Annotated in this window: 55 protein-coding genes, 1 pseudogene, 2 riboswitches and 1 other annotated feature (2 of these 59 cut by a window edge); of the genes and pseudogenes, 36 read left to right on the top strand and 20 right to left on the bottom strand. The window is 54.9% G+C overall.

The genetic code is table 11. The annotated features are described in order from the left end of the window. From KXG62_RS13790 to KXG62_RS13775, 4 genes are all read left to right on the top strand, one after another. Positions 1-599, top strand: partial view of a GNAT family N-acetyltransferase gene (locus KXG62_RS13790; protein WP_218092550.1) — the 3' portion only. It extends 406 nt beyond the left edge of the window; only the last 599 of its 1,005 coding nucleotides appear in the window; its start codon lies beyond the left edge, outside the window; it ends in the stop codon at positions 597-599. Between the two features lie 89 nt (positions 600-688). Beyond that, positions 689-1,648: a D-2-hydroxyacid dehydrogenase gene (locus KXG62_RS13785; protein WP_218092549.1), complete on the top strand. Its 960-nt coding sequence runs from the start codon at positions 689-691 to the stop codon at positions 1,646-1,648. A 38-nt stretch (positions 1,649-1,686) separates the two neighbouring features. Further along, a complete protein-coding gene (locus tag KXG62_RS13780) occupies positions 1,687-1,947 on the top strand; it encodes a YciI family protein (RefSeq protein ID WP_218092548.1) in 261 nt (86 codons plus the stop codon). A 278-nt stretch (positions 1,948-2,225) separates the two neighbouring features. After that, positions 2,226-3,194, top strand: a complete 969-nt coding sequence (locus KXG62_RS13775; protein ID WP_218092547.1) for an ROK family protein — start codon at positions 2,226-2,228, stop codon at positions 3,192-3,194. Here KXG62_RS13775 and KXG62_RS13770 read toward each other — a convergent pair. Then, positions 3,185-3,421, bottom strand: a complete 237-nt coding sequence (locus KXG62_RS13770) for a hypothetical protein (protein WP_218092546.1) — start codon at positions 3,419-3,421, stop codon at positions 3,185-3,187. The two genes, KXG62_RS13775 and KXG62_RS13770, sit on opposite strands and share 10 nt — an antisense overlap. Before the next feature lie 233 nt (positions 3,422-3,654). Between KXG62_RS13770 and KXG62_RS13765 the strand changes: the two genes are divergently transcribed. Further along, positions 3,655-3,981 carry a hypothetical protein gene (locus tag KXG62_RS13765; RefSeq protein ID WP_218092545.1) on the top strand — a complete coding sequence of 109 codons (327 nt, stop codon included), beginning with the start codon at positions 3,655-3,657 and terminating at the stop codon, positions 3,979-3,981. Between the two features lie 233 nt (positions 3,982-4,214). Here KXG62_RS13765 and KXG62_RS13760 read toward each other — a convergent pair whose 3' ends face one another. Next, complete coding sequence (locus KXG62_RS13760) at positions 4,215-4,841, bottom strand: FMN-dependent NADH-azoreductase (protein ID WP_218092544.1); 627 nt, start codon at positions 4,839-4,841, stop codon at positions 4,215-4,217. A 167-nt stretch (positions 4,842-5,008) separates the two neighbouring features. Then, complete coding sequence (locus tag KXG62_RS13755; RefSeq protein ID WP_246627438.1) at positions 5,009-5,305, bottom strand: hypothetical protein; 297 nt, start codon at positions 5,303-5,305, stop codon at positions 5,009-5,011. A 364-nt stretch (positions 5,306-5,669) separates the two neighbouring features. On the opposite strand from KXG62_RS13755, the gene KXG62_RS13750 reads away from it, so the two are divergent. Then, the gene (locus KXG62_RS13750; RefSeq protein WP_218092543.1) at positions 5,670-6,335 is read left to right on the top strand and encodes a tetratricopeptide repeat protein; all 666 of its coding nucleotides are present in this window, start codon (positions 5,670-5,672) and stop codon (positions 6,333-6,335) included. Here KXG62_RS13750 and thiO read toward each other — a convergent pair. Both thiO and KXG62_RS13740 read right to left on the bottom strand, forming a co-directional pair. Next, positions 6,325-7,479, bottom strand: coding sequence for a glycine oxidase ThiO (gene thiO, locus KXG62_RS13745; RefSeq protein ID WP_218092542.1), 1,155 nt, complete (start codon positions 7,477-7,479; stop codon positions 6,325-6,327). The two genes, KXG62_RS13750 and thiO, sit on opposite strands and share 11 nt — an antisense overlap. 56 nt (positions 7,480-7,535) lie before the next feature. Next, positions 7,536-8,465, bottom strand: coding sequence for a thiamine phosphate synthase (locus KXG62_RS13740; protein ID WP_246627446.1), 930 nt, complete (start codon positions 8,463-8,465; stop codon positions 7,536-7,538). Between the two features lie 37 nt (positions 8,466-8,502). Between KXG62_RS13740 and thiD the strand changes: the two genes are divergently transcribed. The 3 genes from thiD (at position 8,503) to KXG62_RS13725 (ending at position 10,867) form a co-directional block, all read left to right on the top strand. Then, the gene (gene thiD / locus KXG62_RS13735; RefSeq protein ID WP_218092541.1) at positions 8,503-9,309 is read left to right on the top strand and encodes a bifunctional hydroxymethylpyrimidine kinase/phosphomethylpyrimidine kinase; all 807 of its coding nucleotides are present in this window, start codon (positions 8,503-8,505) and stop codon (positions 9,307-9,309) included. A gap of 129 nt (positions 9,310-9,438) precedes the next feature. Next, positions 9,439-9,873 carry a DUF86 domain-containing protein gene (locus tag KXG62_RS13730; RefSeq protein WP_218092540.1) on the top strand — a complete coding sequence of 145 codons (435 nt, stop codon included), beginning with the start codon at positions 9,439-9,441 and terminating at the stop codon, positions 9,871-9,873. Between the two features lie 364 nt (positions 9,874-10,237). Beyond that, complete coding sequence (locus KXG62_RS13725) at positions 10,238-10,867, top strand: helix-turn-helix transcriptional regulator (protein ID WP_218092539.1); 630 nt, start codon at positions 10,238-10,240, stop codon at positions 10,865-10,867. Between the two features lie 79 nt (positions 10,868-10,946). Here KXG62_RS13725 and KXG62_RS13720 read toward each other — a convergent pair whose 3' ends face one another. After that, a complete protein-coding gene (locus KXG62_RS13720) occupies positions 10,947-12,578 on the bottom strand; it encodes a DUF2339 domain-containing protein (RefSeq protein WP_218092538.1) in 1,632 nt (543 codons plus the stop codon). 248 nt (positions 12,579-12,826) lie between these two features. Here KXG62_RS13720 and KXG62_RS13715 point away from each other — a divergent pair, with 248 nt between their 5' ends. Beyond that, positions 12,827-13,006, top strand: a complete 180-nt coding sequence (locus KXG62_RS13715) for a hypothetical protein (protein ID WP_218092537.1) — start codon at positions 12,827-12,829, stop codon at positions 13,004-13,006. A 123-nt stretch (positions 13,007-13,129) separates the two neighbouring features. After that, positions 13,130-13,362 (top strand) — a binding site (T-box leader). 205 nt (positions 13,363-13,567) lie between these two features. Beyond that, positions 13,568-14,875 (top strand): aspartate--tRNA(Asn) ligase, encoded by a 1,308-nt coding sequence (gene aspS, locus KXG62_RS13710; protein ID WP_218092536.1) that lies wholly within the window; start codon positions 13,568-13,570, stop codon positions 14,873-14,875. 106 nt (positions 14,876-14,981) lie between these two features. On the opposite strand, the gene KXG62_RS13705 is transcribed toward aspS, so the two are convergent. From KXG62_RS13705 to KXG62_RS13690, 4 genes are all read right to left on the bottom strand, one after another. Continuing rightward, the gene (locus KXG62_RS13705) at positions 14,982-15,407 is read right to left on the bottom strand and encodes a hypothetical protein (RefSeq protein ID WP_218092535.1); all 426 of its coding nucleotides are present in this window, start codon (positions 15,405-15,407) and stop codon (positions 14,982-14,984) included. A gap of 106 nt (positions 15,408-15,513) precedes the next feature. Further along, positions 15,514-15,828, bottom strand: a complete 315-nt coding sequence (locus KXG62_RS13700; RefSeq protein WP_218092534.1) for a DMT family transporter — start codon at positions 15,826-15,828, stop codon at positions 15,514-15,516. A 2-nt stretch (positions 15,829-15,830) separates the two neighbouring features. Next, on the bottom strand, positions 15,831-16,169 hold the full coding sequence (locus tag KXG62_RS13695; RefSeq protein ID WP_218092533.1) for a DMT family transporter: 339 nt from the start codon (positions 16,167-16,169) through the stop codon (positions 15,831-15,833). Between the two features lie 100 nt (positions 16,170-16,269). Continuing rightward, positions 16,270-16,374: riboswitch (guanidine-I (ykkC/yxkD leader) on the bottom strand. Between the two features lie 80 nt (positions 16,375-16,454). Then, complete coding sequence (locus tag KXG62_RS13690) at positions 16,455-17,600, bottom strand: LCP family protein (protein ID WP_218092532.1); 1,146 nt, start codon at positions 17,598-17,600, stop codon at positions 16,455-16,457. Between the two features lie 447 nt (positions 17,601-18,047). Here KXG62_RS13690 and KXG62_RS13685 point away from each other — a divergent pair, with 447 nt between their 5' ends. Continuing rightward, positions 18,048-18,620, top strand: coding sequence for an FAD-dependent oxidoreductase (locus tag KXG62_RS13685; RefSeq protein ID WP_218092531.1), 573 nt, complete (start codon positions 18,048-18,050; stop codon positions 18,618-18,620). Between the two features lie 61 nt (positions 18,621-18,681). On the opposite strand, the gene KXG62_RS13680 is transcribed toward KXG62_RS13685, so the two are convergent. After that, positions 18,682-19,317, bottom strand: coding sequence for a bifunctional 4-hydroxy-2-oxoglutarate aldolase/2-dehydro-3-deoxy-phosphogluconate aldolase (locus tag KXG62_RS13680; protein ID WP_218092530.1), 636 nt, complete (start codon positions 19,315-19,317; stop codon positions 18,682-18,684). 305 nt (positions 19,318-19,622) lie between these two features. Here KXG62_RS13680 and selD point away from each other — a divergent pair, with 305 nt between their 5' ends. From selD to KXG62_RS13660, 4 genes are all read left to right on the top strand, one after another. Further along, positions 19,623-20,681 carry a selenide, water dikinase SelD gene (gene selD / locus KXG62_RS13675; protein WP_218092600.1) on the top strand — a complete coding sequence of 353 codons (1,059 nt, stop codon included), beginning with the start codon at positions 19,623-19,625 and terminating at the stop codon, positions 20,679-20,681. An 89-nt stretch (positions 20,682-20,770) separates the two neighbouring features. Further along, positions 20,771-21,793: a tRNA 2-selenouridine(34) synthase MnmH gene (gene mnmH / locus KXG62_RS13670; protein ID WP_218092529.1), complete on the top strand. Its 1,023-nt coding sequence runs from the start codon at positions 20,771-20,773 to the stop codon at positions 21,791-21,793. A gap of 155 nt (positions 21,794-21,948) precedes the next feature. Beyond that, positions 21,949-22,392, top strand: coding sequence for a DUF948 domain-containing protein (locus KXG62_RS13665; protein ID WP_218092528.1), 444 nt, complete (start codon positions 21,949-21,951; stop codon positions 22,390-22,392). A 6-nt stretch (positions 22,393-22,398) separates the two neighbouring features. Continuing rightward, positions 22,399-22,761, top strand: coding sequence for a YtxH domain-containing protein (locus KXG62_RS13660; protein WP_218092527.1), 363 nt, complete (start codon positions 22,399-22,401; stop codon positions 22,759-22,761). 48 nt (positions 22,762-22,809) lie between these two features. Here KXG62_RS13660 and KXG62_RS13655 read toward each other — a convergent pair whose 3' ends face one another. The 5 genes from KXG62_RS13655 to KXG62_RS13635 all read right to left on the bottom strand — a co-directional run bounded on the left by KXG62_RS13655 (position 22,810) and on the right by KXG62_RS13635 (position 29,849). Further along, the gene (locus KXG62_RS13655; protein WP_218092526.1) at positions 22,810-23,958 is read right to left on the bottom strand and encodes a phosphodiester glycosidase family protein; all 1,149 of its coding nucleotides are present in this window, start codon (positions 23,956-23,958) and stop codon (positions 22,810-22,812) included. Positions 23,959-24,055: 97 nt separating this feature from the next. Then, a complete protein-coding gene (locus KXG62_RS13650; RefSeq protein WP_218092525.1) occupies positions 24,056-25,864 on the bottom strand; it encodes a putative bifunctional diguanylate cyclase/phosphodiesterase in 1,809 nt (602 codons plus the stop codon). Positions 25,865-26,053: 189 nt separating this feature from the next. Beyond that, positions 26,054-26,614, bottom strand: a complete 561-nt coding sequence (locus tag KXG62_RS13645) for an accessory gene regulator B family protein (protein ID WP_218092524.1) — start codon at positions 26,612-26,614, stop codon at positions 26,054-26,056. An 859-nt stretch (positions 26,615-27,473) separates the two neighbouring features. After that, a complete protein-coding gene (locus KXG62_RS13640) occupies positions 27,474-28,058 on the bottom strand; it encodes a CPBP family intramembrane glutamic endopeptidase (protein ID WP_218092523.1) in 585 nt (194 codons plus the stop codon). 1,116 nt (positions 28,059-29,174) lie between these two features. Continuing rightward, positions 29,175-29,849, bottom strand: a complete 675-nt coding sequence (locus KXG62_RS13635) for a helix-turn-helix domain-containing protein (protein WP_218092522.1) — start codon at positions 29,847-29,849, stop codon at positions 29,175-29,177. A 175-nt stretch (positions 29,850-30,024) separates the two neighbouring features. Between KXG62_RS13635 and KXG62_RS13630 the strand changes: the two genes are divergently transcribed. The 3 genes from KXG62_RS13630 to KXG62_RS13620 all read left to right on the top strand — a co-directional run bounded on the left by KXG62_RS13630 (position 30,025) and on the right by KXG62_RS13620 (position 33,822). Beyond that, the gene (locus KXG62_RS13630; RefSeq protein WP_218092521.1) at positions 30,025-30,462 is read left to right on the top strand and encodes a hypothetical protein; all 438 of its coding nucleotides are present in this window, start codon (positions 30,025-30,027) and stop codon (positions 30,460-30,462) included. A gap of 130 nt (positions 30,463-30,592) precedes the next feature. After that, complete coding sequence (locus tag KXG62_RS13625; protein ID WP_246627437.1) at positions 30,593-32,635, top strand: glycoside hydrolase family 15 protein; 2,043 nt, start codon at positions 30,593-30,595, stop codon at positions 32,633-32,635. Then, positions 32,632-33,822, top strand: a complete 1,191-nt coding sequence (locus KXG62_RS13620; RefSeq protein ID WP_218092520.1) for a glucose 1-dehydrogenase — start codon at positions 32,632-32,634, stop codon at positions 33,820-33,822. Before KXG62_RS13625 ends, KXG62_RS13620 begins: the two co-directional genes overlap by 4 nt. 101 nt (positions 33,823-33,923) lie before the next feature. Here KXG62_RS13620 and KXG62_RS13615 read toward each other — a convergent pair whose 3' ends face one another. Beyond that, positions 33,924-34,781, bottom strand: a complete 858-nt coding sequence (locus tag KXG62_RS13615; RefSeq protein WP_218092598.1) for an AraC family transcriptional regulator — start codon at positions 34,779-34,781, stop codon at positions 33,924-33,926. A gap of 55 nt (positions 34,782-34,836) precedes the next feature. Here KXG62_RS13615 and KXG62_RS13610 point away from each other — a divergent pair, with 55 nt between their 5' ends. The 7 genes from KXG62_RS13610 to KXG62_RS13580 all read left to right on the top strand — a co-directional run bounded on the left by KXG62_RS13610 (position 34,837) and on the right by KXG62_RS13580 (position 42,702). Further along, entirely contained in the window at positions 34,837-35,265 is a 429-nt protein-coding gene (locus KXG62_RS13610; protein ID WP_218092519.1) for a disulfide oxidoreductase, read from the top strand. Between the two features lie 134 nt (positions 35,266-35,399). Beyond that, the gene (gene melA / locus KXG62_RS13605) at positions 35,400-36,698 is read left to right on the top strand and encodes an alpha-glucosidase/alpha-galactosidase (protein WP_218092518.1); all 1,299 of its coding nucleotides are present in this window, start codon (positions 35,400-35,402) and stop codon (positions 36,696-36,698) included. 464 nt (positions 36,699-37,162) lie between these two features. Continuing rightward, the gene (locus KXG62_RS13600; RefSeq protein WP_218092517.1) at positions 37,163-38,722 is read left to right on the top strand and encodes an ATP-binding protein; all 1,560 of its coding nucleotides are present in this window, start codon (positions 37,163-37,165) and stop codon (positions 38,720-38,722) included. Between the two features lie 227 nt (positions 38,723-38,949). Continuing rightward, positions 38,950-39,978, top strand: a complete 1,029-nt coding sequence (locus tag KXG62_RS13595; RefSeq protein ID WP_218092516.1) for a polysaccharide deacetylase family protein — start codon at positions 38,950-38,952, stop codon at positions 39,976-39,978. A gap of 195 nt (positions 39,979-40,173) precedes the next feature. Continuing rightward, on the top strand, positions 40,174-40,983 hold the full coding sequence (gene racE, locus KXG62_RS13590) for a glutamate racemase (protein WP_218092515.1): 810 nt from the start codon (positions 40,174-40,176) through the stop codon (positions 40,981-40,983). 117 nt (positions 40,984-41,100) lie between these two features. Then, entirely contained in the window at positions 41,101-42,147 is a 1,047-nt protein-coding gene (locus KXG62_RS13585) for a M14 family metallopeptidase (RefSeq protein ID WP_246627436.1), read from the top strand. 321 nt (positions 42,148-42,468) lie between these two features. Further along, positions 42,469-42,702, top strand: coding sequence for a hypothetical protein (locus KXG62_RS13580; protein ID WP_218092514.1), 234 nt, complete (start codon positions 42,469-42,471; stop codon positions 42,700-42,702). A 70-nt stretch (positions 42,703-42,772) separates the two neighbouring features. Here the strand turns inward: KXG62_RS13580 and ytvI are convergent, their stop codons facing one another. Further along, the gene (gene ytvI / locus KXG62_RS13575) at positions 42,773-43,879 is read right to left on the bottom strand and encodes a sporulation integral membrane protein YtvI (protein WP_218092513.1); all 1,107 of its coding nucleotides are present in this window, start codon (positions 43,877-43,879) and stop codon (positions 42,773-42,775) included. A 309-nt stretch (positions 43,880-44,188) separates the two neighbouring features. Here ytvI and KXG62_RS13570 point away from each other — a divergent pair, with 309 nt between their 5' ends. From KXG62_RS13570 to KXG62_RS13535, 8 genes and pseudogenes are all read left to right on the top strand, one after another. After that, a complete protein-coding gene (locus tag KXG62_RS13570; protein ID WP_218092512.1) occupies positions 44,189-44,491 on the top strand; it encodes an iron-sulfur cluster assembly accessory protein in 303 nt (100 codons plus the stop codon). Between the two features lie 39 nt (positions 44,492-44,530). Beyond that, positions 44,531-44,755, top strand: coding sequence for a YuzB family protein (locus KXG62_RS13565; RefSeq protein WP_218092511.1), 225 nt, complete (start codon positions 44,531-44,533; stop codon positions 44,753-44,755). A gap of 168 nt (positions 44,756-44,923) precedes the next feature. Continuing rightward, positions 44,924-46,158, top strand: a pseudogene (locus KXG62_RS34640) (MDR family MFS transporter). A 108-nt stretch (positions 46,159-46,266) separates the two neighbouring features. Next, a riboswitch (cyclic di-GMP riboswitch) is annotated at positions 46,267-46,354 on the top strand. 95 nt (positions 46,355-46,449) lie between these two features. Further along, a complete protein-coding gene (locus tag KXG62_RS13555) occupies positions 46,450-46,749 on the top strand; it encodes a hypothetical protein (protein ID WP_218092510.1) in 300 nt (99 codons plus the stop codon). Positions 46,750-46,929: 180 nt separating this feature from the next. Next, the gene (locus KXG62_RS13550; protein ID WP_218092509.1) at positions 46,930-47,874 is read left to right on the top strand and encodes an ArsR/SmtB family transcription factor; all 945 of its coding nucleotides are present in this window, start codon (positions 46,930-46,932) and stop codon (positions 47,872-47,874) included. A gap of 79 nt (positions 47,875-47,953) precedes the next feature. Then, positions 47,954-49,447 carry a glycoside hydrolase family 43 protein gene (locus KXG62_RS13545; protein ID WP_218092508.1) on the top strand — a complete coding sequence of 498 codons (1,494 nt, stop codon included), beginning with the start codon at positions 47,954-47,956 and terminating at the stop codon, positions 49,445-49,447. A 156-nt stretch (positions 49,448-49,603) separates the two neighbouring features. After that, positions 49,604-51,415 carry a glycoside hydrolase family 2 protein gene (locus KXG62_RS13540; protein ID WP_218092507.1) on the top strand — a complete coding sequence of 604 codons (1,812 nt, stop codon included), beginning with the start codon at positions 49,604-49,606 and terminating at the stop codon, positions 51,413-51,415. A 222-nt stretch (positions 51,416-51,637) separates the two neighbouring features. Further along, positions 51,638-53,215: a sigma-70 family RNA polymerase sigma factor gene (locus KXG62_RS13535; RefSeq protein ID WP_218092506.1), complete on the top strand. Its 1,578-nt coding sequence runs from the start codon at positions 51,638-51,640 to the stop codon at positions 53,213-53,215. A 176-nt stretch (positions 53,216-53,391) separates the two neighbouring features. On the opposite strand, the gene KXG62_RS13530 is transcribed toward KXG62_RS13535, so the two are convergent. Continuing rightward, positions 53,392-54,558 (bottom strand): THUMP domain-containing class I SAM-dependent RNA methyltransferase, encoded by a 1,167-nt coding sequence (locus tag KXG62_RS13530; RefSeq protein WP_218092505.1) that lies wholly within the window; start codon positions 54,556-54,558, stop codon positions 53,392-53,394. Between the two features lie 148 nt (positions 54,559-54,706). Here KXG62_RS13530 and KXG62_RS13525 point away from each other — a divergent pair, with 148 nt between their 5' ends. Next, positions 54,707-55,342, top strand: coding sequence for an O-methyltransferase (locus tag KXG62_RS13525; RefSeq protein WP_218092504.1), 636 nt, complete (start codon positions 54,707-54,709; stop codon positions 55,340-55,342). A gap of 139 nt (positions 55,343-55,481) precedes the next feature. On the opposite strand, the gene KXG62_RS13520 is transcribed toward KXG62_RS13525, so the two are convergent. Then, positions 55,482-56,354, bottom strand: coding sequence for a helix-turn-helix domain-containing protein (locus KXG62_RS13520; protein WP_218092503.1), 873 nt, complete (start codon positions 56,352-56,354; stop codon positions 55,482-55,484). Between the two features lie 202 nt (positions 56,355-56,556). On the opposite strand from KXG62_RS13520, the gene KXG62_RS13515 reads away from it, so the two are divergent. Next, positions 56,557-57,393, top strand: the start of a protein-coding gene (locus KXG62_RS13515; protein WP_218092502.1) for an alpha-1,3-galactosidase-related protein. It continues 909 nt past the right edge of the window; only the first 837 of its 1,746 coding nucleotides appear in the window; its start codon is at positions 56,557-56,559; the stop codon falls past the right edge of the window.

Raw genomic sequence — 57,393 nt, 5'->3', positions numbered from 1 at the left:
TGCGATTTGCCGAAGCGCGCGGATTTCGCAAGGCGCGGCACACGTTCGAATCGGTGCTCGATTTACGCAGGAAAGGGAAGGCTTATGCTGCCGCTCAGGCTGGAAACGGCCCGTTCGAGCGGTCGGGCATTCGTCTGGACACATTGAGCGAATGGCCGGGTGAAGAAAGCGAGCGCAAGCTGTATGCGCTGTACTGCCGCACGACGCCGGACATCCCGGGGTACCGCGAATCCAACCCGGAATTTCGGGAATGGCGCAAATGGACGCTGGAGCTTCCGGGCGCCGCACCGGAGCACGTGCTGCTGGCGATCGCCGGGGAGCAGTGGATCGGGGTCGCCAATCTGGTGTACCACGAGGAGACGAACAGCTTTTACCACGAGTATACCGGCGTCGACAAGGCGTTTCGCGGCCAAGGCGTCGCCACGACGCTTAAGCTGGAAGCGATCCGGCTGGCACGTAAGGCCGGGGCGCGCTACTTGCGGACGAATAATGATGCGATGAACGAGCCGATGCTGCGCATTAACCGCGACAAGCTGGGCTATGTTCCCGTTCCTGGCTTGTACCGGATGGAAAAAACGGTGTCGCCGCTTGAAACGTGAGCGCGATATGGTTTACATTGAATTTATGACTTGGCCGGCATCACGGCCGGCAACATCACCTTGGCCATACGGAAAGGAGACGAGCTGCCATGCATATCGTCGTACTGGACGGATATACGCTGAATCCCGGCGATTTGAGCTGGTCCGCGCTGGAGAAGCTGGGAACCGTCACCCTGCATGACCGCACGCCCGAGCACGAGGTCGCTGCTCGGGCCGCAGACGCGGACATTGTGTTGACGAACAAGACGCCGCTGTCCGCGGCGTCGCTCTCGCAGCTGCCGAAGCTGCGCTATATTGGCGTGCTGGCGACGGGCTACAACATTGTCGACACCGAAGCTGCCGCGAAGCAGGGCATCGTCGTGACGAATGTGCCGTCTTACAGCACCTACTCCGTCGCACAGCTGGTGTTCGCGCTGCTGCTGGAGCTGTGCCATCGCGTCGGACGTCACGATGAGGCGGTGAAATCCGGCGATTGGGCCGCATCGCCGGACTTTTGCTTCACGCGAGCGCCGCTCATCGAGCTCGCGGGCAAAACGATGGGCCTGATCGGCCTTGGCCGGATCGGCCGGCAAACCGCGCGCATCGCCCTGGCGATGGGGATGCGCGTCGTTGCCGTCGGCAGCGGGCGCACCGCCCCCACCCCGGAGGAGGGGGTGGAGTGGGTGACGCTGCCGGAACTGCTGCAGCAGGCCGACGTCGTCAGCCTGCACTGCCCGCTCACGCCCGCGACGCAAGGGCTGATCAACCGCGAGCACATCGCCATGATGAAGCCGTCGGCGATGCTGATCAACACCTCGCGCGGCCCGCTGATCGTCGAGGACGAGCTGGCCGCGGCACTGCGCGAGCAGCGCCTCGCGGGCGCGGGCCTCGACGTGCTGGCGGCCGAGCCGCCGCGCGCCGACAACCCGCTGCTGGCGCTGCCGAATTGCATCGTCACCCCGCATATCGCGTGGGCGACCCGGGAAGCCCGTGTCCGCTTGATGGACACGGCGGTCGCCAACCTGGCGGCGTATCTCGCCGGCAAGCCCGTCAACGTGATCGGCGGCTGAGCATCGCACCTCTGCATTAGAAGGAGAGAAGAAGCGGAATGAAGCATTATGTCGTGTTTTTGCCGATGAAGGATGAAGAGAAGAGCCGCGTATACCGGCCGGAGCATTTGGCCTATTTGGAAGCGCAGCGGGCCAAGGGACGCATCTTCGCCAACGGAAAGTTTGTCGACGGATGGGGCGGCATGGTCATTTACCGCGCGGAGTCGATGGAGGAAGCGCAGCAATGGGCGGAGGAAGATCCGTTCGTCGTGCAGGGCGCAAGAGGCTTCGAGATTCACGAGTGGGATATGGTTCAATAACGATATAGCCCAGCCTCAATCAGGGCGGATGGACGGGATTTCGAGTTCCGGCTATTCGCTCTTTTGCGCTGCGGTTAAGCGGGCCGCCGTGCCGTGTGCGGCTGCGTGGACAGGGCGGCCGCAGCATGACCTGCTCTTAGGGCTGCGTCAGGTTCCGGCTGATTTTTGCAGCCAGCGGCAAGCCGCACAAAAAACCGTTGAAATAAGTAACATTGTCCATTAAAGTGGGGAATAGGAATAGGTTGGAAGCTTGCGATGAGAAGAGGAGAATCGAAACGATGGAGCATTATGTTGGCGTAGATATCGGCGGAACGAATATCGTATGCGGTTTGACGGACGAAGCGGGGAATGTGCTGGCCACCTCCAAAATGGCTACCGAATCGGACAAAGGCGGCGAGCACGTCGTACGCCGCATCGGAGAAGCGATCCGGAAGCTGGCGGAGGAAGCCGGTGTTCAGGTGAAGGCGGTCGGGATCGGCGTGCCCGGTTTCGTCGATCATAAGCAGGGGATTTCGGTGCTGGCGGTCAACCTCGGATGGAAGGACTTCCCGATTGCCGGTAACGTCAGCCGCGAGCTGAACGGCGTTCCGGTGTTTGTCAACAACGACGTGCGCATGTATACGTATGGGGAAGCGGTGGCCGGGGCAGGCCGGGGCTATGCGAACGTACTCGGCATTACGCTCGGCACGGGGCTTGCCGCCGCGATGATAAACGACGGGCAGCTGTACTACGGTGCGGGCGGACGAGCCGGCGAGATGGGGCATATCGGGATGGAGGGCATTCCATACCGGTGCAACTGCGGCTTGACCGGCTGTCTGGAAACGGCCGTATCGGCGAGCGGCATTGCCCGGCAGGCGAAAGATGCGGTTGCCCAAGGCAAGCCGACGCTGTTGGCGCAGCTGTTTCCCGGCGACCGGCTGGACAGCCTGACGGCTGCGGATGTCTCGCGCGCGTACGATCAGGGGGATGCGGTAGCCCGCGAAATTATGGAGCATACCGGCAAGCTGCTGGGCAAGGGGCTTGCTTCCGCAATCACCTTATTCAGCCCGGATGTTATTGTCATCGGCGGCGGGGCGGCGCTGGCCGGCGATCGTCTGTTCCGGCCGATGCGGGAAGAGCTGGAACGCTCCGCACTCGATTTTTATTGGAAAGATCTGCAGATTAAGGCCGCCGAGCGCAATGAGGATGCCGGCGTCGTCGGCAGCGCGCTGTACGCCAAAGAACGGGTACAAGGGCTTCAAGCGTAATAACGGGGGAGACAAACACAAAAAGAAATGGAACCGTCACTGTCATGAAGCGACCGGTTCCATTTCTTTTTGTGCTTATGTTCGAGTCTTCGTGTTTTCTCGTGCAGCGTAGGCGTCATACGTTCCACCGGCATCACGCCGCCCCACAGACCGCGGTTCGACTCCGGGTTCAGCTTGCCCTGCCGTTCGAGCTTCATTCGTTGTTTCTTGGCGCTGCTTTGTGCCATATCCGGCACCTCCTTATGGGATCAATAAGTCTCTCTTCACTATAGCATGGAATGGCCCGGGTTGAAAACCGGCTCCTGCATATGACAGTTTTGGGACAAGTGGCGCCGCGGCGTTGTGCCGCCGAGGTCTTCATGGTAAGCTAAGGATTGTGCCGGCCATGCGCCCGGCGCGAGGACAAGCCGGCTGGTGCCCGGTTTGCCCGGAATATTGTCATGTAATGGAGTGGTTTGCCTTGACATACGACACAATTTATTGGACGGTTATGGGAGTTTCGTTTGTGCTGACGGGAGCGGTAGGCGTGCTGGCGATGCACAAGACGGAGAAGCTGCTGCTGTCGTTCGTCGCCGGCTCGCTTGTCAATATACTCATTATCGGGGCGGCGTGGTGGTGGTGGTCTTCCGTCTTTGCCGGAAGCGAGCAGCAATTTTCCCGGCAATTCGGGCTGTTCGGCTTCGGGGTATGCTTGGTGAACAACGAGGTGCTGCTGTTTTTCGCCCAGCTGATCATGAAACGGAAAATCGGATTCACGTACAAGCCGGATAATCCGGACGATCTGTAACATAACTGTAATGTGATATTCATCGGCCATTAACGTTACGGGGATATAATGATAGTCGACCCCCTTTTTTAATATATATCCCTTGACGGCCTGCGATCGGAATGATCGCGGGCTTTTTGTTGTTTTGCCAGGACATTCCGCTTCCGCTAAACAGCGGCCGGCACGGAAGCGACCGCAGCAAAAAGACTGCAGAGCTGTTCAGCCCGGCAGTCTTAAGGTTTGGAGCAGATGGATTAAAATTTGGAGGCCGCTTGAGCCGTTTGCTTCAAGCCTTCGGCTACGATTTCTTTTGCACGATCAGGGAACTGATTATGTCCTTCGATCACGACGACTTCAGGGTTTTGGATGCCGATGAAGCCCATCATCGTTTTCAGATAGTTCAGGGACATTTCGAATGCCGTCATCGGGCCTTCGGAATACACGCCGCCGCGCGCGTTGAGCAGGGCGACTTTTTTGTCTCCGGCGAGGCCCACCGGACCGGTTTCCGTGTAGCGGAACGTTTTGCCGGATTGCGTAATATAGAACAAGTAGGTCAACAGCTGCGCCGGAATCGTAAAGTTCCACAGCGGGAAGGCGAAGACGACTTTATCGGCTGCGAGGAATTGGTCCAGGTAGCGGTTGGCCAGGTCGGCTGCCTGCTGCTCGCCGGCTGTTGCTTCAATGCCCTTGGCTTGCTTGAACAGGCCGGTCATCATCTCGGCGCCGAAATACGGCAGCTCCGTCTCGAACAGGTCGAGCTCTTGGATCTGGTCATTCGGATTTGCTTCTTTATACGTGCTCAGGAACGTTTCGTACATTTGAACCGAAACCGCTTGGTCGGCGGGCCGGTTGTTCGCTTTAATAAAAAGAACTTGCGCCATTTCGTAAACATCCTCTCAACATAATTTATTTACTTTATAATAACAACTTACTTTACGTAAGTAATGATATATAACTAACTTACAAAAGTCAAGCGATTATTTTTAAGTTACTATTGCATGAAGGGCCGCACATAACGTAAAAAAGCAGGGAACTTTACCCGGAGAGATTACCGGGCCGCTCGCCTGCTCTGCTTTTTTCCTTTATTTTCATAATCGAGAAACTTGATTTCTTTTGCGTCCCAACGGAAATTGGCGATAAAAAAACCGATGCAGGCGAATACGAAAAGCCGTATGTACAACCATTCCTTCGTAAACGTGTGCTGGGTCAGCCATTGGACCGCCGTGAACAGGATCGTCAGCACAATCCCCCACTGCAGTACGCCGAATAAAAAAACGTATCTGCCCTTGCCTTTCTTTCTCATTTCACGCCATTTGGCGGCTTGCGCCTCATTCATCGCACTCATTCGAAAGCCGATCCTCCCGCAGTCATTCTAAACTTTAATCCATTCAAGAACGAATCCGCCATTTCCTGCCTGTTCGGAAATTGTTCACAATATTCCTTCGGCGCGCGCAGCCGCCAAGCATAACGGATACGAATATAGTAATGGAAAATCGGTTTCCGCACAAACGGCCCAGACGGGTACGTCCTTGTTTTCTGCAAAAGGAACAGCAGTAGCATGCGCCTCTCGCTGTTTGGCGCAGGGAAGCGCGGACTTTACGGACGCATCGTCCGGATGCCGCGCAGCAGCGAGGCATCCCATTTTCGCCGGAACTGCCTAATTATGGTACAATCGATATGAACGTCAGCGAAAGGAATGAAATCGCCTCATGAGCAAATTTATTTTGTTTCCTTTGTTATGGTGGCTTACAGGGAATCCATTTATCGCATTGCTGGTCTTATTGATTATCTTTTACGTATTCGAGCGGCGCTTCATCGGTCTTACGCCAAGCGTGCTCAAGCCGCTGCAGCGCGGCCGGCGGCTGAGCAGGCTGAAGGAAGAGCTGCGGATGAATCCGCATCACACGACGACGAAGCTGGATATCGCCAGAATTTATATGGAGCAAAAAAAGTACGCCGATGCGCTGAACCTGCTGCGCGAAGTTGCAGCTGTCATGGAGGATTCGGCGGAAGTGCTGTGCGAGCTGGGCATTTGCGAGCTGCGGCTCGGCCGTCTTGCGGAAGGCGAGGCTTACCTGCTTGAAGCGCTGCAGCGCAATCCGCGAGTCAAATACGGAGAGCCGTATTTGCGTCTTGGCGAAGCGTACGCCGCTTCCGATCCGGAGAAAGCGATCCGGTATCTGGAGCAGTTCCGCGAGGTGCATTCGTCCTCCTGCGAGGCTTACTACCGTCTTGGCTTGCTGTACGGGCAGCTCGGGCGAAACGAAGAAGCCCGCCGGGCGTTCCGTGAGACGGTGGAACTGTACCGGGGGCTTCCAAAGTACAAGCGGCGTCACGAGCGCCGGTGGGCGCTGCTCGCCAAATTCAAATCGTAGCGGCCGCCCGGAACACCCGGGAAGGCGCGTACGGTGTCAGGTCGAGCAGCGGCTGTTCACCAAGCGCAGCCTGCTTCACGAGACGCCCGGTGACGGGCGCCAGCAGGATGCCATTGCGGAATTGGCCGGTCGCCAGCAGCAGGCCGGGCGCGCCGTCCCAAGCGCCGAGGAACGGCAGCGCGTCGCGGGTGCCGGGACGCAGCCCCGCCCAGGTGCGGACGAACTCGGCTTCCGCCATCCGCGGAAGCAGCTCAGCCGCTTTGGCGTACAGCTCGGCGATCGTCTGTGTATGCAGTCGCTTGTCAAAGCCGGCTTCGAGCTGTGATGCGCCGATAATGTAGCTGCCATCCAGCTTCGGCACGATATAGCAGCCTTTCGTGAATACGGTGGAGCGGATCAGCGGCGCATCGGTGCGTACCGCGATGCACTGTCCCTTGACCGGAAACATCGGAAGGGGAAGGCCGATCGGCTCGGTTAAGCCGGGTGTCCAGGCGCCGGCGGCAAGCACTGTCAAGTCCGCGTACAGCGGGCCTTCCGATGTCTGGACGCCGGCAACGCGTCCCGTGCCTGGTTCGGTGAGCAGCCGGATCGCCGGCGTCCATTCGCGCAGGAGACAGCCTTGGTTCACGAGCGCTGCCTTCAGCGCCGCGGCGAGCGACACGGGCTGAACTTGATGGTCGGCCGGCAAATGCAGTCCGCCGCGAATGGCGGGCGAGAGCGCCGGCTCCAGGCGCAGCATCTCGTCCGGCCCCAGCCAGGCCGCTTCCTGAATCCACGCCAGCCGGCCGCGCAGCTCCTGCTCGTCTTCGGCGGTCAGCGCCGCGCGCAGGATGCCTTCCGTCCGGTACTGCACGGAGATGCCGCTCACCTGCTCCAGTTCATCCGTCCAGTCGCGGTACATGCGCAGGCTGGCGCGGCACATCTCGTAGAACGGTCCCGGCTGATGCGTCTCGACTTGCGCGCCGAGCATGCCCGCCGCCGCAGTGGACGCTTCCTCGGCGAGGCCGCCCTTGTCGAGGACGGTGCAGCGGAAGCCCGCTTTGCCGAGCTCGTAAGCGGCGGCGCAGCCAATCACGCCGCCGCCGATGATCAATGCCGTGGGATGGGTTCCCGCGGCGGATGTTTGCTTATTCTGTATCGTCATGGATTGTCTCTCCTTGCTCCGTTCATTCAGCCTGTCCGGCGCGGTCCGGCTGTCGTTCAACGGGCGGACGGCCGGGGGCGGTCCAGCGCTTCGCGAAACGCGGCGATTTGTCCGGCCGGATCCGCGTGCAGCAGCACCGAGGACAGGACGGCGATGCCGGCCGCTCCGGCGGCCAGCACCGATTGGACGCGCTCGGGCTCGATGCCGCCGATCGCGATGAGCGGCGCGGGCGAAGCCTTCGCGGCCTCAGCCAGCGCGTCAAGTCCGCGCGGGGCGAGGCCGGGCTTGGAGCCCGTGGCGAAGACGTGGCCGAACAGCACGTAGTCGGCGCCTTGCCGGGCCGCCTCCGCCGCTTCTTCGGCGGAATGCACCGAGCAGCCGACGGCCATGCCGGGCGGCGCGATTCGCCGCGCTTGTGCGGGCGACAAGCTGCCGCCGGTCAACTGCACGCCGTCGGCGTTCGCCGCGAGCGCCGCATCGAGGCGGTCGTTCAGCACGACCGCCGTATGCGGCAGCAGCGGCTTGAGCCTCGCGTGCCAGTCGACCAGCTCGCGCGCGCTGCGGTGCTTCTCGCGCACGTGCAGCGCATCGATGAGCGCGCCGGGGCAGCGCTCCAGGATCGCCGCGACCGTCTCCAGCTCCTGCTGTCCGGTCGTAATGACATGAAGCTGTGGCCGTGCAGTCCGCATCGTCCGAACCTCCCGAAATTGGCATTTAATCTCATCATACTGCTGTACGGCGGTGATCGTCAAAGCGTTTTGGGAACTTGTCATAAAATGATCACGAACCTTCCCCGGCGAATCGGCGGTTTGCCTTGACGCTGACGGAACGGAAGTAATAAACTTAGAGGAGAAGATAGCGTGTCCGTACGGGCTTGAATGGTAAGGGAAGACAGGCTGCACGGGAGTCGCCGCCGCAGGAACGCCGGGGAAGACGATGCGGCGAGCGGGGCGCGGCCGGCCCGCACCTTGGCCATTGCATGGCACGATAAACAAAGGGAGTACCGGGGGGAATTACAACGTCATGACATATAAAGCGTTAACGATAGCCGGATCGGACAGCGGCGGGGGAGCCGGCATTCAGGCCGATCTGAAGACGTTTCAAATGCTGGAGGTTTACGGCATGTCGGCGCTCACCGCGGTGACGGCGCAAAATACGCTGGGCGTGCACGGCATTTATGATATTCCGCTCGACGGCATCGCCAAGCAGATCGACGCCGTCTTCGAGGATTTGGGCGTCGATGCTGCCAAGACGGGGATGCTGTCGCAGCCGCAAGTCATTGAGCTTGTGGCCGAGCGGGTGCGTGCACACGGCTTGAAGCGGCTAGTCGTCGATCCTGTTATGATCGCCAAGGGCGGAGCCAGTCTGCTGGCGGAGAGCGCGCAGGACGCGCTGCGTGAGAAGCTGCTTCCGCTTGCGGCGGTGGTGACGCCGAACATTCCCGAAGCGGAAGTCATTACGGGGAAGAAGATTGCGATGCTGGATGAGATGAAAGAAGCGGCGATGTACATCGTGAAGCAATTCGGCGCGGCAGCGGCGGTCGTCAAGGGCGGCCACAGCGAGGGAGCGCCGACCGATGTGCTGTATGACGGGGAGCAGTTCCATCTGCTGACCGCGGAGCGCTACGCGACGCGGCATACGCATGGGACAGGCTGTACGTTCTCGGCGGCCATTACCGCGGAGCTGGCCAAGGGAAGGACGCTGCTGGATGCGGTGCATACGGCGAAACGATTCATTACGCTCGCCATTTCGGAGGAGCTCGGCATCGGAGCAGGGCATGGACCGACGAACCATTGGGCCTACTGGCGTGCCGAGCAGGTCAAGAAGTAAGGGAGCCGAATACAAAGATGAGCTATGAATATTTGATGCAGGCGGTACTGCTGATTTTTTTGCTGATTGTATGTTTCCCGATCATCGTATGGTGGTCCAAATGGAAAAAGAAGAAACGGAGATAGCCCAATGTATTATGTGAACCATGAACAAATCGAGATACGGCTGGCACAAATGCCGGTGCTGCTGGAAGCTTGCCGCGAGCTGCAGCTGCGGTGGACCTCGTCCGGCCCGGAAGCGCTGCTGCTGCATCTGGCGCAGGAACGGCTGCTGCATCTGGCGATCGAGATCGTGACCGATGTGGGAAGCTTATTGATTGACGCGTTTATGATGCGGGATGCCAGCAGCTACGAAGACATTATCGACATCCTGGAAGGGGAAGGCGTGTTCGGCGAAGCTGTGGCCGCCGTGTTGAAGGATTTGGTTCAGCTGCGCCGGCCGCTTGTGCAAGATTACCCTGTTCTTCGGCGGGAAGGGCTGCATCCATTGATTGCGCGCTTGCCAGAGGCGATGCAAACGTTCGCCGAAGCGGTCCCCGCCTTCATTAGCAAGGAGAAGCTGTAACTTCAATAAACGGGCGGACGATGCCGGATAAAGCGCGCATGCGCAAGGCAGCGTCCGCCTGCGCTGCTTCCTTTACCGCTGCAGCGACGGGGCTGCTTGGAATGTCTTTTCCGGACATCGTTCAGGCTGCATTTCCCGCGATCACACTGATCGTTCCACGTGCCTGCCTCTTCATTTTTTGACCGCCCGAATGGCCTCGCTTGCCTTCATTGCTTTCTTACAAAGCATTCATTTCCACGACTAGGATTTTACATACATTTTAGTATACTAATTTACTTATGCTCCGTTTTCGTATACAATAATTTTATTCACAGCATTAATCATTGAAGTGTAAGATCAGCAATTCAACAAGGCGGTGAACCGGTTGAACAAGGAACAGGATGTATCTACCCGAAAAGTCATATTGAACATGCTGAAAACAAGGGGCGCCCTGAGCGTCAACGATATGTCCAAGCAGCTCGGCATTACGGAAATGGCCGTTCGCCGGCATTTGAACACGCTGGAAAGGGATAGCCTGATCGACTCCAAGCTTGTGCGGCAAGCGATGGGGAGACCAACGCACATGTATTTTTTGACCGTTGCCGCCGATGAACTGTTCCCCAAGAAATACCATCACCTGACACTCGATTTGCTGGAGGAGCTGCAGGCGGTAGCCGGGGACGAGAAGGTGGAGCTGCTGTTCGAACGCCGCAAGGATAAGCTCATCAGCCGGTACGAAGAACGCATGGCCGGCAAATCGCTGGACGAACGGGTACAGGAGCTTGCCGATATCCAGAATGCGAACGGGTATATGGTAGAGCTGGAGAAGACGGAAGCCGGGAACTATGTGCTTAACGAGTACAACTGTCCGATCGCGCAAGTGGCCAATCAGTACAATCAAGCGTGCAGCTGCGAGCTGTCGATGTTCCAAAGCCTGCTCGGAACCGAGGTTGAGCGGACCGAATGCTTGGCGAAGGGCGACGGCAAATGCACGTATAAGATACAAAAACAATAGAACCATCTTCTTCGCGCTCGTTCCCGAAGAAGATGGTTTTTTTGTCGGGTGCACCGACCGCATCGTTCGAGCCGAACGATTATTTCGCTGGCGACTGGCTTTCGTCGGCTTCCCTGTCTGCATCAGGCTCTGGTTCCGGTGTGGCGGTTTCCATGACCGGATGCTTCGCGGCCCATTTGCCGTTAATGTAGGCGATGCCGAATGTGATGATGCCGAGCAGGAACAGCACGATCACTTTGTAGATCGTCTCGCTGCCGTACAGATCGAACAGCAGCGTCTTGACTGCCACGCCAACAAGGACGAAGGAGCCGAAAGCACGGTACATCGTCTGGCGGCTGTAGGCGCCCCAGAAGAACAGCAGCAGCGCATAGATTCCCCATGCGACCGATAGCGTCAAGTCCAAGTCCATGATGCCGCCCAGCTTGTAATAGTCGATCATATTTTCCGCTTGCACGGTGAGCAGCCCGCCGACGACCAGGTGGCTGAGTACCGAGAAGACGCAGGCCAGACTCCGGTTGTCGCGATCCCGAAGCTGTCCGAACTTGCCGGTCAGCGAAATATAGAAGCCAACCGCGGCGAGCAGTTCCCAAGCGAGCGCCGCCCAGTTCAGGAAAGGGATATAGACGCCGAACCATATGCCCCACGGCGTATCCCATGTCGTATAGAACCAGTAAATTCCGACGATAATCCAAACGGCCATGCCCGCTCCCCGCAGCGGTTCCCAACGCTTCCGCGCGCCGACGATCAGCAGGATGACACTTACGGCGAGCCAAAAGTATACGTTCAGCAGCGGTTTGACGGCGAGACCGTGGCCGAACTGGGTCGAGGCGATCAAGATGAGCAGAATACCGCCGCACAGCTTCGACCAAACGGGCCCGGACATCGATACGGTCATTTTCCCTACAGCGAACGCGAGCGCCACGTAGACGATCCCCATCAGCAGCAGCGGGTATGCAAACGATGCGTGGCCATCCAGTAAAATGACGGCCCATAAACCGAAGAGGACGGCGTTGACGAAACCGAGATACAGGTTCAGGCCATCGAATTTCAGGTTATTTTTCCACGAGGAAACGAAGAAGGCCAGCATGTAAAAGACATAGGCGGCCAGCGCATAGCGGAACGGCAAGCTCCAGACGCGGTCCAGCAGCGGGTCCATTTGAATAAAGTAGATCGCGTACAGCAGCCACGTTCCGATGAAGCCGAACAGCTTCAGCTCGGTCCAGGCCAGACGGATGCTGACCGTAAAGTAAGCGCAGTTCAGCACAAGCAAATAAAGAAACAAAGTAAACACTTGATCCGTCTCCGGCCGCAAAATCATCGGGGACAGCAGCCCGCCGAGCAGCGCCATATTCATGACGAGCCGCAGTCGCAGCCGGTAAGACAAGACGCTCATGCCGACGGTCAGCGCCAGCATGCAGAGGAAAACAGTCATGGAATCCCATAAGGCGAAGTAAATGCCCGAGTAGGAGAACGTGGTGTACAAAATGGCCGAGCCGAGCCCCGCCGCGATTTCACCCGCCAGCTTATGCCTGCCGAGCAGCTTCAGTCCGCCAATGACACAGCCGGCGCCGACCGAAAGGCCAAGGCCGATTTTGATCGAATCCGTGAGCCAGCCTTGATTCAGCGTGTACTTGAATAAATACGCAAACGCGCTGAGAATAAACAGAGCGCCCAATACGCTGATCCATGACCTTCGCAAAAAATCATTCATGTTCCGCGCATCCCTCTCTTAGCTCATTCTTCTTGATTTTCAGTGTAAATGGCGCGTTCGTTTCCAGTAAGTACTAACTTGCTTTAGTACCTTTACGCCGGGACCGCCTCGTTTAGACTTCGGACAGGCGCGAACGTACCGTTCATGAGCTGCATAACTTTCCAAACGGCTTCGTTCATAAGGTGGGGGGGCTTGGAAATCATAACAAGAGAAGAGCGATGAATACTTGTCAGGAGGGATTGATTCGCATGGACAAGGAATACATTCAGAAGCTGGAGCATCAGTTCGATCGTCCGTTGACCGAAGGGGAAGCTGCCGAAATATTGAATGAGGAAGTCATTCACCGCGACGACGAGGATTTGTACGACGATCCGGATGACCAATGGATTCCTGCAGCCCTTGGCCGCTGGATGCGCAACGGGCAGTAAAGGAGCTTTCGTTCGCTGCATCCGGCGGTTGCTTGTACCGGCGCTATCATTCGGGCAGGCAAACGCAATAAATGAATAATTGGGTTGACAAATGTAAAAAAACGGAATAAGATATGTGAAATCACCAAAACGATGAACCGGAGAAGTAACCGGATCGCGCTGCGCACAGAGAGCTGTCCCATGGCTGGGAGGACGGCGGCGGCCACCGGCGAAAGACCCCGGCGAGTTCCGCCTGAACGATCGCTTTGCTGCGATCCGGTAGGAGCGGACGCAATCCTGCGTTACGGGTTTAAGCTGATCGTGCTTTGTTGGCGCGATAATCAGGGTGGTACCGCGAACTCAACCTCGTCCCTATGTGGGACGGGGTTTTTCTGTTTTTTTTAGGCGCTGCGCTGGAGGGCTCCCGCGGGCATCCGGGGGATGCCGCTGCCGGGAACAACGTGAATGGTGGAGACGAATTAGGGAGGTGATGCACATGGATGATGGCGACGATGATAACGATGACGACAATAACAATTTTGCAGTAAGTCATACCCAACACAATAAAAGGAGTGTCTACTCATGGAAATTCATTCCAAACAGCCCATTCGTGTGCTTTGCGCCCATGTCTCCGAGCATGTGGAACGCCCGGTAACCGTCCAAGGATGGGTTCATAGCATACGCCATCTCGGCCAGCTGGCCTTTGTGAACGTGCGCGACCGGAGCGGGATCATCCAATGCGTCTTCGAAAGAGAGCTGACGGAAATGCCGCTCAGCCTGGAATCTGTGCTTTCGGTCTCCGGCATCGCCGCACTCGCGCCGAAAGCGCCCGGCGGGATGGAGATCCGCGCTGTCTCTGCTCACTGCATGAGCGCCGCCGCGCCGTTGCCTTTCGAAGTCAACAAAAAGACGATCGGCGCAAGGCTGGACACCGTGCTCGATCATCGGGTACTGTCGCTCCGGCATCCGCGGCTGCATGCGACTTTCCGCATCCAGTCCGCCTTGGCAGGAGCGTTTCGCGACTACTTATGCCGTCGCGGCTTCACTCAAATTTTCACACCGAAGATCGTCGCGGCGGGGACCGAGGGAGGCTCCAACTTGTTTCCCGTCGATTACTTCGGGCGGCAAGCGTATTTGGCTCAATCGCCTCAATTTTACAAGCAAATGATGGTCGGCGCCGGTTATGAGAGAGTGTTCGAAATCGCCCCGGTATACCGGGCGGAGGAACATAATACGTCCCGCCATCTGAACGAATATGTCTCACTCGACGTCGAGATGGGCTTTATCCAGTCGGAGGAAGAGCTGATGGATTTGGAGCAGGAGATGCTGCGGTATATGCTGGAGAAGGTTGCTGCCGAATGCGAAGCGGAGCTGGCTCTGCTCGGCGTCGACATCCGGCTGCCGGATGACATCCCGCGCATTCCGGTTGCGGAAGCGCAGCGCATCGTGGAGCGGAAGTATGGCAAGACATCGCCGAAGGGAGACCTCGACCCTGAAGGCGAGCGGCTCATCTGTCAGCATGTGGCGGAAAGCGGCAAGGCGGCGCTCGTATTCATCACGCGGTACCCGCGTGAAATTCGCCCGATGTACGCGATGCCGGCACCTGAGAACGGCGCGCTCACCGCTTCGTTCGACTTGATCTTCAACGGTCTTGAGATCACGACCGGAGGCCAGCGTATTCACGATTACGAGGAGCTCGTCTCCTCGATTCGCGGCCGGGGGTTGGACCCGGAGCATTTTGCCGGTTACCTTGACGTGTTTCGTTACGGGATGCCGCCGCATGGAGGGTTCGCCATCGGACTTGAGCGCCTCACCTCGCGTTTGCTCGGCCAGTCCAATGTGCGCGAAGCTTCGGCATTTCCGCGGGATCGGACGCGGCTCGCCCCGTAATCGAAAGTCGGCAGCCGAATAATTTCGCGTGTGAATTGAAACGAGATGGAGCAGGTCGCTGCGGCGCCTGCTCCATCATTTCATTTCTCATTAGGGTAGTTTAGCATCAGGCAGTGTTTTTACGTACGGTTCTTTTTCTTACGGGATACACGCCTGAGGTTTTATATCCAATCAGCGCGGGGACAATGATAACTAGAACGAAGGCGATTAAACCAAGCCATGTATTGACGGAGCCCGATACGGCCAAACAGTATATAACGAAAAAGACGTACAAAAACGAATGGAACAAAATACCGAGTCCTCCGAGCAGCATATAGAGGATTTGAACTTTGCTTTGAGAGTACGTATAGCCGTGTCTGGCGTATTTCAGACCAAAAAGACTGAAAAGTAATCCGGCTGTCACGAGTAACGTCGTAGCCAATAGGAACGTTACCTTGACATTGCTGTTTTCCGCCAATGTACAGACCATGTTTAGCGGCCATATCATCGCGAGAATGACTATGCCTGCAACAGAGGGATGCATTTTTTTCATTGATCTCCTCCTTCTTATTACCATTATAATACCATAATATGGATGGGGTGCATCTGTTTATTCGCCTTTCCATGCAGCCATAATGTGATTTTCCAACGTGTACGGCTCAGTCGATCAGCTTCAGGCCGACCGCGGCGGCCAATACCATGGCGATAAACAGAAGACGGCGCCAATCCTTCGATTCCCCATACACCAGCATGCCGAGGAGCGCGCTGCCGACGGTGCCGATGCCGGTCCATATCGCATAGGCCGTCCCCATGGAGATCGTCTTCATGGCGAACGATAACAACATGAGGCTGAACAGAAATCCGCCGATCAAAATCAAATAGGACGTGAAGCTTTTCGATTGATTTACCTTATTGATGCCGGATACGCCGATCACTTCGCAGATTCCGGCCAATATGAGAGCCAGCCAAGCCATGGTTACTGCACCTCCTTCGCCGAAGACTTGCCTGTAATGACCTTTAAGCCGATGACCCCGGTAACGAGCAGCAGGATGAGCAGCAGCTTCGCTATTTTAAACGGCTCACCGAAGACGACCATTTCCGTAATGACGGTTCCCGAAGTGCCGATGCCGGTAAATACGGCGTAGGTGGTTCCGACGGGAAGTCGTTTGGACGCCCGTATGAGCAGATCCATACTGATCAGAATGGCGATGATGGTACCCAGCCAGCTGATCGTGTTGCTAGAATGCTTCAGCCCGATCACCCAGGCGATTTCAAATAATCCGGCAATGAAAACCATGGACCAATTGCGATTCATTGTTCATTCCTCCTTGCGATGCATCGATGGATGATGTCACCCCTAATGTACCCTTACTTACCGAAAAGAAAAGCCCGGGAAAGATATCACTCTCGTGATATCCTCCCGGGCTTTTGTCCCTCCGTGTCACCGGCGGGCAAGGCCGGTGCGTTTCCCCTTGGACCAGCCGATGATGCCTCATCGCGGAACCCTAGAAAACAGAAGTATGCTCTTTTCCGTATGAATAAGGTAGCTTTATCATAGCGTAACTTGGCTAATGAATCAACTGGTAAGGCTGCGCTCGCCTTAATATGTAGCGCGGTTGATCGTCCTTGCGGCGGAGGAGGGGGAGGAAGCTTTCTTGTCCGGCTCGAGCCGGAACCGTTCCATCAGCCGGTCATACGTTGCTTCGGATACCGTCGTGCCGCCTCCGGACGGGAGGAGGTCACCCGTCTGCTCCGTTTGTGCGTGTAGCGCATCGATCGCCTCGCGCAGATCCGATACTTTCGGAACGATGAAAGGACTGATCCAATCTCCGTTCAAATGGATAAAGTCGATCGTGCTCGGCTTCAGCTTCGAGAAATTGAGCACGAAGTTTCGCAGCTGATCTGCCGGGATATCGGTTTTCACACTGCGGCCTGCAATTTCCAGCATATCTCCCCACTGGGCGATGCCGCTGAAGGAAGTCATCTTGTTCAGCAGCTCGTTCAGTACTTGCTGCTGCCTTTGATTGCGGGCGATATCGGAGGACTCCGCCGTTCCGCGATTCGATTTGCGATATCGCAAGAAATCGAGGGTCTGCTTGCCGTCCAGCGTCTGCAGCCCTTTCTTCAGGTTAATGTTCGTTCCGTCCTCGTCGTCTACATAACGCATATCCATATCGACGTCCACTTTGACGCCGTTCAGGGCGTCGACGACATCGCGAAATCCGTCGAAATCGACGACGGCCATGTAGTCGATCGGCAGGTCGAACATGCGGCTGAACAATGCTTTCGTTTTGGATATCGCCGTATCTTTATTTTGATTGTAATAATAGGCGTAATAATAATTGATTTTTTGCGAGGACAGACCAAACTCCTTCGGCTTCAGCTCCATATCCCGGGGAATGGAGAGAATCGTGGCGGAGCGGGTTTGCGGATTTAACGCGACAAGCATCAATACGTCGGCATTCATGCTCCCGCCGCTGCCTGCGCGATGATCGACACCTGTCAGCAAAAACGTCATCGGTCTCCATTCGTTGCCCGTCGGTGTTTTTCCGGAGATCGGGGTGGTGGTAATGGGCGGTGCTTCGCTCAAGTCGGCAGGTCCTGCAGACATCTGCTTCAATGCATGATTCGCCTGATAGACGAGATAGGCGCTATATCCGCCGGCTCCGGCGCATACTACGGTCAAACAGATCAAGGCGGTTTTCAGAAATTTCGACCGCTTCTTTCTGGGTTTGGGTGCGGGCATGTTAAGCCTCCTTATCGTGCCTGTCGAACACTGTCTATTATTATAACGTAAAAAGGATGGCAAAAGGTTACATGAAAATTACGTATGTAAAGTAATTATACAATTTTTTGCCTATCGAATCTTGTGTCGATACGGACAAGCGATCGACCTGCTTCGACACGATTCCCAACGTAATTGACGAACGGAAACGAGAACCGGTTCAATTTTTTTTGAACGTCGCGATCGCGCTTTTTCGAAACGGCTGCGAACTGGCAAATTCGACGCTTGGAGCCTCGATTCCCTGAATTTGACAATGGATTGGAGATCGCCGATAATGGACATGATGTGTTCTTATCATATGAAAGCTGGTTATCATTCGTAACCTTATCTTGATTCCTGTCAATCATACCTAAGCGAACCTGCGCAACTTCATGCGCGTTCGACATAATGGAAAGGGGAAGATGAACCATGTCTTATGATATTGCTATTGTAGGTGCCGGTCCGGCGGGAGCGAGCGCGGCACTGTTTGCTGCAAAGGCCGGAAAGAAAACGCTGGTCGTCGACAGCGACCAAAGCATTACGAAACGCGCTTGGGTTGAAAATCATTACGGTGTTCTGGAAATCACCGGTCCCGATCTGGTGGACATCGGCAAGAAGCAGGCTGCGAAGTTCGGCGCCGAGCTCGTTCAGGATAAAGTGACGAACGTGACCAAAGCAGGCGAAGGGTTCCAGCTGCAAACCGAAGGCGGCAACAGCTATGAGGCCAAGCATGTCATTCTTGCCACGGGATTGATGGTGGACCTGGCTGAAACGATCGGCGTGAATACGAAGCCCGGTACGGAGCCGCGGATCAAGACGGTATTGGAGACCGATGCCAGCGGCAAGACGAACGTGGCGGGGATTTGGGCGGCCGGAACGGCGGCCGGCGTATCCGTGCATACGATTATTACGGCCGGCGACGGAGCGAAAGTGGCGATCAACGTCATCAGCGAGCTGAACGGCGAGCGTTACGTGGATCACGATGTCATGAAAAAAGCGTAGCATACGAAAGGGCGGCCCTCGACTGCGAGGAACCGCCCTTCTTTATGGAATTATATCAAGATTAAATTTTCGAGCGTTCAACCAGCCGGGCCGCTTTCTCGCGAACCCAGTCAAAATGGCCGGCTCCGATTTCTTTCAAGTTCACGAGCGAACCGCCGATGCCTACGCCATAACAGCCGATTCGCATAAATTCGCCGATGTTGTCTTCATTCACGCCGCCGACCGCCATCATCGGAATATGATTGAGCGGGGCCATGACTTCTTTCAAATACCCGAGTCCGAGACTCGCGCCCGGGAATATTTTGATCGCCGTTGCGCCGGCTTTCCACGCTTTGACTACTTCCGTCGGCGTCATAGCGCCGGGGAAGATCGGTGCCCCGCGTTCTACGGCATAACGGATGACTTCTTCATCCGTATTCGGTGTCACGAGATACGATGCGCCTGCGTCCAGCGCGCGCTTTGCATCCTCGACGTCGAGCACGGTGCCGGCGCCGATGTACATGGAGTCGCCGTATTGTTGCTGCAGCCGCCCGATCATCCCGAGCGCGCCTTCCGTATTCAGCGTCACTTCCATGATCGGAATGCCGCCGTCCCGTAGAGCTTCGGCCACACCGGCAATATGTTGTTCTTCAACGCCGCGTACGATCGCGATGATTTTCACTGCTTCGATGAGCTTCAAGCCTTGTTCACGATTCATTGTGTTGTCCTCCGCCTCATTCTTAGTCGCATACGTTCATTATATCACTGGTTGCCAAGCTTCACCACGATTTATCGATGCCGGCATGCGCTGTTTGGCGAACCTGCCGATTGCTTTTTTTTACGGGCTATCTATGATAATCTGTAAGTTAGCGAAAATAGACGGGCCATTCGTCTTCAGGGAAAGACGAAGCGGCGTCCTGATCCGCATCGCAGCGCCGGAGAACGCAGGACCATTCGGTAACTGAGCCAGATGCGGGCCGATGTGTTGTCCGATACATTATAAAGCAAGGGAGACGATCTATGATGTCGACGAGCGAGAAAATCAAGCTGACTTCTTATTCCACGAAGGGCGGCTGCGGCTGCAAGATCGGTCCGGCCGATCTGCATCAAGTGATTCGCACGCTGCCTCCGGCCGAACCCAATCCGAACCTGCTTGTCGGGCTCGATACGAGCGACGATGCCGGGGTATACAAACTGACGGACGAACTGGCTTTAGTCCAGACGGTGGACTTCTTCACGCCGATTGTCGACGATCCGTATGCCTTCGGCCAGGTCGCTGCGGCCAACGCGCTCAGCGATATTTACGCGATGGGCGGCAAACCGTTAACCGTGCTCAATATCGTCGCTTTTCCGATCAAGAAACTGGATAAAAGCGTGCTGGCGGACATTCTCCGCGGAGCAGGCGATAAAGTCAAGGAAGCGGGCGCGACGCTCGTAGGCGGCCATTCCATCGACGACAATGAGCCGAAGTTCGGGCTTGCCGTCACCGGCCTCGTTCATCCGGCTAAAGCCAAGACGAATACCGGAGCCAAGCCTGGAGACAAGCTGATACTGACGAAGCCGATCGGGGTCGGCATCTTGACGACCTCGATCAAGAAGGACGCCTTGAGCGAAGAAGAGATTGCGCGGGTGACGAAGGTGATGACGACACTGAACAAAACGGCGGCCGAAATGATGGAGCCGTACGACGTGCACGGCTGCACGGACGTGACCGGCTTTGGCCTGCTCGGTCATGCCGCCGAGCTTGCCAAAGGCAGCGGCGTCGGCGTGCGTGTCGGCCAAGCTCAAGTGCCTGTGCTGCCTCGCGTTCGTGAGCTGGCGGAAGCGGGCTTCGTGCCCGGCGGCACGAAAAATAACTTCGCGCATCTGGAGGGCACCGTGTCGTTCGCGCCGTCGATCGATCAGATCGACCAGTGGATCTTATGCGATGCGGTTACGTCCGGCGGGCTGCTGATCTCCGTCGCCGCGGACAAAGCGGAGGCGCTGCTCGTCGATTTGCGCGGCGCGGGCGTAGAAGCGGCGATCATTGGCGAGACGGTCTCCGATCATCCGGGCGAGATCCGCGTGGAGCCGTCCTTGTAATCGATAGACTTGATTCGTCTGATCGCACGCCGATTGCCGCAAGCTATCGAAGCGATTGTACAGTTATTTCATAAAAGGAGCGAGCCTTTTTGTTTCAAGACATCCAAGTGCACGAACTGCTGGAGCTGCAAAACAAACGGGAGCTGGCGCTGATCGATGTCCGTTCTCCCGGAGAATACGAAGAATTTACCATCCCCGGAAGCAGTAACATACCGTTCTTTACGAACGAGGAGCGGGCGGAGATCGGGACGATCTACAAGCAGGTGAGCATCGAGGCGGCCAAGCAGCGCGGGCTTGAGATCGTCTCGGCTAAGCTTCCGGCGTTCATCCGCGAGTTTGAGTCGATCGAGCCGCGCAAGGCGGTGTTCTGCTGGCGGGGCGGCATGCGCAGCCGGACATCGGCGACGCTGCTCTCCTTGATGGGCATTCGTGTATACCGGCTTGCCGGAGGCATTCGCGCCTATCGGCAATGGGTTACCGGCTTGCTCGATTCGTTCGAGCTGAAGCCGGAAATGATCGTCATCGGCGGCAATACCGGAACGGGCAAGACGCTGATTTTGCGTAAGCTGGCCGAGCGCGGGTACCCGGTTCTGGATCTGGAGCACCTGGCCGGACATCGAGGCTCGATCTTCGGTCAAATCGGCCTGAAACCGAATAACCAGAAGACGTTCGAATCGCTGCTGGCGCACGAGCTGCTGCGTCTGAACGAAAAGCCGTACATTTTGGTCGAGGCGGAGAGCCGCCGGGTCGGCAAAGCAGTGCTGCCTGAATTTCTGGTGCGGAAGAAGGAGCAGGGCAAGCCGATCATGGTCGACATGCCCTTAGTCGAACGGGTACGGCACATTACGGACGATTATCATCCGCACGAACACAAGGACGAGTGCTTAGCAGCATTCGAACATATACGCAGGCGTATTCATACGCCGATATCGGCGGCGATTGAGCGTCATCTGCTGCTCAATCAATTCGAGGAAGCGATCGCGCTGCTGCTGGAATATTACTACGATCCACGGTACGAGCATTCCGAGAGCCGGTATGCCCACGAACCGGCCCGTGTGCAGGCCGACACGCTGGACGATGCCGTCGAACAAATCATAGCCATGCTGCCCTAAGTCTCGGCTTTCACAGCGAGGCTTTTTTCTTTTTCACGCCGTTTCGAAAAAAAATGGCCGTTTCCTGTGTCAAGACAAGGCATGCCGTCTTATACTGTATTATCTCAAATGGGCATTCGTCCAGAAGCAAGCTGAAGGGACGGAGGTGGATGCATGTGTGGTGGCAGTACGGTGTAGCGCTGTGTATGGCAGCCTTCTTGATCGTGACGGTGTACGGGATCCGGCTGCTTCGCCGGGCAGATGCCGCTTTGCAGCAGGCGGAAGCGGCGCTCCAAGCGGTTCAGCGGCAGGTAACGCATACGGCCGGTGAATCGGAGCGGCTGTTCCGGGCTTCTACCGCTTTGGTAGAAGAGGTGCAGGTCAAGCTGGCTGCCGCAGACGCCTGGTTCAAGGCGGCGAACGAGACTGGGGAAGCGATGAATCGCGTTTCCCGCTCCGTCAAGGTCATGTCGCAAACGGTGGAACATTCGGTTCTTGAAGCGCGGAGAGCCGTACATAACAACCAGGATACCGTGAACGACCTGATGGAACTGACGACCGCCGGCATTCATCTCTGGCATCGCCTGCAAGCTTACAAGCGATCCAAATCGAAGGAGTGAAGAGGAATGGCACAGCATAAAGGCAAAGATTTGTTGGTAGGCGCGGTGGTTGGCACCGTATTGGGAGCGGTATCCGCCTTGTTGTTCGCCCCCAAATCGGGACGCGAGCTGCGCGCCGATATTGCGGAAGGATGCCAGCAAGTGAGCGAGAAAACGCAGCAGTTCGCCGGAGAAGTGGCGCAAAAATCGAAGCAGCTGGCTTCGAACGTTGTAGAAACGACGTCCGATTGGGCCGGTAAGGCGAAAGACGCTGCCGTGCAAGCGGGCCAAGGGGTCAAAGCGTTTGCGCGAAGCAAAGGAACCGGCGACGAGGTGGCGGCTGCCGAAGCTTCCGTGGCAGCGACGGCCGTCGATCGCGAAGAGCAATAATAAGCGAAACACCCCTGTTTGCTTTATGTGCAAACGGGGGTGCTTTTTTTACCACTTGGACGGATCGATTTTGCTCGGATCGAGTCCTTCCCATATGTTCTTGATCGGAGCGGTCTCAGGCTCGTCGAACACGAGCCAGGCGGTAGGGAGGTAACGCTCTCCGTACTCGCTTGCCGGTTTGTTGACGATTTTGTTGTCCTTGACCAGCACAGTCGAGGAGCCACCGTCGAGATTCGCCGCCGTCACTGCGCCGTGCTCGAGAAATATTTTTTGAATGTCGAACAGCGTAGCCCCGATGCTGTGTCCCGGCTGACGGCCGTCGATAATGGCGAACATGATCGTGCCGTCTTCTTTTTGCGCCATGCACGTACGGGGAGCGATGCCCCAGCCGTCCGCCTGGTTTTTAATCTGGCCGACGCCGTTGACGATGAACTTGGGAGCGAACGTCACCGCTTCCTGCACGCCCATCTTGATCAGCTCGTTCGGCGTATACTTTCCTGCCACCATGCGGCCTTCTTTATCGATGCCGACGATATGATTCGACGTATTCATTCCGCCGTCATTATAAAATATTTTGCCGCCCGACATGACCAGCCCTGTCGGCTGGAAGCCGTTGCCCATCCATTCGGGATCGACGAAGCCGCCGGCGTTCACGCCTGCGACGGCCCCAAGGCGGGATACCATGGAGGAGACCTTCTCCCCTTTGCCTGCTTTGCCGGGAACGGCAATCCGCAGCTTCTTCGGATCATTGACGATCAGCAGATGCCCCTTGAAGTTCGTTCCCTGGATCGGCTCGATTTCGACAATCGGCTTCTTCACTTCTTCCACGACAGGAACGACAGGTTCGGGGGCGATATGGACAAGCTGCTTATCCTCAACCTCCGAGTACTTGTCAAATTGCGCCCAATAACGGTTGACGCGCTTGTCCAATTCCTCGCTGCCGATCAAATACTTGGCCCAATGGCGGTGCTGCGTCGTGATCAGCGTGTCGGCCATTAGCAAACGGACGTTTGTGCCGGATTCGGTGAGAAAAAACCAGACGCTGCCGATTATGCCGAAGAAGAATACGAAGAATACCGTATAAAAGAAAAGAGTGATCAGCGGGGGAGAGGCTTTGCGCTTCATGCGTTTGTTCTTTTTGTTTCCGAGTGCTTTCGCGCTTTGCGTACGCGCGCTGTCGGATAAAGGTACGGACATAAGCAGTTCCTTTCTGATACGAGGTAATGGACAGAGTGCCGCTTATCTTTAATAACGAAAAAAAAAGAAAAAAGTTGCATAAATCTGCCGCTTTTTTCTAATTCACGTATAAATGCTTGTTTTCTTTAATTAAAAGCTCAAAATCGGGGGCAGGCATCGGTTTGCTGAAGACGTAGCCCTGAATCTCATCGCAGCCTTGCGTAATGAGGAAATCGAGCTGCTCCTTCGTTTCGACGCCTTCGGCCAGCGATTTGATCTTGAGCCGGTGCGACATGGCGATCAGTGCAGTGACGATGGCCGCGTTGTCTTCGTCGGACGTGATGTCCCGGATGAACGACTGATCGATCTTCAGCGTATGGACGCGGAACCGTTTCAAATAGCTTAGCGAAGAATAACCGGTCCCGAAATCGTCGATAGAAATGCGCACGCCGAGCGCTCTAAGCCTTTGCATCGTTTCGGTAATGTAAGGAAGGTTGTTCATCGCGATGTTTTCCGTTATTTCCAGGCACAGCTGATCCGGAGCAAGGCCGGACTCTTCCAGCGCCTCCGTGACGATCTGCACGAAGTTTTGCTGATGAAATTGAATGGCCGAGATGTTGACGGAGACAATTAACGGCGAATAGCCCATCTGGAGCCATGCTTTGTTTTGCAGGCATGATTGCTTCAGCACCCAGTTGCCGATCGGCACGATCAACCCGGTCTCTTCCGCGAGCGGGATAAATTCGGCGGGGGACACGAGCCCCCATTCGGGATGGCGCCACCGCACCAGCGACTCCATACCGAACACGGCGCCGTTGCTCAGATCGACAAGCGGCTGGTAATATACGTCAAATTCGCCCCGTTTAAGCGCCTTGCGCAGGTGGATTTCCAGATTGAGCCGCTGCATCGACCGCTTGTTCATGTCCGGCTTGTAATAGTGGTACGCGTTCCCGCCCTTTTCTTTCGAACGGTACATGGCGATGTCCGCATTTTTCAGCAGCGTCTCCGCTTCCTGTCCGTCATGCGGATACATGCTAATGCCGATGCTCGCGGTGACAAATAACTCATGACCCTCGATAACGAACGGTTCCTTGAACAAATCCGGAATCCCTGCGGCAAACTGGGACGCTTCATCGATATGTGTCAGATTCGTCAATAGTATGATAAACTCGTCTCCGCCGAAACGGGCGACGATGTCCTTTTCCGCAACGTAGACTTGCAGCTTGCGCGCGAGCAGTTGAAGCAGCTGATCGCCGACGTGATGCCCGAGCGTGTCGTTAATGACCTTGAACCGGTCCAGATCAAAAAATACGATGGCCATCATGCTGCCGTTGCGCTGCGACTCTTCAAATTGCGCCTTCAGCTTGTTGTCGAACATGAGTCGGTTCGGTAAATTGGTGAGCAAGTCGTGATAAGCCATATGCACGATTTTTTCTTCAGCTCGCTTGCGTTCGTTCACCGCGCGAATGGTGGCGTACGAACGAAGCAAATGGTAGTCGCTCGTTGCGCTAATGATTTTAGCGAACAGCTCTTCGTGCAGTTCGGGGTTATGTTCGGTGGAAGAATAATCGCCGGTCTTGATGAGCTGAACGGCGTTCTCGATGTGCTCCTTATGTATACGGGCGGCGGAAGCCGTTTTGGCATGCGGTCGGTAATCCGATGTAAGGTAAACGGTCCCTTTCTTCGAATCGTACGATTGCACATGATTCATGTTGACGATATTCGTATTATCAAGCAGGCGAAACCCGTCCTCGAACAACCATTCTTCCAAGCTGTCGAATGAAAAGTCAAGGTAAAATTGCTCGTCTTTGGTGTGGATGATCACTTCGCGCTCGCGAATCCGGTTGATTTTGACGACGTCGCCGGCATCAATGACCAGAAGCTCGGACCCTCTTTTGCCATCCCGAGTCACGGGGATTTTCTGCATAAATTCAGCTCCAGAAGATAAAGATTAGGCTGCCGAACGAAGACCCGGCAGCCGTCATTGTGATTATGTATTATTTTTTCAGCAGTTCTTGAGGAGTTTCGGGACGGTGTACAATAACGCAGTTTGTTCCTAGCATCAAAGCAGCAAAAGCCATAAGGAAAGTATTTGCTATAATAGCTACACGTGTTCTCAATTACTTTGTCCCCACCTTTCAATGTAGTCTTTTATGGAGTAAGCTAGAGAGGTAGTTAGAACCGATTGCGAGAAAAAAACAGTTGCTAATACGGAAGACTGAAAATAAAAATTACTGCTGACAATACACAATGCGATTAGCTTAAGTAATGGGTAATATTTGGGTTTTATTCTACTTACACCTTTAATCCCGTTTGGAGCTGTTTTGCAAAGAATAATAAATGCAATGCAATTTATTATGAATCCCAGATTAAAATAAAGAAAACTTGAATGAGCGACTAAAGTAATTAGACAAGTAGAAAATAAGCAGCAGGAAAATGAGGAAGAGAGGTGCAGCCCCCCACTGAAGTAACGTAAAACTAAAAAACCGACAATTGATAACATCGCATATATGAATCTATCTGTAAGTGTGCAAATAATAAGAGATACAATAATCGCAGATGAAGTATTTATTAATAACGTCAAAGCGTACTTTAATGCGATTTCAGAACCTGCATTTTTGTTATGTTTTCTTATGGACTGCGCTATGTAAGTGGCTGAACGATCAATATAATTCATTTTCTTTTCTCCAGTCTTTCACGTCGTTCCTTCCATAATTTTTGGTTATGCTTGTAAGATAAATAGATACAGAGCAAGAAAACTACGGTGGAAATAACCGGGATTAGAACGTGGACGAGGCTTCTTTCAAAAGAATACAGTTCAAATTGTAGTAATAATACTGCGATGACCAATATGGCTGAAAGGTAAAAGTTGTAGCCTCTAATTGCGTCTCTCATTGTGAAATGAAATCCTATCTTTCTTGTTAACAAAAAGGACATGATCAGTAAAATTACAATGATAGTTGGGATTTGAACGTAAGCATTATTATTCTGTAAGTCTTCGACTGTTACGAGGTTGGTGGCTACTTCAATAGAAACAAATACAAGTTCTATTGTTGCTGTGGCTAAGGTACCGATCAAACTAATCAGGAATGAGAACAGTAGCGGGAGTCTGAATAATATAACAATCATTACAATCTCAGAGACAAAAGTCGGCAAAACTGCAAAGCTTGACAAGCCTAGCCCTACTCGAATATACATTGACACAATAGTCATTATGACAGCAATCAGAACAATTTTATGTAGGGAATAACGAATTTGAAGTCTGAAGGCGCTCAGAGATAACATTAACATTGCTATATATTCCAAAGACGAAAAAATAAAGCTTAGAGCCAAATTCATCATAATCTCCTTTATAGCCATTTTAATAGATGACTAGGGATATGGACATAGATATAAAGTCTTATTTTTTGCTATATAATGCTATCTGTTGACAGCCTTAGATAAAATTCTGCGCTTCCCTGTGTTTAAGTTTAATACACTATAATATACTTCACAAGTAGAAAATTGTCGATTAAATTACGTCTTTTTTGGTTATTTCATTGTAATAACGTTGCCGATATGAGGGCAGCAATATTTAAAATGGCATGGATCATGATCGTAGACACGATCGTATTTGATCTCTTATAGATATAGCACAGGAACAGACCGACGACGATATAGATGACGAATCTTTCGATACTGTAATGAATGATTGAATACAGGATCGAGGAACATAGCGCCGCAGGCCAGAATCCAAACTTGGCGGATAAGCGGCCGAATATAATTTTCCGGAACACCACTTCCTCGATGATCGGGCCGGTAATGACTATATATATCGGTACGATGGGAAAAGAATAGGAAGCTTCCTCAGCGATCGTATGGACTGTTCCGAACACGAGCACCCCGATGGCGTATGTATAAATACAGTATGCGAGACCTTTGTATACCCATATGTACAATTCGCGATTTTTCAATAAATTAAAGTCAAAGTGTAGGATTTCATCCTTCAACAGCATCGACACGATCACTAAACAAACCAGAGGAAGAAACGTGATCGTATATTTATTCTCGTATAGAAGGAGCGAGCCCGGAATCGTGATCAGAGCGAAGACCAATAGAATGAATACATACCTTTTGTCCATTTATTCACCTGTTTGATTTTATGTAAGTAATGCCGGTTTGTGTCAAGCGCCAAAGCGCAAAACAGGTACTTGCAGCGATATTACAGCACAGCTTAGATCGGATAACTCTGTAGTCATTCTCGAATTTCCCGATTATATAAATGATGAAATAAAAGAACCATGAACATGCTTACTGAGGTTAAACCTGCCAGAACAGAAGCGTGTAAGAAAACCACGGTGGCGGTCCCGAAGATTACAATGAATAAACCGGATGACACCAAGAAAAAAGTATTGCGTTTGATGTTAGTAAACGCTGATCTTGAGATTTTTCGAAACGGAACAAATGTAAATCCAATTCTAAACTTGTATAGTACCGTTGAAAGCACGACATTGATTATTAAAAGATAAAAAAGCGGCAAAATTTCAGCAGCTTGGGCTATCTCCAAAAATTCAGCGATATGGAACCGCGTGTAAAAAAGGTAAAGAGAAACTTCTGCAATAAAATTAATCGTATAAACAGCTAAGGTAACGATTAAAGTATGCAGGAATTGAATTTTGAAAATATAGTAATAAAAAATAATAAAACAGACCGGTTGAAACAATATCATATAGTTAGGCATTTTTAAGGACTGCAATGTAAAAGAAATGATCGACACATGCGTCATTAACAGCGAGCAAACAATCATTTTGTATGTATGATCTTTCACCTTTTGTCTAAACAAAATAAGCGTAAAGACAAGCATGGAGATCCAGAACATAAAAAAGGATATAAGCAGGAATAAATAGTTGATCATGGCGCCTCCAGCAACGTGTAATGTCCAATCCTATGGCGGAGGCTCACTGCGCCGCGAATCGGACCTGTCCCCCAAAAGTCAGTTGTATGCGTATCATATTCATCTCCTCGATTCTTATTTTATTTTACATGATAGTTTTATTCGTTGACCTCCTTTGGATATAGCACGTAATACTATATTATATCTCCCAACAAATTGCCAAAACTGGATAATCATCGGTTAGAATCCGAAAAAAAATCAGCCGTATCCCCATACAGGCTGTTACAATCGAAGTATCTATGATTTTTTATTTCATTCGACGCAAGTAGAAATGATCCTTATCCCGTCTATCATCGGATAGCGGCTATACGTTTTTCTCCGATGCGGTGAACGTGATTGGCGTGCCGGATTTGCCAAATGTAAATTCGAGGCTTTTGTTTGTATTGACCGCGACATTGCGCACAATCAGGTCGTGATATTTGCGCTGCCTGATCGCCGAGATCGTGACGCCCGGGCCTGTCCCGTCTTCCTCGAAAAAAAGCATGCCGCGGCGCTCGTCGTAATGGCGGATTTGATTGAAATTTACGTATAGATCGGCGTCCAGCTTCTTGAAATTATGCTCCTCCAGCTTGTCCAAAAAGGCGCTGAAGTCGAGCAGCGATTCGATGCTGTGCACCAGTTTCTCCTGGCCGGTGTAATAGGTAGCGTCTTTATTGCCGATCTCGATGTAATGGACATGCTTCAGATCGAGATTCATTTCCGCTTCGGCGTCTTTGGCCGGACTTAGGGCAAGGTCCTTATTGACAAGATGGCCTGCTTTCATCATGAGATCCATATATGGATAACCGTATGCGACCGACAGCTTTTGCAGCGTATCGGGCGAAGGGGTGATACGGTCATTGGTTGAACGGTTGCGTTCCAGCTCGAGATCCCGGATATAGGCATGAGACAGGCCGCTTTTTCTGGCCGCTTCGCGTAAAGACATGGAACCCCGCAAACTTTCCAGGAATTTCCCGAAATTAACAATAGGTTGTCCCACCAAAATCAACTCCTCTCTTCACTTTCTATTGTACTGAACGGAAGGCGGAAAGGAAACAGTAAATCTAAAACATTATGAATCTGTCTAACCATCTATTGACTCTCTGTAATATAGATACTACATTAAAAGTAGTATCTATTTCTGTCACAGCATTCCGATAGAGGGGGGAGAAACGTTGAGAGACAAAAGAATGAGCCGTTTCAGTACCTATGAATCGTTTCACGTCGATTTGAATGGATACAAGATTGCCGATATCGTGCTTACCGACCATGCGCTGAGCCGTTGGGACGAGCGCGTTGAAACGGGCAAGGGCGGCGTCGAGCAAATTTGCAGTTATCTCTGGGACAAACTGAAGCTGAATCGCGTCCAGCCGTACTATCCGAATGAGCACGACGTGCTGCTGATCGATAATGACCTGGTCATGGTCGCCGAGTTCAAGGAGCTGAAGGGCGAGACGGATATCGCAGGCAATCCGCTTCATAAAATGATTGTCATTACGTTCCTCGGCCGCATCTCCGAGGAGATTGAGCTCAGGGATTTGAAATCGTACTATGCCTGGCTCCGCCATACGCGGCGGATGACGCTGGTGAAAAATGTGCGCAAACGAAAATAACGGGATAAGGAATCACATCTAGCCGGGCTGAATCAGGCCGGTCTTTTTGCGTTCTCAAGTTTACCGAACCATCATGCATAATTCCCTTCCACGCGTGGGGAAATTAGGAAGAGCGAGGAAGGAGTTGAGCATGATGGCAAGGGATTTGCCGATCGGCAATGGAGAAGTGCTGATCAATTTTGACACGCACTATAATGTTCGGGATATTTATTATCCTTATGTGGGTCAGGAAAACCAGGCGCTCGATCATTTGTCCCATTTTGGAGTGTGGACGGAAGAGGACTTTTTTTGGATTGATCATCCTGAGCTAAAAAAGCAGGGCGGGTATTTGAATGATTCCATGATTACGCATGTCGAGTGCAGGCATGAGCGGTTAGGATTGACGCTCACGCTTCGCGACGGAGTCGACGCGCAGGATAACGTCTTCATACGCAAAGTTGTGATCGAGAATCATCGGGACCGCGAGCGAACGGTGAAGCTGTACTTCCATCTGGATCTTCATTTGTACGGCAACGGGGTGGGTGACACCGTCTACTTCGAGCCGGAGCTTCAGTCGCTCGTGTTCTATAAAGGGCATCGTTATTTATCGTTATCTTGTCTGGCGCCGGACAAGCCGGAAGCGGCGGTATCCTCCTATGCGATCGGGCAAAAGGAGATGAACCGGCTGGAGGGCACGTGGCGCGACGCGGAAGACGGGCAGCTCGGCCGCAATCCGATAGCGCAGGGCTCCGTCGACGGAACGGTCGAGCTGGAGCTGAACGTCCCGGCGAACGGGACGGCCGTCGGATGGTTCTGGGTATGCTTCGGCCGATCGCTCCCCGATATCAAGAAGCTGGAGCAGAAGGTGCGGGGCGCAAGTCCCCATGCCCTGCTGCAGCGCACGTATAATTACTGGCTGCAATGGCTCGGGCAGGAGCGTCACGATCTGAAGCTGCTCGACGCGGAGATGGCTTCTTTCTACAAGCGAAGCCTGCTGATCATTCGAACGAACATGGATAACCGAGGAGCGATCATCGCCGCCAACGATTCGGACATTATGAAATTTGCCAAAGATACCTATTCGTATATGTGGCCGCGTGACGGCGCCTTGATCGCGCATGCGCTGGACCGGTCCGGGTATCACGCGCTGACCCGCCGGTTCTTCCAGTTTTGCAAACGGGGGATTTCGGAAGAAGGCTTTTTGCAGCACAAATACAACCCCGACGGGTCGGCTGGCTCCAGCTGGCATCCGCGCATCAATGCGAAGGGCGAGAAGCAGCTCCCGATTCAGGAGGATGAAACGGCCCTTGTGCTGTACGCGCTTTGGCACCATCACCAGCTCGCGCATACGGTGGACGAGGCCCGCGACGATTACGAGCAACTGGTCGTTCCGGCAGCCGACTTCATGACGAAGTACGTGGATGCCTCCGGTCTCCCGCTGCCTTCCTATGATTTGTGGGAAGAACGGTACGGGGTGCATCTGTTTACGGCGGCCAGCGTCTACGCCGGGCTGCTGGCGGCGGCCGGATTCGCGGGTGTGTTCCGGGACAAACAGCGGGCCCGGCGTTACAAGGAAGCGGCGGATCGCGTGAAACAAGCGGTGGAGACGCAAATGTTCCACGAAGCGGAGAACCGGTTCGTACGATCGCTCTATTGGAATGAGGAGAAGCGGGGGTATGAGCAGGATTTGACGCTCGATGCGAGCATGTACGCCGTGTTCGACTTCGAGCTGCTTCCGGCGGAAGACCCGCGCGTCGTATCGACGATGAAGGCGATTCGGGATCGGCTGTGGGTACGGACGGACGTCGGCGGGCTGGCCCGCTACACGAACGATTATTACCATCAGGTGACGAAGGATACGGCGAAGGTGCCGGGCAATCCGTGGTTTATATGCACGCTCTGGTATGCGGAATGGGTGATTGCCGTAGCGAAGAGCGAAGCGGAGCTGCAGGAGGCGGCCGACCTGATGAAGTGGACGATCCGGCATGCGCTGTATTCGGGCATTTTGGCGGAGCAGGTCAATCCGTTCAGCGGCGAACCGCTATCGGTGTCGCCGCTGACGTGGTCGCATGCTTCCTTCATCAAGGTCGCTCAGGAATATATGGCCAAGCTGAAGCGGTTCCGGTATCAGGCGCGCAGCAAAGAGGAGCCTAGCGATGCGAAGCTGCTGCAGAAGGCGGGTGAGCGCGCATGAAGGCGGTACGGGTAACCGGGTTGGTGCCCGGCGGCGCGGAAGCAGAGAGCTCGGCGAAGCGGCTGGAGCTGTGCGAAGTGGTGCGTCCGGAGCGGCGAACGCCGTCGGACGTGCTGGTGCGCGTGCTCTGCGTCGGCCTCGACGGGACCGACCGCGAGATCGTCACGGAGCGTTACGGCGTTCCGCCAGCGGGGGAGACCGCGCTGACGATCGGCCACGAATCGCTCGGCGTCGTGATAGAAGCGGCTGCCGACAGCTTCTTGAAGCCGGGAGACGCGGTCTGCGCGCTGGTGCGCAGACCTTGCTCCGATCCCGACTGCACGGCGTGCCGCAACGGGCAGCAAGATTTTTGCGAGAGCGGCCGCTATGTAGAGCGCGGTATCAAAGGCGCGAACGGCTACTTGTCGGAATATTACGTCGAAGACGCAAAATATCTCGTCAAGGTACCGCTGCCTGCACTGCCATACGGCGTGCTTGCCGAGCCGCAAAGCATTGTGGAGAAGGTGTGGGATGAAGTGCAGCGCATCCAGCAGCGGCTCGTCTGGCAGCCGAAGACGGCGGTGGTGCTGGGCTCGGGGCCGCTCGGTCTGCTAGCCGCTTTCACCTGCCGCTGCCTAGGGCTGGAGACGATCGTATGGTCCAAATCGTCGGATGATTCGGCCGGAGCGGCGCTAGTTCGCGACTGCGGTGCGGTGTATAAGCAGGCCGGCGTTGACAGCGGCAGCGATGCGGCGCCGCTGAGCGGCTATTTGCGCCAAGCGGGCAAGCGCGCCGATCTCATCTTCGAATGCACAGGCTACAGCCCGCTCGCGTTCGAGGCGATGACGGCGCTCGGGCCGAACGGCGTGCTCGCTTTGCTCGGCGTCACGCCGGGCAGCCGCAGCATCGAGATTCCCGCCGACCAGGTGAATCAAGGGCTGGTGCTGGAGAACAAGTGCGTGCTCGGTTCGGTTAACGCGTCGCGCAAAGATTTCGAGACCGGGCTGTTCCGGCTGCAGCAGATGGAGGCGAAGTTTCCGGGCCTGCTCGGACGGCTCGTGACGGACCGGCTGCGGCTGGAGGCTGTGCCCGGGCTGGATTTCAGCCGGATCGGCATTAAGGCGGCCGTCGATCTGGTGCCGCCGGAGCAATGGGCTGAGCTGATTAGCGGCACCGGCAGCGACGCGGTGTACAGCTTCTCCGTATAACCGAACGTTCATAAGCTCAGGATGCAATCCCAAGAGCCCATTCGCTTGAAGCTGAAGCGGATGGGCTTTTGAGCGCAGCATGGCCGGCCTCAGCGGCGCTTTTACATGCAATCGTACGGGTTGTAGCCTTGATCGTGACGATAATCGGTGGGCGACTTGCCGAACCATTTTTTGAACTGCTTGGAGAAGTACAGCGCATCGACGAAACCGACGGAGGAGGCCACCTGCTCGACGGTCAGAGGTTCCTGCAGCAGGAGCTTGGCGCGCTCCATGCGGATTTTGAGCAAATACTGCATGGGCGACAGGCCGGTGTGCTGCTTGAACATTTTGGAAAGATGTGTCCGGTGGTAGCCGAGCGATTGCGCCATCTGTTCGATGGAGATCGGCTGGTAATACTGCAGCGTCAGCCAACGGATCGCCTGCTCCACCTGCTGGCCGATCGCGGACGCTTCCTCGTTCGGCACGTCATCCTCGGCCTGATCCTGGGCATACGCGGCAAACAAGAGCCGCATATAGCCTCCCACCTGCATGTCCGCTCCGGCGGCGCCCGTCTGCAGCGTCTGCTCGATTCGACGAAACAGCGCCGCCATTCTGCGGGGACGCCTGGAGGAGGCGACCGGCTGCTGCGGGTTCACGCCGAACTGCTGCACGAATTCTTCCGCGCGGGCGCCCTTGAACCCGATCCAGCAATAGCTCCACGGGTCGGCCTCGTCGGAGGCGTAGCTGACGAGCTCTCCGGGCGAGATGAAGAAGCTGTGTCCTTTCTCCAGACGGTAATCCCGGCCGAGGCAGCGGAAGACGCCTTTGCCCGACATCACCAGATGAACCAAATGGTAATCGAGCACCTGCGGCCCTACTTTGTGAGCGGGCTCGGTCTGGGCGTGTCCGCTAAACAGAACGGTCAGTTCTCCCCGGTCCGGCTGCGGGTTAAACGCGGAAAAATGATGAACATGCGGCATATGGATCACCTCGAACGGTTCTGATATGATGGAAGAAGAAAGGAGAATCGTATACATGAACTGGAAAACCTTTGTCAGGGAGAACGGACTGCATTTATCGTGGGTCGTGGCGCTGACGGCCACGCTCGGAAGTCTTTATTTTTCGGAAATATTGCATTACACGCCCTGCAAGCTATGCTGGTATCAGCGCATTTTGATGTATCCACTCGTGATTATACTGGGCATTGCCGCCGTACGCAAGGAACGACATATGTACTTGTACATATTGCCGATGTCGGTATGGGGCGCGGGCATCTCGCTTTATCATTATTTGATGCAAAAGACGGATTGGTTCAAAAGCGGTGCAGCCGCTTGCGGCCCGGTCCCGTGCGATGTCGATTTCATTAATTGGTTCGGCTTCGTGACGATTCCATTCCTCGCTTTAACCGCTTTCGTCATCATTACCGTACTGCAAATGATGACCTGGGCAGCGAATCGTAAATAATTCGGCCTGTACAACGCACTACATTTGTCCATACATAAATGGTTTGTGTCCATATGTTTTCCCCGCGAGTAGGAGTATAGTCTAATCGTGGCTTACTGCTTATCAATAACCCAAATACGGGGAGGCAATGGATAATGTCAAAAATTACTTTTTTAGGTGCGGGAAGCACGGTTTTCGCCAAAAATGTGCTCGGTGACGTGATGATGACGCCGTCGCTGCAAGAATTCGAACTGGCTTTGTTCGATATCGATCCGGTGCGCCTGAAAGACTCGGAAAATATGCTGAACAATCTCAAAATCTCGCTTGGCAGCGGCTGCAAAGTCAAGGCGTACGCCGACCGCAAGGAAGCGCTGCGCGGCGCCAAGTATGTTGTCAATGCGATCCAGGTCGGCGGATACGATCCGTGCACAATTACGGACTTTGAGATTCCGAAGAAGTACGGCTTGCGCCAAACGATCGCGGATACGCTCGGCATCGGCGGTATCTTCCGCAACCTGCGTACGATCCCGGTCATGCTTGATTTCGCCAAGGACATTCAGGAAGTGTGCCCGGACGCCTGGTTCCTCAACTACACGAACCCGATGGCCGTGTTGACGAACGCCATGGTCACTTACGGCGGCGTAAAAACGGTCGGCCTGTGCCACAGCGTGCAAGTATGTATGCCGCATCTGTTCAAGACGCTCGGAATCGACACAGCCGGCGTACAAACGAAAATTGCCGGCATCAACCATATGGCTTGGCTGCTTGAGGTAACCAAGGACGGCGTCGATTTGTACCCCGAAATCAAGCGCCTTGCCAAGGAGAAGCAAAAGGAAACGCACAAGGATATGGTCCGCTTCGAGCTCATGTTCCGCTTCGGCTACTACGTCACGGAGTCCTCGGAGCATAATGCCGAGTACCATCCGTATTTCATCAAGAAAAACTATCCGGAGCTGATCGAGCGCTTCAACATTCCGCTGGATGAATATCCGAGACGCTGCATCCGTCAAATCGAAAAGTGGAAGACGATGCGCGAAGAGCTCGTCAACAACAAAAACCTAGAGCATACCCGCTCCAAGGAGTACGCATCGTTCATATTCGACGCAATGGAAACGAACGTCCCGTACAAAATCGGCGGCAACGTGATGAACACCGGCCTGATCACGAACCTTCCGAAGGAAGCGTGCGTCGAAGTGCCTTGCCTGGTCGATTCCAGCGGGGTTACGCCAACCTATGTCGGCGATTTGCCGCCGCAGCTCGCCGCGCTCAACCGGACTAACATCAATACGCAGCTGCTTACCCTGGAAGCGGCGATCACGAAGAAGAAAGAACATATTTACCATGCCGCCCTGCTCGACCCGCATACCGCTGCAGAGCTGTCGATCGACGACATCGTTGCGCTGTGCGACGATCTGATCGAAGCGCATGGCGATTGGCTGCCGAAGTTTAACTAGAGCCGTTATACGATAAAAGAACCGCGTTTGCGGTTCTTTTTCGCATGTATGCCGGAAGCGGGCGGAGGGCGGGAAAGCCTTGATGTGCTTCGGTCCGGGCGCATTAGCGGCCAAAGACGGTGTTGTCGATTCCGTTCTATCCATAGTATCTGCCCATCGTTTGGTATATAATAGATGATATATCCATCTCGTTCCAGTGTACATACCTCCATGCAACCGCTGCCAGGATACGATGGGAATGCCGATTCGAAGTTGATATCCTGCCGCACCCCGGCAGGATTGCGCTGTTTACTCGCTGTTTCGGCGCAGGTCACGAAGCCATCACAGGGTACATCGAGGAGAAGATTCGGCCAGCGGGGAAGCTGGGCGATTTTTTCGGCTGCCGCTTTCATGAAGAAGAGGTTTCAGCCCCGCAGGGCGTACGGTCATTGAACGAGACGCAGATCGAATCAACGAAAGGATCGATGACATTGCAACGAAACGATACGTCCGACGAACAAAACAATCATTTAACGCGACTGGCATCGGTCGGGCAAATTGCCGCAGGCATCGCTCACGAGGTTCGCAATCCGCTGACGGCCGTGAAAGGGTTTTTGCAGCTGCTTCAGGAGCAGTCCCCTCACACCTATTTGGATATTGCCCATCAGGAGCTTGATAACGCCATCTCCACGCTGCAAGATTTGCTGAATGTCTCCAAGCCGGACCTGGATGACGAGCCGTATCAGAGCATCAATCTATGCGTGGAGCTGGACGCGATCCTGAATTTATTTCAGGATAAAATGTACAAAATCCGGGTTGAACGCAAGTACGAGAATGTCGATCTGGAAATCATGGGACGGAAAAATCAACTGAAACGCGCGATCTTCAATGTGATTAAAAACGCCTTCGAGTCGATTAGCGACGAGGGGACTGTGTCCGTCAGGCACAGTCTGGACGCGGACGGCAAGCAGGCGAGAATTATAATCTCCGATACGGGGAGCGGCATTCCGAAAGAAAAGCTGGCATTGCTCGGAACGCCGTTTTTTTCCACGAAGTCGGAAGGCACGGGGATGGGACTCGTACAAGTATTTTCCACCGTGTATCAGCACGGCGGGACGATCGATATCGACAGTGAGGAATCCAGAGGAACGACATTCTGCATTCGGGTTCCTATGGAACGTTCAAGGGCGTCGGGAGTGGTGGAATTGGACTTAACGTATCGTCCGGACATGAGCCTCGAGCAATTCATGCTGCACAATAAAGAGGCGTTCGAGGAATCGCTGCTGAATGAAGCCATGAACTTGCGCGAGCTGCTCGTCGATATTCAAACGATCGGAAGCATCGATCTGCTGCAGAACGCGCATAAGCTGGTCATCTTCCTCGTACGGAACCAGCATTACGAAATTATGAATTTTGCCAAGGAAGAAGGCATGTTGTGGGCGAAACAGCCGTCGCTCAATTTATCGGTGAAATTGGAATGGTTCCAATCGATACGGCGGGTGCTCTGGAGCTTCCTGTACAATTACGACCGGTTATGCGGAACGGCTGTTACAAGAGAGAGCTATTATTCACAAGAAAGGCAAATCAACAGCACGCTGGACATTTTTTTGCAGCAATTCGTCGTCAGCTATACGACGATCAAGGACGAGCTGATTCAGGCGCATCAGGAGATGATCAACGATCTTTCCGTTCCGATCATACCGATGTCCTCATCCATTTCGATACTGCCTTTGCTGGGTACGGTGGATACGCACCGGGCAAAAATGATCCGCGAGAAAGTGCTGCATCAAGTTGGAAAAATGCAAATCCAGACGCTGCTCATCGATATGTCCGGTGTGGCGCTGCTCGATGCGGTCGTCGCCGATCATTTGTTTAAAATTGTGAATGGCATCGGCTTCATGGGATGCAGTGCCGTCATTACCGGAATTCGGCCGGAAATCGCCAATACGATGGTGGAGCTTGGCATTCAGTTTAATGATAAAGTCAAGGTCAAGGGAACGCTGCAGCAGGCGTTTGAGGAAATCAGATCTTCGGCGCTGCTGTAGTTTGGCGCGGGTGTGCCGTGCAGCCGTGGTCGTCGAACCACCGGGCAAGGGCGGTTTTCGTTGCCAGGACATGGCCTGTTTGGTAAGATGATGAATACGAACGCGAATTCGCTCCGCGTGCAAGTCAGCGTGCAGTCGCTACAGCGCGCTTACCCTGGGCGCGAGCGGGAAGGACAAGCCGCAGGCTTGGTTCCGTCCTGCTGCGATTACCGGAAGGAGATATACGCATGAAGATGACGGCCAGAAGCATCGTGGCGGCAGCGGCCATTGCAGTGCTGCTCGTTGCCTGCAGCTCGAACCGGGAACAAGCCGCTCAAGTTCCGAAGGATACGCCGGGTCAGAGCCAACCGGCTCCGCCTTCCGATTCGGCCGCTCCGCCTCCGGCGCCGCCGGTCTTACCGGAGCCGGCAAAGGAAGACAAGGCGAAGGATGAGAAGCCCCAGCCGGAGAAGGAGCCGGAGCCCCAGCCGGTCAAAGAGGCGAGCAAGGAGCCTGTCAAGACAGCGCCGGCGCAGACGGCGACCGGTTCCGTATACGGGGGATCGTCGAAGTCCGATCCGGGCAACCGGAAGGAGCTGTCCTGGTACTATATGAAGAAGCCGAAGGGACAAGTTCCGGATTTCCCGCATGAGACGAAGACGTTCAGCAAAGACATGAAGGCGTTATGGGTCGGGACCGGCAAAAAAGTATATTTGACGATCGACACGGGCGGGCCGCTCGGAGACACCGCGACGCTCGTCAAATCGCTGAAGGATAACGATGCCAAGGCGAACTTTTTCATTGCTGGATACAATGTGAAGAAAGATCCCGATTTCGTGCGTACGCTGGTGGCGGACGGCCATCTGGTAGCCAACCATACGATGACGCATACCGATATGAATTTGCAGACGGACGAGCAGATTCGCAAGGAAATTCAAGATTACGAGAAGCTGTACAAGGAAGTGACGGGCAAAGACATTCAGCCTTATTTCCGCTTTCCTTACGGAAAATACAATACGCATATATTGAAGTTGGTTTCGGACATGGGCTACAGCTCGGTGTTTTGGTCGACTGCCATGCGAGACTGGGAGCCGCGCAAGAACGGTGCCGAGGATCCGTACAACGATATTATGAATAATTTGCATGACGGCAATATTATATTGATGCACCAAGGTTCTCCGGAAAATATCGAGGCGCTCGACCGGATCATCAAAGCTGTGAAAAAAGCCGGCTATGAATTCGCGCTGCTAACCGATATCGAGCCGCCCAAACGATGATACGCTGCACTCATTTGATAAAAGATTATCCGCTGCCGCCAACAGCGGATTTTATTTTTTAACCGGATTTTGATAAGATGATAAGATTCGGGCGTGTCCGCCGTCCCGTTCATCATGGTACCTTTCGTTTCGATCGTTCATAACTTATAACTATAATCGTTTCATCACTTCTAAGACAAAGGAAGCGAATACGTCGTGCAGCAAGCCATAGCCATACTGGATTCAGGAGTCGGCGGCTTGACCGTGGCCAAAGAGGTCATGAGACAATTGCCGCAAGAAAAAATCATATATTTCGGCGATACAGCGCGGACGCCGTACGGGCCCAGACCGGCTGAGGAAATTTCTCGCTTCACCCATCAAATTGTAGATTACTTGCTGCAATTTCAACCGAAAATGATTGTGGTTGCCTGCAATACGGCCACCGCCATTGCGATTGAAGAGATTCGGGCCAGGCTTACCATTCCCGTCGTCGGCGTCATTCATCCCGGCGCGAGAGCGGCGATCAAGACGACGCGAAATCATCATATCGGCGTCATCGGGACCGAGGGGACGATCAAGAGCAGCGCGTATGAGCATGCTTTGCGCCAAATCTCACCGCAAATTCAGGTCGTCAGCCTGGCCTGTCCGTCCTTCGTGCCGCTGGTGGAACGCGGGATGTTTCGTACGGACGAAACGACAAGAGTCGTGGAGGAATCGCTGTCGGAGCTGAGGAATTATCCGATCGATTCTCTGATATTGGGCTGCACCCATTATCCGTTCCTGGCCGATATTATCGGCTCGGTGATGGGATCGAGGGTGACGCTGATCAGCTCGGCGGATGAGACAGCCAGGGAGATCAGTACGATTTTGTACCACAAAGGCATGCTGGCCACGTCCAATATCGTGCCGGTGCATCAGTTTTTTTGCAGCGGCGAGCCGCGGATGTTCAAGTCGATTGCGCAGACGTGGCTGAACGAGCAGATCAAAGTGACGCCCGTCGTCTGGCAAGTTCCGAATATTATATAACGATCCGGCATACACATTAGCACACCTAAGGGCATGGGCCCAGGGTGGCTTGCTGCAGCCGGATGATGCAAAGCGCTGGCGATCCTCTGCAGCGAATATGTTCGGGAGGGTTGTCATGTGAACCGTTACCCTATTCAAGCGGGAGACAGCATCGCGGTACTGGCAGGCCGCTTCGGCCTGTCCGTCGCGGAGCTGATGGCGGCGAACCCCGGCATGGATCCGCGAAGGCTGCGCATCGGACAAACCGTCATCATCCCGCCGCGGGCGCACGCCTCCATCGTCGACACGTCCGGGGCATATGGCTACGGAAGCTTGATGAGCGATGTGGCCGCTTTGGAGATGGCGTATCCTTTTCTGCAAACCGGCATGATCGGTCAGAGCGTAATGGGGAGAGCGATCCCCGTCATCCGGATCGGGTCGGGCTGCAAGGAAGTGCATTACAACGGGGCGTTCCACGCCAACGAATGGATCACGAGCGCGCTGCTTGCCAAGTTCGTGGAAGATTGCGCCCGAGCGTGCTGTACATCGGGTCATCTGAGAGGATACGACGTCAAGGCGCTGTTCGAGCGCGTTTCGCTGTATGTCGTGCCTATGGTGAACCCCGACGGCGTGGAGCTGGTGCACGGGACGCTGGGTGCGGGCGAAGCGCTCTACGCGCAGCTGGTGCAGTGGAACGGCGGAAGCTGCGACTTTTCCGGGTGGAAAGCGAATATTCGCGGGGTCGATCTGAACGACCAGTTCCCGGCCTTCTGGGAGACGGAGCGGGCCCGCAGAGACGTTCCCGGTCCCGGACCGCGCGATTTTACCGGAGAAGCGCCGCTGACGGAGCCGGAAGCGCAGGCGATCGAAGCCTTCACCCGCTGCCGCGACTTTCATCTGGTCATGGCTCTTCATACGCAAGGCCAGGAGATTTACTGGAATTACCGGGACTTGGAGCCGCAAGAAGCGGAAGCGGCTGCGATCCGGCTAGGCCGCGCGAGCGGATACGTTCCGGTGAAGCTGTCCGGCAGCGATGCCGGATATAAGGACTGGTTCATCCAGGAGTATCGGCGTCTGGGCTTTACCGTTGAGGCGGGAGATGGAGTCAATCCGCTGCCGATAGAACAGTTCGACGCGATCTACGAGCGCTTGATCGGTTTGCTGTTGGAAGGACTGCAGCTCTAGGAGTGCGCGTCTGCGTTTTTCTGTCGCGCGCGACTCCCAAGGGTACGTTCCGGCGATGCCCGGCAGTCGATCGAGCCCTACGGCGTTTTTCGGGAACCCCCGGAGGACGCCGTTTTTGCGTTCAAGCTGACGCAACGGAACCGGTTGCCGAGCAGCTTCGTCATCGCGGCCTATTCATTCTGCTGCGGCGGCAGACGCTTCGGAGGAATTTGTCCATTCCCGGTCTCCTGTTTGTTTTCGCATTTTCGCGCTGCCGTAGTATAATACGAATAAGCTGTTTACAAGCTGCTGCGATAACGGATGGGAAGGGAGCGAGACGTTATGTGGTATCGATTATGGTCGCTGCGCCGCTGGGGTCACGTCTTCAGCCGAATCGTTCCGATTTTGAATTCGCCGAAGGTGCCGCTGGGTGAGAAGCTGTTGTTTGCCGTTCCTGTGCTCATCTACATTGTGATGCCGGACGTGCTGCCTTATTTGCCGATCGACGATGTGGCCGTCACCCTGCTGATGATGAACTGGTTCACCAGCCGGGCGGAACGGAAATACGGCGCTTGAAACCTTGAATCTTGAAATATAAGAAAGGACCTGACGGCTCGCTTGACGCCGTACAGGTCCTTTTGTTTTTTTATCCCATTCGCTCCGGCCCGTATTCCTCCGCCGGCATGCGAATCCACTTTTGCAAATAGCCTTGCTCGTACAGCGCTTTGATCAAAATGATCAGGATCGGAGACAAGATCAGGCCGGCTACACCGAACAGCGATAAGGATATGATCATGAACGACAGCATCGTAAATGCCGATACCCCCAGCGAATCGCCGGTAATTTTCGGTTCCAGAATTTGTCTTACGGTTACGACGATGCCGAGCAGGACGGCGAGCCAGATGGCGAGCGACGTTTGTCCGACGATAAGCAGGTAGATGATCCATGGGATAAACAACGTCGATACGCCCAGCAGCGGCAGCACGTCGAACACGGCCGACAGCAGGGCGATCGAGAACGCGTTCTTCACGTCCAGCGCGAGCAGGGCGATGAAGACGACGACGAACGTCAGACTGATCAGCTTCGCCTGCGCCTTGACATACGTGACGATGCCGGCGAGTACGTTCTCTCGCAAAAACTGAAATGCCGTCTTGAACGTACGCGGCGTCTTCTCGCTGGCCGTCTTCTTCCACGATTCGATCTCGCTGCTGAGGAAGTAGGCAAGCACGACGCCGATCACAAAGTTTACGACGATCGTGGAAATGGACGTAATCGCATTAAACGTAGCGGTGAGGAACTCGCGGACGATTTCCGTCGCCTTCTTCGTAATTTCCGCCGAATATTCTTTCAGCTTGTCGAGCAGCTCCAGCTGCGTCGGCAGGGAGCCGAACCGGTCGTTCAACTCGTCGGTGCGCTGCACGATCTGCTTCTCCAGCACGGCGGCATAATCCGGCAGCTTATCCTTCAGGCTAATGATTTGCGTCGTGAAGATCGCGCCCGCTCCCGTGATGAGGCCGAGGATGATGAGGATGAACACCACCGTGGCGATCGCCGATGCAATCGATTTCTTGAGCCCCCGCCGGTGCAGGAAGCGGGCGAGGGGCTCGATGATCATATAGATGATGAACGCCCAGAAGATCGGCGTCGCGATGCGGTACAGGTAGCTGAACACGAACATGAACAAGTAGACCGTCACGACGAGCAGCGCGATATCGAAGATCGTCTTGTAATATTTTTTATAAAAGGAAAGCATCCTTCCACCTCGGCACCGTAATACCGGAGCGCCTATGCGCGCCCTCGGCTTGATTTCTTGCAGCTTCGACGCCGGATGAAGTCTGTCCCGCTGCGGGAGACAGTGCTTGCGGCGGGCGCAGCAGTCCGGCGATCCGCTTGCGGACGCCGAAATTGCGGTGGCGCGGCCGTGCGGCTCGTACCTTCCAGTTTATAGGATTGCGCGACCGATCGCAACAAACCCCGCAGCGGCAATGGCGTAGCAGGTATTGCTTTCGAGCCCGGCTTTCTATACAATGGACTAAAACATAACCGGTAGGAGATGTACCCGATGAATTGTAAAATTTCGCGCAATGCGGCAAAAAAAATATTGGAAGAGCTGGAGCAGGAAGAGGACAAGTCGCTCAAAGTCCGCGTCTATATTACGCACTCACACGGAGACCATGCTCACTATGGCATGAGCCTGGACACACCGACGGACAAAGATGTGGTCGTATCGACCGACAAGAACATTGATGTTATTCTCGAGAAGGACCAACCGTTGCTGGATGGCATCCGGATCGATTATTTCTACGTGCCGGAAGAAGGCTTTGCGATCACCAATCCGAGCAAGGGCAACCACGGCGACCACTAACAGCCGGAAGAATAGCTCTTCAAGGAAAGGAACATCTGCATGGCCAACGATATTCGTGTTTGCGACAAATGCAAGCACATGAAAATGAAAACGGCGCTGCCCAAGCTGCAAAAGATGGCGCCCGACGCCGACATCAAAGTCGGCTGCAAATCGTACTGCGGTCCTTGCTCGCGGTTCGCCTTCATCTTTATTAACGGACGCTATATTACCGCCCCTACGGAAGACGAGGTCATCGAGAAGGCACAGAAGTACGTAAAAAAATAACGATAATCGGTCGATTGCGACAGACCGGACGCACAGGACTCATTGGCCCGATTAGGGCGAAGGAGTCCTGTTTTTTGTTACGGCAAAAACACGTATGGGCAAGAGCGAGCTCTTCTTGTATAATGAAACTCTATTTAATTAACCATTGGTATATAAGGAGAGCTGCCCGTGCTGGCACAACTTAGAATTTTCAGCTCCGGACGAGTGGCCTCGTTTCTGAAGCAATATCATCCGATCGTTCATCTGCTGCTTGTCGGCACGGTTATGGCGCGGATGGCTTCCTCCATGAGCATGCCCTTTCTGGCGATTTATTTATCCCGCGAATCGCAGCTCAGCCCGCTGCTGATCGGCGCGATTATCGGGCTCGGCTCACTGGCGGGGACGGCCGGAGGCTTCGTGGGCGGCGCCTTGTCCGACCGGTTCGGACGCAAAGCGATCATGATGACCGCCTTGCTCGGCTGGGTCGTCGTCTTTGCCGGATTCGCCCTCGCGAAGGCGACGCTGGCGTTCATGCTGCTGAATATGCTGGGCGGGCTGTGCCGGTCGCTCTATGAACCGGTGTCTCAAGCGCTCATGGCGGACGTGACGGAGAAGGAGAAGCGCCTCAAGGTATTCTCGCTGCGCTACATCGCTATCAATGTCGGCGTAGCCGCAGGTCCGCTGCTCGGCGCCTATGTCGGCGCGTTCGAAGCATGGCTCCCGTTTCTCGTGACCGCCGTTATTTACTTCATCTATGCGGTGATCCTGTACGTCTGCCTTCACCGGTTCGGCATACGCGCAATTGAGGGCGAGCAGCGTACAACCGTGACGGTCCGTTCGGCATGGCGGGTCGTCGCAAGCGACCGCGTCTTCGCCTGTATATTGCCGGGGGGATCATCGGAGCGATCGGCTACTCGCAGATGACGGTGACGCTGTCGCAATATGTAGAGCAAAACGTGGCCAAAGGCGCGACATTGTTTGCCCTGCTCATGAGCTTGAACGCGGTCGTCGTCGTGCTGCTCCAAGCGCCGATTTCCAGATGGGCGGATGGGCGGACACCGATCGTGGCGATCGTCACGGGAAACCTCATGTTCGCGCTCGGCGATATCGGCTACGCGTTGTCGCACAGCTGGACGGCGTTCATGGTTTCAATGTTTCTGTTTACGCTCGGCGAAATGTTGAATTATCCGGCGGCGAACGTACTGATCGACCGGCTGGCGCCCGACGGCATGCGGGGAACGTACTTCGGGGCGCAATCGTTTTCCAATATAGGCCATTTTATCGGTCCGCTGCTCGGCGGCTATCTGCTGTCGAATTGGGGCGGAAGCCGGCTGTTTTTGTTGCTGGCTGTCGTGACCGTATTCGGCTCCTATTTTTATTGGAGAGGCTGCCGATTAAACAAAATAGTTCGAAAGTCCCTTTGAAATTGAATGAATTGAGAACAAAGGATCATGTTAACCATAGGTCTAATCTTTTATTCTTTATATAGTTAAGAAGAAACAAAAGGAGACAAATTTCGATCTCGATTTCGGTCTCGATAAAGGCAAACCGGACGAAAGTCCGTGACGCAAAGCTACAGGGGCTAAAGCGGTTGTCGAGCCATGCCAGCCAGTTGTCGAAGGAACGGCGATGACGTATTGATAGACGGACTCCCGTTACTGCAGTTTTGCGACGGAGGGGTCTTTTTTGTTTTGGAAAAGGAGCGTTTGACAAGGATGTCGGATAAAACTTGGAATATTATGACTCGGAGAGGCTTTTACACGAAGATCGGTTCCGATTTGATCGGAGTGTACGCTTCCGCCGAAGGGCCGAAGCTGTTCATTAACCGGGATGAGTATGAGCTCATGTCGTCTTGCTGGGACGTGGAGATGGTCGCAGGCAGACGTCAGCATATTATTAATTTTTACTGGTGCGGCGAAGTAAAGCTTTCCTTGCGGTGCGAAGCCGAGAGCAACTTGTTTATGTCGCTGTACGACTACCTGGGATGCAGGCCGCTGGCCGCGCGCAACGCGTAAAGAAACGCTGCATCGTTTGCAACGACCGAAAGCCGACTGTGTTCGCCGCAGCCGGCTTTTTTGCTATGTGGGACGGGTATGTTAAAAGTTGGTCTTTACTTCATCTATTCGTAAACTATATTATAAATGCATCAAGCAAAACCGCTGAAAGCTATACCACCTTGGAAGGGACTGCCCTACATGTCACAAGTATTGTCCGTTAACATCGATGAACTGGCCGAAATCGCCAAAGCGCTTTCCTCCGAGCTGCGCATTGAAATATTTAAAGCGATTCAGAAGAAGAAGATCAATGTCAACGAAATTGCGGAAATGTTCAATTTGCCCGCTTCGACGGCGACCGTCAACGTGAAAAAGCTGGAGGAGGCGAAGCTGATCCGCACGGAATTGATTCCGGGCATCCGCGGCTCGCAAAAAGTATGCTCGTCGCTCTACGACCGGATGCTCGTCGATTTCGGGAAAACGGAGAAGGAGGACCCGGCGAACTATCAATATATTAGCATGCCGATCGGCCATTACGTCGACTGCGATATGATGCCGACCTGCGGTCTTGCTTCGGAAACGGGGCTGATCGGCTTTTACGACGATCCGCGCAGCTTTTACGAGCCGGAGAAGGTGAACGCGCAAATTTTATGGTTTCGGCAAGGCTTTGTCGAATACCGGTTCCCGAACAAAATTCCGTTCAACAGCCGGCTGACCGGCATCGAGGTGTCCATGGAGCTGTGCTCGGAAGCGCCGCTGTACAACAAGGATTATCCTTCCGATGTTACCGTGTGGATTAACGGGATCGAGCTCGGCACCTGGATGAGTCCGGGAGATTTCGGCGGGGAGCGGGGCTTGCTGACTCCGGCGTGGTGGGAGACGCATGTCACGCAATACGGCGTGCTGAAAAAATGGATGGTAACGACGGAAGGCACGTTTATCGACGGAACGCAGGTTTCGGATTTGACCGTCAGCGATCTGGCTATCGATGGGAAGCATTCGTTCTCCTTGTGCATCGGAGTTAAGCCGGAGGCGGTCAATCAGGGCGGCTTGAACTTGTTCGGCCGCAAGTTCGGCAATTACGATCAAGATATACTGCTGCGCATGGACTACGAACCGAAGAAAAGAGACGCCTATTCCTCCTAAAGGAGTAGGTCTTTGCCCATTAGTTCAATGAATGTTGTTACGAAACAAAAATATAAAAATAGAAATGGTGGGATGTACAATGAATGCGGTTGCAAAAAAACGGATTAGACGTTGGTTTGGGTTCCTGCTATCGTGCCAGCTTCTGCTGGCCGGATGCAGCATGAAGGAAGCGCCTTCCTCCGTGAAGGAGGCCAGCGATTCAGCCCCTCCGGCTTATTATCAAAATCCGCTGCTCAAAAACGCGGCCGATCCGGGGGTCCTGAAAGCTTCGGACGGCAAGTATTACGCTTACCCGACTGGAGGCAACAAGTTCGAAGCGTATTCCTCGCGCGACCTTGTCCACTGGAGCAAGGAAGGGGTTGCTCTGAGCGGCAAGGAGCTGAAGTGGGCCAACACGAAATTTTGGGCGCCCGAGGTCATTGAGCGAAGCGGCAAATATTATATGTTTTTTTCGGCGGCGGCGGACGACGGCGTTCCCAAAATATCGGTCGCGGTCAGCGATTCGCCGAAAGGACCGTTCAAGCACCCGAGCGAGAAGCCGTTGTTCGATTTCGGCGTTGGCACGATCGATCCGTACATATTTCAAGACGACGACGGCAAAACGTACATGTATTATACGAAGAACCTCTTTGAGGTCGGAGACCACAAGGAAAGCCATATTTATGTGGCGGAGCTGGCGCCTGACCTGCTCTCGGTCAAAGGAGAGCCGAAGCTGCTGCTCAAGCCGGAGCAGGCTTGGGAAGTGGCGAGCGGGAAAATGCGCTGGAATGAAGGAAGCTTCGTGCTTAAACGCAACGGGACGTACTATTTGATGTACTCGGCCAACTGTTACTGCGGCAGAGCGTACGCGGTAGGCTACGCCACATCGAAGCAGGCGACCGGTCCGTTTACGAAGTATGCGAACAATCCGATCCTGAACGCTCCCTATAAAGAGGTGTCGGGTACCGGACATCACAGCGTGACGGCTTCCCCAGACGGGAAAGAATTGTTCATCGTATATCACACCCATATCGACCCTGCCAAAGGCGGAGGGGCGAGGCAGTTGAACATCGACCGCATGGGCATTGCGCCGGACGGAACGCTCTACGTGAACGGTCCGACGATGACGAAGCAGCCGATGCCCTCCGGCGTCTCGGAATGGAGCAATATCGCTCCGGAAGCGACCGTCACGGCCAGCTCTGCGAACAAGTCGTTTCCTGCGGACAACGTCAAGGACGGCATGTATGCGATGGCCGTGAAGAACGGCAAGGGCGAATGGGTAACGGAAGGGGAGCCGGAAGGCTCATGGATCAAGCTGGATTGGAGCAGCCCGCGGGAAATATCCGACGTACTGCTGTATGACAGTGCGGATACGCGCAGAGCCCTGCTTTCCGGCAAGCTGTATGTCGATGGCGATAAAACGCCCCTGACCGTAACGTTTCCCAAAGAACCCGGCGCTGCGGCGATCGTAACCGTCGGCAGGAAAAATGTGAAGTCTTTGAAGCTGGTCATCGATCAGACGCTGCTGGCTGGAAAAGAAACCGGTCTAGCGGAAATGATCGTTTTGGGCAAAGATCATATTTTAAAGCAATAAATATTGTAATAAAGCAATCATGATTGCAACAAAGAATTGACGTGGCGGAAAGCGATCGGTTATTCTTTTAATGAAGTTAATAAATATGAATTGAAGCAATAATTATTGAACTAATGAGAGAGATCATTACGGATCGGATGGGGAGGTTAACGACCAATGCACAGGCAGCAATACCCGCGTCCTCAGTGGGTCAGGGAACAATGGCTGAATTTGAATGGAACATGGGAATTTGATTATGACGATCGGGATGAGGGAGAAGCGGAACAGTGGTATGAGCGTCACGAATATGCGCGCCGCATCGAAGTTCCATTTTGTTACCAGAGCGCCTTAAGCGGCATCGGAGAAACCGATTTTCACGATATCGTCTGGTATCGCAAAGAAACAGCAATACCCGAAGCGTTCCGGGGCAAGCGCATTCTGCTTCATTTCGGCGCGGTCGATTACAGCAGCAAGGTGTGGGTTAACGGCCGGCTGCTCGCCGTTCACGAGGGAGGGCATACGCCGTTTACGGTCGATATTACCGATGCCCTTCCGCCCGGCGAAGGCAAAGCTTCCATCGTCGTCAGAGCGCAGGATTACAGCAAGGACGTTACGCTGCCGCGCGGCAAGCAATATTGGAAAGAAACGTCCGAGTCGATCTTTTACACAAGGACGACCGGCATATGGCAAACCGTATGGATCGAGCCCGTGGAACCGGTACATATCGCCAAGCTTAGGCTGACGCCGAACATTGACGAGAACGAAATTCAGATCCGCACGTTCCTCTCGGCACTTCCCGCAAACGCTTCGGCGCAGCTGCAGATCCGCGTTACCTTCGAGGGGCAGCCGGTCGCCAGAATCAGCACGGACGTAACCGAGCGGGAGGTCAGCCGCACCATCAAGCTTAACGACTTCAACGACCACGGCCTCGGCCGCTGGTGGACGCCGGAGTCTCCGAATTTGTACGATGTCGAGCTTACGCTTGAGGTGGACGGGACGATTGCCGATAAGGGCGCCGCTTACTTCGGCATGCGCAAAATATCGATCGTGGATGGCAAGCTTTGCCTGAACAACCGGCCTTATTTTATGAAGCTGGTGCTCGACCAGGGCTATTTTCCCGACGGCCTGCTGACCGCACCAACCGACGAGCAGTTGAAGAGAGATGTCGAGCTGACGAAGCAGATGGGCTTTAACGGCGCAAGGAAGCATCAGAAGGTGGAGGATCCCCGGTATTTGTATTGGTGCGACCGTCTGGGCTTGCTCGTGTGGGGGGAGATGGCCAACGCCTATGATTATTCCGAGGCTTACGCCGCAAAGTTCACCAAGGAGTGGCTCGAGGTACTCGAGCGCGATTACAATCATCCGTGCATTGTGGCATGGGTTCCGCTGAATGAAAGCTGGGGTGTGCCTCGCATCCTGGTCGATGCGAAGCAGCAGCACCATGCGCTGGCCATGTACCATCTGACCAAGTCGATCGATTCGACGCGTCCGGTCATGTCCAACGACGGCTGGGAGCATGTCAAGTCGGACTTGTGCACGATTCACGATTATGAAAGCAAGGCTTCCGTATTGACGGAAAGATACAGCTCCGTGGCGAACGCGTTAGCGAGCAAGCCGGCCAAACGTTGGATTTACGTGCCGGGATACGATTACCAGCAGGAGCCGATTATCGTGTCCGAGTTCGGCGGCATTTCTTTCCGCAAAGGAGCGCAAGAAGGCTGGGGCTACTCGGCAGCAAGCGACGAGGAAGATTATGTCCGGCGTCTGGCGGACGTCGTTCATCCGCTGCTGAATTCGCTTGACGTGCAGGGCTACTGCTATACGCAGCTGACCGATGTGGAGCAAGAAATTAACGGACTGCTCACCTACGACAGACAGCCGAAAATTCCGCTCGAATGGATCAGGCTGATCAATGAAGGCGGCTATCCCGCTCTGTTGGCGAAGAACGAATCGTTGCGCACCCCGACAAAGCCGCAGACCTCATCATAGGATAAAATAAGGAAAAAGTGGTACCAATCAAGCGGAAGCCGGCTTTAGATAAGCGGCTTTCCGCTTTTTTTTGCGCTAGGCAGCCATGAAGCTTTATGATAAAACGTATGGCACGCACTGGAAGGAACGATGAAGATCCAACGAAATCGCGAATCGGCATGTAACCTTTTGGGTCGAGAGCGGCACTTCTATGATAGCAAGACAGAAAGGAAATGAGTCATCGTGCTGCAGTGGATCGAAAAGGCAAGGCAGGGAGATCGGGATGCGTTTGAGCGGCTTGTGCGGCAATATTCGGCCATGGCGTACGCTGTGGCCTACGACAAGCTGCGTGACGCGCATTTGGCCGAAGATGCGGTACAGGAGGCATTCGCGGAAGCGTTCCTCCATTTGCACAAGCTTCGGGAGCCGGAGGCGTTTCCGGGCTGGTTCAAAGCGATCGCCCAGCGCCGGTGCAATCGGCTGCTTCGCAGGAAGCGGCATTTGACGGCACCGCTGCATGAAATGGATCAAGTCGCCGGATCGCAGCTGAGCGTGTCTGAGCTCGCGGAGCGCAACGAAATGCACAGCGGGCTTCATGCATCGATCGCTCATTTGCCCTCTAACTTGCGAATCGCCGTTCAGCTGTTTTATTTTCACGGTTATTCCCTGCAAGAGATTTCGGCTTACACGGGAACGAAGGTGCCCACGTTGAAAAAGCGGCTTTACGACGCCCGCAAGAAGCTGAAGGGGATGCTGCCCGTCGCCGATGTGGTTTCGATGTTTCATGATTTGTACGAAGGAGGAGAGCGTGCGATGCTTCATATAGTCAATGGGGATTCCGTAGCGGAGAAGCTGCGGCAGGGCGTCGTCCAAGGCGATATTCTCGTATGGCGCGAAATATACCCGGAGGGGCCGGTCACAGTGGGACCGCTGCGTCCTGAGGAACGAGAGCTGCGGGCAAGCTACTTGGAACAAGCGATGGGAATCCCAAGCGCGGAGTTCATTCGTCTCAGCGAAGCGCAAGAAATCGAATTGAGCGATTTCGGAAAATACAAAGACGTCGTACTCTGGTTCGAGCATGATTTGTTCGATCAGACGATGCTCTGTTACTTGCTTCATTGGTTCGCTCGTCAAACGATGGGGAAGACGACGTTAAGCTTGCTCAGCATCGGCGCCTTTCCGGGAATCGAGCTGTTCCGCGGGCTCGGTCAGCTGTCGGTGAGCCAACTCAAAACATTATCGGGCACATGGCAGTCCATTGGACAGGCGGAGCTGGCGCTCGGCAGCACCGTATGGGAGGCGTACTGCGCTCCCGATCCCGAACCGCTGGCACGGCTCATTAGCGAACAACATACGGCAGTGCTGCCGTTTGTACACGATGCCTTTCAGCTTCATTTGTCGAGATTTCCGTCTACGTTTAACGGACTAGGCGTTGTGGAGCAGACGACGCTGGAGCTCGTGCTCCGCGGCGTGAACCGGCCGACGGACTTATTCGAGCAAGCGGGCAATCAACTGAACGATCTCGGCATGGGCGATCTTCAATATTGGCGCTGCCTGGCGCTCATGTCGCAAGGTCCGGCGCCGCTCCTTACGCTGGAAGGCTTGGATACGACGTTTCCAAGCTACTCGGCTCCTTCGCCATCCTTTCGCCAGTGTACGGTCGCGATGACGGGGCTAGGTGAGCGCGTGCTGGAAGGGAAAGAAGATTGGATCGCAGCGAACGGGATCGACGTACGGTACGGCGGCGTCCATCTCCAGGGGCGGTCCGTGCCGTGGCGATGGGATCGTACGAAGCAAACTATCGTTGCCGCCCGACGGTAAAATCACGGCTATAGCAGCCTAACGGCGCCATATACTTTCGCCGACGGGCGCTCGTAAATAAAGCCTCCGGCTCCGCTTTGGATCAGCGGAGCCGAAGGCTCGTTGGGGCATTTCGTCCGATAGCAGATGGGTCCGGCGTTCCGGTCAAGCGGAAGTTCGCCTGCCTTGCTGCGGAGTTACTGCTCCGGCTTGCGCCATCCGTACAGCCCGCCGGGCGCGAAAAATTGATACAGCGCGCATTCGATGCGCCCGTTGAACAGCTTGCGCTTCTTGTCGGCGGTACGGCCCATATAATGCTCGAGCTGCTTGTTCGGGCTCAGCACAAAAGTCGACCATGTCGGCAGATGCACATAGACCGATCCGAGCTGGCGAAGCGCCTTCTCCACTTCCTTGGAGTCGCCGAGCCGTTCGCCGTAAGGCGGATTCGTGATGATGCAGCCGTAGTCGCCCTCCGGCCGCGCTTTGCCTACCGGCAGCGCCGAGAAGCGAAGCTCCTTCGCGAGCCCGGCCGATTTGGCCGCGGCCATCGCCACATCGATCGCCGCGGGGTCAATGTCCGAGCCGGCGATCGCAAGCGGCACGTCGTCGCGTACGAGATCGAATGCTTCCTCGCGGGCCTGCTGCCACAGCGTCTCCGGGACGAGCGGCCACGCTTCGGCGTTGAAGCTGCGCCGAAGCCCCGGCGCGAGGTTCCAGGCGATCATCGCCGCCTCGATCGGGATCGTGCCCGACCCGCAGAACGGGTCGTACAACGGCCGCTCGGCCTGCCAGCGGCTCAGCAGGATGAGCGCAGCCGCCATCGTTTCCTTCAGCGGCGCTTCCGTTACAAGCTTGCGGTAGCCGCGCTTATGCAGCCCGGGACCGGTCGTATCGAGCGTCAGCGTCGCCACATCGTTCAGCAGCGCCACCTCGATCACGAAGCGCCCGCCCGTCTCGCGGAACCATTCGGTGCCATACCGCTGCTTCATTTTCTCCACGACCGCTTTCTTCACGATGCCTTGACAGGCGGGCACGCTCGACAGCTGCGATTTGTGCGAACGCCCTTCCACCGGAAATTCCGCATCCTCCGGAATCCAGTCCGGCCATGGCAGCGCCTTGGTGCCTTCGAACAGCTCGTCGAACGTCCGCGCCTCGAACTGGCCCATTTTGACCAGGACGCGGTCGGCGGTCCTAAGCCATAAATTGGCGCGGCAGATGGCCATTGCGTCGCCGACAAAGGTAACACGGCCGTTCTCGACCGTCACCTGGTCATAACCGAGATCGCGGACCTCGCGGGCCACGATCGCTTCAAGCCCCATGGGGGCGGTAGCTATCAATTCTATCGTTGGGGAAGCCTTAAGCATAACGAATTTCCTTTCATTTCATCGAATCGTCGTTAGTTGAAGTCTGTTTGGAAAAGCCATACAATAACCTAGTATAGGCGATTGGACTCGAATACACAACGACCGCCGGCACAGGCAGGCGTATAATTCGCAAGGAGGATGGTGGAGGATGGAGCGACTGACCGGAGAGCAGTATGCGGAATCGTTATTCGCCAAGGATGAACAGCTGGAGCGGGTCAAAGAAGGCCTTCGCGAAAGCGGAATAAGGGACATTTCTATCGCGCCGGGCTACGGAAGATTGCTGACGCTGCTGGTGAAGATGATCGGCGCCAGGCAGGTGCTGGAGATCGGAGCGCTTGGCGGCTACAGCGGCATTTGCCTTGCCCGCGGCTTAGGGGCGGACGGCAAGCTCGTATCGCTGGAGCTGGTACAGAAATACGCCGATGTGGCGCAGAAGCATTTGCAGCAGGCGGGGCTCGGAGACAAGGCGGAATACCGCGTCGGCGAGGCGCTCGACAGCCTTGAGGCGCTTGCCCAGGAAGGACGCACGTTCGATTTGTTTTTCATCGATGCGGACAAAGGCAATTACCCGAACTACCTCGAGTGGGCGATCAAGCTCGCAAACCCGGGAGCGATCATTGTCGGAGACAATACGCTCATGCACGGCGAGACGATGGATCCGAATGTCAAAGGCAACCGCGTCGTCAAAATGCGCGAGTTCAACGAGCGGATCGTGCGCGACCCGCGGCTGGAGGGCGTAATCTTGCCGGCGTACGACGGGCTTGCGATCGCGAGAGTGAAGTAAGCAAATGCCGGCTGGCAGGGCCGGTGAACCAAATAAGCATGCATGAATAAAGAAGGGGCCAGCCGAATGGGGATTTCACTCGGCTGCCCCTTTTTTCGCGTACACATCATTCATGCCGCCGGCAAGCGACTGATGCCGGTCAATCGAACATGAAATCGTACGCATCGTAGTCCTTGCGCAGCCGCCCCGGCGGGATGCCGAGCGATTTGCGGAACACTTTGCTGAAGTAATTGACGTCGGTATAGCCGATTTCATGCGAAATCCGCTCCAGCGGCCAGTCGGTTGTCCGCAGCAGCTCCACCGCTTTTTCCATACGCTTGCGTGTCAAGTATTCGACCGGTGTTTTGCCGACGGACCGGTTGAACAGCTTGATCAGATGATATTTGGATACGCCGAGATGGCGGGCGAGCTCGGCGAGGCTTTTTAGTTCGTAATATCGTTCGTCGATGAGCCGGACTGCTTGCGTCACAATTTCCGGCCATGCCTTGGGCATTCCAAGCCCTTTGCCGTACCGGTAAAGTTCCATCAGAAACTGATAAGCGAGCGTAGACAGTTTGTACGCGTCGCTTATTTTTTTGGAGCTCGCCTCCTGGTAGATGTGGTTCGCGAGCCGAATGGGGCTGGAGTGCTCGGAGAAGTGGTGCACGCTGCCGAGCTGGCCGGCGAAAAAGGACCAGCATTTGGGGGCTTCGCTGCCGTCGAACGACAGGAACAAGCACTCGTAATCGTTGCTTTCCTCCGGAATGTAATAATGGTAATCGCTGTGAAACGGCACAAAAAAACCTTTCCCGGGGTCGAGCGGAAACACCTGGTCGCGGATCCGGATGGCTGCCTGGCCGGCCACGGTATATTGGAACAAATACGCGCCGCCGTGGTCTTTGCGGGTCATCCCGGCATGGCTGTAATCCGACGTTTGTCTTTCTCTCCCCACTGCATACAGGCTGACGGGCAGCGGCGCCGCCGTATCTTGAAAACGAAAAATATAACTTAATCTTTGATTTTCCTGCAGCATCGGTCTCGTTCCCCTTCGCGCCTTGAGAGAAGCACAATAGAAGCGCAATATTTTACCCTATTCTGCCAATTTCGTTCATTGTGCCGCGTGTAACCCCTTCCATATACTACAAGTATACCACACGGAGGCCACTGCAAAGCGGTAAACATCTTCCCTAATCGCTGCACAGCATTTCCGCGAACGAAGAAGGAGAACGCCGAAGATGATTTTCGACATGAACGATTTTGGGTTGCAGGCCGGCGGGGAACACGACGCGACTTTGGCTGTGTATGACGCCTTGAAGGCGTGCCGTCAGGCTGCTAAGCCGACATTGGTTTTCCCGGCCGGGACGTACCATTTTCATCCCGAGAAGGCGGTGGAACGGTATTACCATATAACGAACCACGATCAGGGGGCAACGAGCCGGACTGCATTTCCCTTGCTGGAGATGGAGGGGCTGACGATTGACGGGCAAGGCTCGCAATTTATGTTTCACGGCCGCATCATTCCTTTTGTGCTGGAGAAGGCGCGCGACATTACGCTGCGCAATTTCTCCGTTGATTGGGAGCGGCCGATGTTCGAGCAGGGAACGGTTGCGGAGACCGGAGCGCAGTCGTTCGTCGTCCGGCTTGGAGAAGGCGTGACGTACAAGGTAGAATCCGGCCGGTTGTATTTTACGTTCGGCGGCAGGGAGGAGCCGGTCTGGGGGCTGCACGATATCGACCCGCAGACGATGGCGCACGCGTATCAGAGCGGGGACCGGATTAGCTGGAGCTCGTTCAAGAAGCTGCGGATGGAGGAAGTCGGACCGGGCCTGATCCGGGTAGGCGGAGGCCCGAAGCATATGCCGCAGGCGGGAAATCTTATCGTCATGCGCATCGGCCGGCGCGAGCACCCGGGACTGTTCCTCCAGGATAGCGCGAATGTGCGGATCGAGAACGTGACGGTGCATCACGCGCCGGGCATGGGGCTCGTCGCGCAGCGCTGCGCCGATATCCGCCTGAGCCGGTTCGACGTCAAACGGAAGCCGGGTTCCGGCCGGGCGGTGACGGCGACGGCG

This window comes from Paenibacillus solanacearum (assembly GCF_910593845.1).
GTDB lineage: Bacteria > Bacillota > Bacilli > Paenibacillales > NBRC-103111 > Paenibacillus_G > Paenibacillus_G solanacearum.
This window is presented reverse-complemented; position numbering and strand designations above follow the sequence as displayed.

Bases quoted from the DNA above. Each gene is read 5' to 3' on its own strand.
- KXG62_RS13700 (WP_218092534.1), bottom strand. From the start codon at position 15,828: ATGGCTTGGCTGGCTCTCATATTGGCCGGAATCTGCGAAGTGATCGGC.
- KXG62_RS13785 (WP_218092549.1), top strand. From the start codon at position 689: ATGCATATCGTCGTACTGGACGGATATACGCTGAATCCCGGCGATTTG.
- aspS (WP_218092536.1), top strand. From the start codon at position 13,568: ATGGAAATTCATTCCAAACAGCCCATTCGTGTGCTTTGCGCCCATGTC.
- KXG62_RS13680 (WP_218092530.1), bottom strand. From the start codon at position 19,317: ATGAATCGTGAACAAGGCTTGAAGCTCATCGAAGCAGTGAAAATCATC.
- KXG62_RS13730 (WP_218092540.1), top strand. From the start codon at position 9,439: ATGTATTATGTGAACCATGAACAAATCGAGATACGGCTGGCACAAATG.
- KXG62_RS13760 (WP_218092544.1), bottom strand. From the start codon at position 4,841: ATGGCGCAAGTTCTTTTTATTAAAGCGAACAACCGGCCCGCCGACCAA.
- KXG62_RS13750 (WP_218092543.1), top strand. From the start codon at position 5,670: ATGAGCAAATTTATTTTGTTTCCTTTGTTATGGTGGCTTACAGGGAAT.
- KXG62_RS13755 (WP_246627438.1), bottom strand. From the start codon at position 5,305: ATGAGTGCGATGAATGAGGCGCAAGCCGCCAAATGGCGTGAAATGAGA.
- KXG62_RS13545 (WP_218092508.1), top strand. From the start codon at position 47,954: ATGAATGCGGTTGCAAAAAAACGGATTAGACGTTGGTTTGGGTTCCTG.
- KXG62_RS13650 (WP_218092525.1), bottom strand. From the start codon at position 25,864: ATGCAGAAAATCCCCGTGACTCGGGATGGCAAAAGAGGGTCCGAGCTT.
- KXG62_RS13640 (WP_218092523.1), bottom strand. From the start codon at position 28,058: ATGGACAAAAGGTATGTATTCATTCTATTGGTCTTCGCTCTGATCACG.
- KXG62_RS13660 (WP_218092527.1), top strand. From the start codon at position 22,399: ATGGCACAGCATAAAGGCAAAGATTTGTTGGTAGGCGCGGTGGTTGGC.
- thiO (WP_218092542.1), bottom strand. From the start codon at position 7,479: ATGACGATACAGAATAAGCAAACATCCGCCGCGGGAACCCATCCCACG.
- KXG62_RS13770 (WP_218092546.1), bottom strand. From the start codon at position 3,421: ATGGCACAAAGCAGCGCCAAGAAACAACGAATGAAGCTCGAACGGCAG.
- KXG62_RS13645 (WP_218092524.1), bottom strand. From the start codon at position 26,614: ATGAATTATATTGATCGTTCAGCCACTTACATAGCGCAGTCCATAAGA.
- KXG62_RS13615 (WP_218092598.1), bottom strand. From the start codon at position 34,781: ATGCCGCATGTTCATCATTTTTCCGCGTTTAACCCGCAGCCGGACCGG.
- melA (WP_218092518.1), top strand. From the start codon at position 35,400: ATGTCAAAAATTACTTTTTTAGGTGCGGGAAGCACGGTTTTCGCCAAA.
- KXG62_RS13595 (WP_218092516.1), top strand. From the start codon at position 38,950: ATGAAGATGACGGCCAGAAGCATCGTGGCGGCAGCGGCCATTGCAGTG.
- selD (WP_218092600.1), top strand. From the start codon at position 19,623: ATGTCGACGAGCGAGAAAATCAAGCTGACTTCTTATTCCACGAAGGGC.
- KXG62_RS13775 (WP_218092547.1), top strand. From the start codon at position 2,226: ATGGAGCATTATGTTGGCGTAGATATCGGCGGAACGAATATCGTATGC.
- KXG62_RS13655 (WP_218092526.1), bottom strand. From the start codon at position 23,958: ATGTCCGTACCTTTATCCGACAGCGCGCGTACGCAAAGCGCGAAAGCA.
- KXG62_RS13690 (WP_218092532.1), bottom strand. From the start codon at position 17,600: ATGCCCGCACCCAAACCCAGAAAGAAGCGGTCGAAATTTCTGAAAACC.
- KXG62_RS13525 (WP_218092504.1), top strand. From the start codon at position 54,707: ATGGAGCGACTGACCGGAGAGCAGTATGCGGAATCGTTATTCGCCAAG.
- KXG62_RS13610 (WP_218092519.1), top strand. From the start codon at position 34,837: ATGAACTGGAAAACCTTTGTCAGGGAGAACGGACTGCATTTATCGTGG.
- KXG62_RS13685 (WP_218092531.1), top strand. From the start codon at position 18,048: ATGTCTTATGATATTGCTATTGTAGGTGCCGGTCCGGCGGGAGCGAGC.
- KXG62_RS13555 (WP_218092510.1), top strand. From the start codon at position 46,450: ATGTCGGATAAAACTTGGAATATTATGACTCGGAGAGGCTTTTACACG.
- KXG62_RS13570 (WP_218092512.1), top strand. From the start codon at position 44,189: ATGAATTGTAAAATTTCGCGCAATGCGGCAAAAAAAATATTGGAAGAG.
- KXG62_RS13715 (WP_218092537.1), top strand. From the start codon at position 12,827: ATGGACAAGGAATACATTCAGAAGCTGGAGCATCAGTTCGATCGTCCG.
- KXG62_RS13580 (WP_218092514.1), top strand. From the start codon at position 42,469: ATGTGGTATCGATTATGGTCGCTGCGCCGCTGGGGTCACGTCTTCAGC.
- KXG62_RS13600 (WP_218092517.1), top strand. From the start codon at position 37,163: ATGACATTGCAACGAAACGATACGTCCGACGAACAAAACAATCATTTA.
- KXG62_RS13540 (WP_218092507.1), top strand. From the start codon at position 49,604: ATGCACAGGCAGCAATACCCGCGTCCTCAGTGGGTCAGGGAACAATGG.
- KXG62_RS13705 (WP_218092535.1), bottom strand. From the start codon at position 15,407: ATGAAAAAAATGCATCCCTCTGTTGCAGGCATAGTCATTCTCGCGATG.
- KXG62_RS13780 (WP_218092548.1), top strand. From the start codon at position 1,687: ATGAAGCATTATGTCGTGTTTTTGCCGATGAAGGATGAAGAGAAGAGC.
- KXG62_RS13695 (WP_218092533.1), bottom strand. From the start codon at position 16,169: ATGAATCGCAATTGGTCCATGGTTTTCATTGCCGGATTATTTGAAATC.
- ytvI (WP_218092513.1), bottom strand. From the start codon at position 43,879: ATGCTTTCCTTTTATAAAAAATATTACAAGACGATCTTCGATATCGCG.
- KXG62_RS13520 (WP_218092503.1), bottom strand. From the start codon at position 56,354: ATGCTGCAGGAAAATCAAAGATTAAGTTATATTTTTCGTTTTCAAGAT.
- KXG62_RS13720 (WP_218092538.1), bottom strand. From the start codon at position 12,578: ATGAATGATTTTTTGCGAAGGTCATGGATCAGCGTATTGGGCGCTCTG.
- KXG62_RS13620 (WP_218092520.1), top strand. From the start codon at position 32,632: ATGAAGGCGGTACGGGTAACCGGGTTGGTGCCCGGCGGCGCGGAAGCA.
- KXG62_RS13530 (WP_218092505.1), bottom strand. From the start codon at position 54,558: ATGCTTAAGGCTTCCCCAACGATAGAATTGATAGCTACCGCCCCCATG.
- KXG62_RS13565 (WP_218092511.1), top strand. From the start codon at position 44,531: ATGGCCAACGATATTCGTGTTTGCGACAAATGCAAGCACATGAAAATG.
- KXG62_RS13625 (WP_246627437.1), top strand. From the start codon at position 30,593: ATGATGGCAAGGGATTTGCCGATCGGCAATGGAGAAGTGCTGATCAAT.
- KXG62_RS13550 (WP_218092509.1), top strand. From the start codon at position 46,930: ATGTCACAAGTATTGTCCGTTAACATCGATGAACTGGCCGAAATCGCC.
- thiD (WP_218092541.1), top strand. From the start codon at position 8,503: ATGACATATAAAGCGTTAACGATAGCCGGATCGGACAGCGGCGGGGGA.